This window comes from Flavobacterium sp. (genome assembly GCF_041911335.1).
GTDB lineage: Bacteria > Bacteroidota > Bacteroidia > Flavobacteriales > Flavobacteriaceae > Flavobacterium.
This window is the reverse complement of record NZ_JAYRPD010000047.1, coordinates 115,344-171,992: the sequence shown is the minus strand read 5'-3', so window position 1 is coordinate 171,992 and position 56,649 is coordinate 115,344. Positions and strand designations below refer to the sequence as shown.

The 56,649-nt window shown below is 33.3% G+C and carries 50 protein-coding genes, 1 tRNA gene and 1 riboswitch (1 of these 52 cut by a window edge); of the genes, 19 read left to right on the top strand and 32 right to left on the bottom strand.

The genetic code is table 11. The features are described 5' to 3' along the window. Positions 1-180: 180 nt before the first annotated feature. A complete protein-coding gene (locus tag ACE3PD_RS08225; RefSeq protein ID WP_374401352.1) occupies positions 181-1,413 on the bottom strand; it encodes an ABC transporter permease in 1,233 nt (410 codons plus the stop codon). Between the two features lie 82 nt (positions 1,414-1,495). Here ACE3PD_RS08225 and ACE3PD_RS08220 point away from each other — a divergent pair, with 82 nt between their 5' ends. Next, positions 1,496-2,746, top strand: coding sequence for an exo-beta-N-acetylmuramidase NamZ domain-containing protein (locus tag ACE3PD_RS08220; RefSeq protein WP_374401350.1), 1,251 nt, complete (start codon positions 1,496-1,498; stop codon positions 2,744-2,746). A gap of 39 nt (positions 2,747-2,785) precedes the next feature. On the opposite strand, the gene ACE3PD_RS08215 is transcribed toward ACE3PD_RS08220, so the two are convergent. Both ACE3PD_RS08215 and ACE3PD_RS08210 read right to left on the bottom strand, forming a co-directional pair. Continuing rightward, complete coding sequence (locus tag ACE3PD_RS08215) at positions 2,786-3,196, bottom strand: PH domain-containing protein (RefSeq protein ID WP_374401348.1); 411 nt, start codon at positions 3,194-3,196, stop codon at positions 2,786-2,788. A gap of 1 nt (position 3,197) precedes the next feature. After that, complete coding sequence (locus ACE3PD_RS08210) at positions 3,198-3,695, bottom strand: YkgJ family cysteine cluster protein (RefSeq protein ID WP_374401346.1); 498 nt, start codon at positions 3,693-3,695, stop codon at positions 3,198-3,200. A gap of 70 nt (positions 3,696-3,765) precedes the next feature. Between ACE3PD_RS08210 and ACE3PD_RS08205 the strand changes: the two genes are divergently transcribed. Next, positions 3,766-4,473, top strand: a complete 708-nt coding sequence (locus ACE3PD_RS08205; RefSeq protein ID WP_374401344.1) for a class I SAM-dependent methyltransferase — start codon at positions 3,766-3,768, stop codon at positions 4,471-4,473. A 166-nt stretch (positions 4,474-4,639) separates the two neighbouring features. Here ACE3PD_RS08205 and ACE3PD_RS08200 read toward each other — a convergent pair whose 3' ends face one another. After that, positions 4,640-5,272, bottom strand: coding sequence for a 7-carboxy-7-deazaguanine synthase QueE (locus ACE3PD_RS08200; RefSeq protein ID WP_374401342.1), 633 nt, complete (start codon positions 5,270-5,272; stop codon positions 4,640-4,642). Between the two features lie 141 nt (positions 5,273-5,413). Between ACE3PD_RS08200 and ACE3PD_RS08195 the strand changes: the two genes are divergently transcribed. The 3 genes from ACE3PD_RS08195 to ACE3PD_RS08185 are packed head-to-tail and all read left to right on the top strand — an operon-like array spanning position 5,414 to position 7,666. Beyond that, the gene (locus ACE3PD_RS08195; protein WP_374401340.1) at positions 5,414-6,931 is read left to right on the top strand and encodes a helicase HerA-like domain-containing protein; all 1,518 of its coding nucleotides are present in this window, start codon (positions 5,414-5,416) and stop codon (positions 6,929-6,931) included. Next, positions 6,931-7,299 carry a DMT family protein gene (locus tag ACE3PD_RS08190; RefSeq protein ID WP_111567301.1) on the top strand — a complete coding sequence of 123 codons (369 nt, stop codon included), beginning with the start codon at positions 6,931-6,933 and terminating at the stop codon, positions 7,297-7,299. The genes ACE3PD_RS08195 and ACE3PD_RS08190 overlap by 1 nt, the downstream gene beginning before the upstream one ends. Before the next feature lie 4 nt (positions 7,300-7,303). Continuing rightward, positions 7,304-7,666, top strand: coding sequence for a cupin domain-containing protein (locus ACE3PD_RS08185; RefSeq protein ID WP_374401338.1), 363 nt, complete (start codon positions 7,304-7,306; stop codon positions 7,664-7,666). 23 nt (positions 7,667-7,689) lie between these two features. Here the strand turns inward: ACE3PD_RS08185 and ACE3PD_RS08180 are convergent, their stop codons facing one another. Next, the gene (locus ACE3PD_RS08180; protein ID WP_374401336.1) at positions 7,690-9,030 is read right to left on the bottom strand and encodes an FAD-dependent oxidoreductase; all 1,341 of its coding nucleotides are present in this window, start codon (positions 9,028-9,030) and stop codon (positions 7,690-7,692) included. A gap of 149 nt (positions 9,031-9,179) precedes the next feature. On the opposite strand from ACE3PD_RS08180, the gene ACE3PD_RS08175 reads away from it, so the two are divergent. The 4 genes from ACE3PD_RS08175 to ACE3PD_RS08160 are packed head-to-tail and all read left to right on the top strand — an operon-like array spanning position 9,180 to position 12,782. Further along, the gene (locus ACE3PD_RS08175; protein WP_374401334.1) at positions 9,180-9,815 is read left to right on the top strand and encodes a flavin reductase family protein; all 636 of its coding nucleotides are present in this window, start codon (positions 9,180-9,182) and stop codon (positions 9,813-9,815) included. Continuing rightward, positions 9,815-9,955, top strand: coding sequence for a DUF2256 domain-containing protein (locus tag ACE3PD_RS08170; protein WP_374401332.1), 141 nt, complete (start codon positions 9,815-9,817; stop codon positions 9,953-9,955). Before ACE3PD_RS08175 ends, ACE3PD_RS08170 begins: the two co-directional genes overlap by 1 nt. 1 nt (position 9,956) lies before the next feature. After that, a complete protein-coding gene (locus ACE3PD_RS08165) occupies positions 9,957-11,249 on the top strand; it encodes a DASH family cryptochrome (RefSeq protein WP_374401329.1) in 1,293 nt (430 codons plus the stop codon). Next, positions 11,250-12,782 carry a cryptochrome/photolyase family protein gene (locus ACE3PD_RS08160; RefSeq protein ID WP_374401327.1) on the top strand — a complete coding sequence of 511 codons (1,533 nt, stop codon included), beginning with the start codon at positions 11,250-11,252 and terminating at the stop codon, positions 12,780-12,782. It begins immediately after the preceding gene. A gap of 23 nt (positions 12,783-12,805) precedes the next feature. Here ACE3PD_RS08160 and ACE3PD_RS08155 read toward each other — a convergent pair whose 3' ends face one another. From ACE3PD_RS08155 to queA, 4 genes are all read right to left on the bottom strand, one after another. Beyond that, entirely contained in the window at positions 12,806-13,381 is a 576-nt protein-coding gene (locus ACE3PD_RS08155) for an NUMOD4 domain-containing protein (RefSeq protein WP_374401325.1), read from the bottom strand. A 70-nt stretch (positions 13,382-13,451) separates the two neighbouring features. Next, positions 13,452-14,528, bottom strand: a complete 1,077-nt coding sequence (locus tag ACE3PD_RS08150) for an agmatinase family protein (RefSeq protein WP_291283909.1) — start codon at positions 14,526-14,528, stop codon at positions 13,452-13,454. A 74-nt stretch (positions 14,529-14,602) separates the two neighbouring features. Continuing rightward, entirely contained in the window at positions 14,603-15,886 is a 1,284-nt protein-coding gene (gene kynU / locus ACE3PD_RS08145) for a kynureninase (RefSeq protein WP_374401323.1), read from the bottom strand. A gap of 106 nt (positions 15,887-15,992) precedes the next feature. Further along, positions 15,993-17,042: a tRNA preQ1(34) S-adenosylmethionine ribosyltransferase-isomerase QueA gene (gene queA, locus ACE3PD_RS08140; RefSeq protein WP_374401321.1), complete on the bottom strand. Its 1,050-nt coding sequence runs from the start codon at positions 17,040-17,042 to the stop codon at positions 15,993-15,995. Between the two features lie 155 nt (positions 17,043-17,197). Here queA and ACE3PD_RS08135 point away from each other — a divergent pair. Further along, positions 17,198-17,271 (top strand) — tRNA-Pro (locus ACE3PD_RS08135). A gap of 8 nt (positions 17,272-17,279) precedes the next feature. Here ACE3PD_RS08135 and aroA read toward each other — a convergent pair. The 7 genes from aroA to ACE3PD_RS08100 all read right to left on the bottom strand — a co-directional run bounded on the left by aroA (position 17,280) and on the right by ACE3PD_RS08100 (position 22,689). Continuing rightward, positions 17,280-18,533, bottom strand: coding sequence for a 3-phosphoshikimate 1-carboxyvinyltransferase (gene aroA / locus ACE3PD_RS08130; protein WP_374401319.1), 1,254 nt, complete (start codon positions 18,531-18,533; stop codon positions 17,280-17,282). Then, positions 18,533-18,859 carry a multidrug efflux SMR transporter gene (locus tag ACE3PD_RS08125; protein WP_374401317.1) on the bottom strand — a complete coding sequence of 109 codons (327 nt, stop codon included), beginning with the start codon at positions 18,857-18,859 and terminating at the stop codon, positions 18,533-18,535. Before ACE3PD_RS08125 ends, aroA begins: the two co-directional genes overlap by 1 nt. A 1-nt stretch (position 18,860) precedes the next feature. Further along, entirely contained in the window at positions 18,861-19,187 is a 327-nt protein-coding gene (locus ACE3PD_RS08120; RefSeq protein WP_133610418.1) for a nucleotide pyrophosphohydrolase, read from the bottom strand. Beyond that, positions 19,188-19,640 (bottom strand): D-aminoacyl-tRNA deacylase, encoded by a 453-nt coding sequence (gene dtd / locus ACE3PD_RS08115; RefSeq protein WP_374401314.1) that lies wholly within the window; start codon positions 19,638-19,640, stop codon positions 19,188-19,190. Positions 19,641-19,669: 29 nt separating this feature from the next. Continuing rightward, positions 19,670-20,650, bottom strand: a complete 981-nt coding sequence (gene rsgA / locus ACE3PD_RS08110) for a ribosome small subunit-dependent GTPase A (protein ID WP_374401312.1) — start codon at positions 20,648-20,650, stop codon at positions 19,670-19,672. An 86-nt stretch (positions 20,651-20,736) separates the two neighbouring features. Further along, the gene (locus ACE3PD_RS08105) at positions 20,737-21,819 is read right to left on the bottom strand and encodes a chorismate mutase (RefSeq protein WP_374401310.1); all 1,083 of its coding nucleotides are present in this window, start codon (positions 21,817-21,819) and stop codon (positions 20,737-20,739) included. A gap of 42 nt (positions 21,820-21,861) precedes the next feature. Further along, a complete protein-coding gene (locus ACE3PD_RS08100; RefSeq protein ID WP_374401308.1) occupies positions 21,862-22,689 on the bottom strand; it encodes a prephenate dehydratase in 828 nt (275 codons plus the stop codon). Between the two features lie 265 nt (positions 22,690-22,954). Here ACE3PD_RS08100 and gldA point away from each other — a divergent pair, with 265 nt between their 5' ends. After that, a complete protein-coding gene (gldA, locus tag ACE3PD_RS08095) occupies positions 22,955-23,857 on the top strand; it encodes a gliding motility-associated ABC transporter ATP-binding subunit GldA (RefSeq protein WP_374401306.1) in 903 nt (300 codons plus the stop codon). A gap of 51 nt (positions 23,858-23,908) precedes the next feature. On the opposite strand, the gene ACE3PD_RS08090 is transcribed toward gldA, so the two are convergent. From ACE3PD_RS08090 to ACE3PD_RS08050, 9 genes are all read right to left on the bottom strand, one after another. Then, on the bottom strand, positions 23,909-24,298 hold the full coding sequence (locus tag ACE3PD_RS08090; protein WP_374401304.1) for a hypothetical protein: 390 nt from the start codon (positions 24,296-24,298) through the stop codon (positions 23,909-23,911). Positions 24,299-24,758: 460 nt separating this feature from the next. Continuing rightward, positions 24,759-25,715, bottom strand: coding sequence for a methylenetetrahydrofolate reductase [NAD(P)H] (metF, locus tag ACE3PD_RS08085; RefSeq protein WP_374401301.1), 957 nt, complete (start codon positions 25,713-25,715; stop codon positions 24,759-24,761). Between the two features lie 63 nt (positions 25,716-25,778). After that, positions 25,779-28,454 carry a methionine synthase gene (gene metH / locus ACE3PD_RS08080; protein ID WP_374401299.1) on the bottom strand — a complete coding sequence of 892 codons (2,676 nt, stop codon included), beginning with the start codon at positions 28,452-28,454 and terminating at the stop codon, positions 25,779-25,781. Between the two features lie 160 nt (positions 28,455-28,614). Further along, positions 28,615-29,607: a homocysteine S-methyltransferase family protein gene (locus tag ACE3PD_RS08075; RefSeq protein WP_374401297.1), complete on the bottom strand. Its 993-nt coding sequence runs from the start codon at positions 29,605-29,607 to the stop codon at positions 28,615-28,617. Between the two features lie 95 nt (positions 29,608-29,702). Further along, positions 29,703-29,808, bottom strand: a riboswitch (SAM riboswitch). 152 nt (positions 29,809-29,960) lie between these two features. After that, complete coding sequence (locus ACE3PD_RS08070) at positions 29,961-31,133, bottom strand: PLP-dependent aspartate aminotransferase family protein (protein WP_374401295.1); 1,173 nt, start codon at positions 31,131-31,133, stop codon at positions 29,961-29,963. A 127-nt stretch (positions 31,134-31,260) separates the two neighbouring features. Continuing rightward, positions 31,261-33,675, bottom strand: a complete 2,415-nt coding sequence (thrA, locus tag ACE3PD_RS08065) for a bifunctional aspartate kinase/homoserine dehydrogenase I (protein WP_374401293.1) — start codon at positions 33,673-33,675, stop codon at positions 31,261-31,263. A gap of 8 nt (positions 33,676-33,683) precedes the next feature. Continuing rightward, positions 33,684-34,649 (bottom strand): alpha/beta fold hydrolase, encoded by a 966-nt coding sequence (locus tag ACE3PD_RS08060; protein ID WP_374401291.1) that lies wholly within the window; start codon positions 34,647-34,649, stop codon positions 33,684-33,686. A 64-nt stretch (positions 34,650-34,713) separates the two neighbouring features. Further along, the gene (locus tag ACE3PD_RS08055; RefSeq protein ID WP_374401289.1) at positions 34,714-36,006 is read right to left on the bottom strand and encodes an O-acetylhomoserine aminocarboxypropyltransferase/cysteine synthase family protein; all 1,293 of its coding nucleotides are present in this window, start codon (positions 36,004-36,006) and stop codon (positions 34,714-34,716) included. A 462-nt stretch (positions 36,007-36,468) separates the two neighbouring features. Beyond that, the gene (locus ACE3PD_RS08050; RefSeq protein WP_374401287.1) at positions 36,469-37,353 is read right to left on the bottom strand and encodes a choice-of-anchor J domain-containing protein; all 885 of its coding nucleotides are present in this window, start codon (positions 37,351-37,353) and stop codon (positions 36,469-36,471) included. A 287-nt stretch (positions 37,354-37,640) separates the two neighbouring features. Here ACE3PD_RS08050 and metK point away from each other — a divergent pair, with 287 nt between their 5' ends. Continuing rightward, on the top strand, positions 37,641-38,891 hold the full coding sequence (metK, locus tag ACE3PD_RS08045; protein ID WP_374401285.1) for a methionine adenosyltransferase: 1,251 nt from the start codon (positions 37,641-37,643) through the stop codon (positions 38,889-38,891). Between the two features lie 65 nt (positions 38,892-38,956). On the opposite strand, the gene ACE3PD_RS08040 is transcribed toward metK, so the two are convergent. Continuing rightward, positions 38,957-41,701 (bottom strand): carboxypeptidase regulatory-like domain-containing protein, encoded by a 2,745-nt coding sequence (locus ACE3PD_RS08040; RefSeq protein ID WP_374401283.1) that lies wholly within the window; start codon positions 41,699-41,701, stop codon positions 38,957-38,959. A 68-nt stretch (positions 41,702-41,769) separates the two neighbouring features. Then, a complete protein-coding gene (locus tag ACE3PD_RS08035; RefSeq protein ID WP_026725919.1) occupies positions 41,770-42,597 on the bottom strand; it encodes a GLPGLI family protein in 828 nt (275 codons plus the stop codon). Between the two features lie 213 nt (positions 42,598-42,810). Here ACE3PD_RS08035 and ACE3PD_RS08030 point away from each other — a divergent pair, with 213 nt between their 5' ends. Together ACE3PD_RS08030 and ACE3PD_RS08025 are read left to right on the top strand one after the other, a co-directional pair. Further along, complete coding sequence (locus ACE3PD_RS08030; RefSeq protein ID WP_374401281.1) at positions 42,811-44,196, top strand: sensor histidine kinase; 1,386 nt, start codon at positions 42,811-42,813, stop codon at positions 44,194-44,196. After that, positions 44,189-44,869, top strand: a complete 681-nt coding sequence (locus ACE3PD_RS08025) for a response regulator transcription factor (RefSeq protein ID WP_026725921.1) — start codon at positions 44,189-44,191, stop codon at positions 44,867-44,869. The genes ACE3PD_RS08030 and ACE3PD_RS08025 overlap by 8 nt, the downstream gene beginning before the upstream one ends. Here ACE3PD_RS08025 and ACE3PD_RS08020 read toward each other — a convergent pair. Further along, positions 44,866-45,771, bottom strand: a complete 906-nt coding sequence (locus tag ACE3PD_RS08020; RefSeq protein WP_374401278.1) for a GLPGLI family protein — start codon at positions 45,769-45,771, stop codon at positions 44,866-44,868. The two genes, ACE3PD_RS08025 and ACE3PD_RS08020, sit on opposite strands and share 4 nt — an antisense overlap. Positions 45,772-45,947: 176 nt before the next feature. Here ACE3PD_RS08020 and ACE3PD_RS08015 point away from each other — a divergent pair, with 176 nt between their 5' ends. Further along, positions 45,948-46,691, top strand: coding sequence for a hypothetical protein (locus ACE3PD_RS08015; protein WP_374401277.1), 744 nt, complete (start codon positions 45,948-45,950; stop codon positions 46,689-46,691). After that, positions 46,691-47,305, top strand: a complete 615-nt coding sequence (locus ACE3PD_RS08010) for a deoxynucleoside kinase (protein ID WP_026725924.1) — start codon at positions 46,691-46,693, stop codon at positions 47,303-47,305. Before ACE3PD_RS08015 ends, ACE3PD_RS08010 begins: the two co-directional genes overlap by 1 nt. 45 nt (positions 47,306-47,350) lie before the next feature. Here ACE3PD_RS08010 and ACE3PD_RS08005 read toward each other — a convergent pair whose 3' ends face one another. From ACE3PD_RS08005 to ACE3PD_RS07990, 4 genes are all read right to left on the bottom strand, one after another. Then, the gene (locus ACE3PD_RS08005; protein WP_374401274.1) at positions 47,351-49,930 is read right to left on the bottom strand and encodes a sodium-translocating pyrophosphatase; all 2,580 of its coding nucleotides are present in this window, start codon (positions 49,928-49,930) and stop codon (positions 47,351-47,353) included. A gap of 112 nt (positions 49,931-50,042) precedes the next feature. After that, complete coding sequence (locus ACE3PD_RS08000; RefSeq protein ID WP_073582210.1) at positions 50,043-50,573, bottom strand: inorganic diphosphatase; 531 nt, start codon at positions 50,571-50,573, stop codon at positions 50,043-50,045. 84 nt (positions 50,574-50,657) lie between these two features. Further along, the gene (locus tag ACE3PD_RS07995; RefSeq protein ID WP_374401272.1) at positions 50,658-53,141 is read right to left on the bottom strand and encodes a DUF5686 family protein; all 2,484 of its coding nucleotides are present in this window, start codon (positions 53,139-53,141) and stop codon (positions 50,658-50,660) included. A gap of 60 nt (positions 53,142-53,201) precedes the next feature. Continuing rightward, on the bottom strand, positions 53,202-54,179 hold the full coding sequence (locus tag ACE3PD_RS07990; protein ID WP_374401270.1) for a pyruvate dehydrogenase complex E1 component subunit beta: 978 nt from the start codon (positions 54,177-54,179) through the stop codon (positions 53,202-53,204). Between the two features lie 272 nt (positions 54,180-54,451). Between ACE3PD_RS07990 and ACE3PD_RS07985 the strand changes: the two genes are divergently transcribed. The 3 genes from ACE3PD_RS07985 to ACE3PD_RS07975 form a co-directional block, all read left to right on the top strand. After that, on the top strand, positions 54,452-55,198 hold the full coding sequence (locus ACE3PD_RS07985; RefSeq protein WP_374401268.1) for an electron transfer flavoprotein beta subunit/FixA family protein: 747 nt from the start codon (positions 54,452-54,454) through the stop codon (positions 55,196-55,198). 25 nt (positions 55,199-55,223) lie between these two features. Further along, positions 55,224-56,192, top strand: a complete 969-nt coding sequence (locus tag ACE3PD_RS07980; RefSeq protein ID WP_374401266.1) for an electron transfer flavoprotein subunit alpha/FixB family protein — start codon at positions 55,224-55,226, stop codon at positions 56,190-56,192. Positions 56,193-56,397: 205 nt separating this feature from the next. After that, positions 56,398-56,649 carry the 5' end (the start) of a bifunctional nuclease domain-containing protein gene (locus ACE3PD_RS07975; protein ID WP_374401264.1) on the top strand. The gene runs 372 nt beyond the window's last position, so 252 of the gene's 624 nt are visible here — the first part of the coding sequence; it begins with the start codon at positions 56,398-56,400; its stop codon lies beyond the right edge, outside the window.

Sequence of the window (56,649 nt, the reverse complement as noted above, 5' to 3'; positions counted from 1 at the left end):
TTTACCTGTCTCAACAATATCATCAAAAGATGTATCTGGCGGGATCACAATTTTGCAACTTTGTTTTGCTTATCTATTAATACTATTTAAAAGATAAAATTATTCATACTTTTAGAATAGAGCAAAGATATGAGCGGGACTGAAAGTCTTTATGAAATGCGGAATGACTGCTTCTAAAAACTAATCGAAACGTATTGCTTTTACTGGTGAGATTTTGGTAATAATATAAGAGGGAATCAATAACACCAATAAACAAACGATTACAGTTCCGATATTTAATAATGCGATGTGAAGTAAATTGATACTTACTGGCGCCTCGTTTACATAGTAGTTTTCGGGATTGAGTTGGATTACACCGAAGAATTTTTGAATTAACAATAAAGAAATTGCTATTAGATTTCCCCAAAACAATCCGCGGGCGATTAAATAAAAAGCGTTGTAGAGGAATATTTTTCTAACATTCCAATTGTTGGCACCCATGGCTTTTAGAATTCCAATCATTTGAGTGCGCTCTAAAATCAGTACTAATAATGCGACTACCATGTTGATGGTGGCAACAACAATCATTACGATTAGAATCACCAAAATGTTAAAATCAAACAATTTTAGCCATTCGAAAATGCTATAATATTTCTCTTCAATGGTGATACTATTATAAGTAGGTGGAATTTCTTTGTAGACTTCCTCTCCTTTTTCTTTGATTTTTGAGAAATCGTCTACAAAAACTTCGAACGCTCCGACTTCTGTTGGTTGCCATTTGTTGATGAGTTGCACGTGACGAATATCTCCTATAATATAAGTAGCGTCAAATTCTTGAAAACCTGAGTTGAAAATTCCGGTGATTAGAAAGTTTCTTTTGTTGGGAAGTTTTCCGTTTTCTTTCATGAAAAAGGTTAGAAACTTATCGCCTACTTTTAAATGCAGCCGTTTCGCTAAGTATTCCGAAATCAAAACTTCGGTATTTAATTCGGATTTTAGATTTGGGATTTTACCATCAACCAAATATTCTTCTAGATTGGTGAAATTATAATCTTTTCCGACACCTTTATATATGATGCCTTCGAACGCTTTTTCTGTACGAATGATTCCTGCTTTACTTGCCACGGCTTGCACATGACTGATTCCTTCTACATTTTTGAACTTAGGATAAAAACTTTGATTGATAGAAATCGGTTCAGTAGTGACCTGCGATTGATTATCATCGAAATTAGAAATAATAATGTGTCCGTTAAAAGCCGAAACTTTCTCACGAATTTTATCTTGAAGCCCAACACCAGTAGCCACCGCCATAATCATCATAATAATTCCAATGGCAATTGCCGTAATCGCAATTTTTATAATTGGCGAAGAAATACTACTTTTATAACTTTTAGCAGCAATTAGTCTTTTGGCTATGAAATATTCTAAATTCAAGGTTTTAAAAATTATAATTAAGGCAAATATACATAAAGTTTTTGCCACAGATTACACAGATTTACACAGATTAAAAATAGTTATGAAATACAATATATACCGATTTACAACATTAATTACCTTACTAATACTTTCTGTTTCGTGTGGAAGTAGCAAAAAGGCGATTCCGCAAATAAAACCGAACAATGATAATGTGACTTTGACTTCCACTTCAACAGATGTCACTTTTAAAACAGGTGCCGAAAACTTTGAAAGTTATTTGCCTTTATTAAAAGATAAACGCATAGGAATAGTTACGAATCAAACGGGAATTCTTTCAAAAGAAAAACATTTGGTTGATTTTTTAATCGAACAAAACATCAATCTTCAGAAAATTTATGCCCCTGAACACGGTTTTAGAGGAACAGCTGATGCTGGCGAATTAATTGTAGACGGAAAAGACACCAAAACAAATTTGCCAATTATTTCCCTTTACGGAAACAACAAAAAGCCAAAACCAGAGCAATTAGAAGGAATTGATATCTTGGTTTTTGATTTACAGGATGTCGGTGCGCGATTTTACACTTATATATCTTCGTTGCATTATGTGATGGAAGCTTGTGCGGAAAATAATATTCCGCTTTTAGTTTTAGACCGACCAAATCCGAACGGAACTATTATTGATGGTCCGATTTTAGAAAAAGAACATAAGAGTTTTGTTGGGATGCATGAAATTCCAGTTTTACACGGAATGACGATTGGCGAATATGCGAAAATGATTAACGGAGAAAAATGGTTAAATCCTTCGACAAGCTCAGGACAAGCTTTGCAATGCGATTTGAAAATAGCGCCTTGTTTGAACTATTCGCACGATATGAAATACAGCTTACCTGTGAAGCCTTCGCCAAATTTACCAAATGACCAATCGATTAATTTATATGCGAGTTTGTGCTTTTTTGAAGGTACGAATGTTAGTTTAGGTCGCGGAACAGAGAAACAATTCCAAATATATGGTTCGCCCTTTTTACCTGAAAGTGAGTTTGATTTTAGTTTTACTCCGAAACCAAATTTTGGCGCAAAAGATCCAGTTCATAATGGAAAAGTATGTTTTGGAGAAGATTTAACCGAAATTAGAAAAGTACACCGATTGGAATTAAAATGGTTATTGAAAGCCTACGAAAACACTTCGGACAAAACCGTTTTCTTCAATGATTTCTTTACCAAATTAGCCGGAACCAAAAAACTCCGTGAACAAATTGAAGCCGGAATGACCGAAAAAGAAATTAGAAAAACTTGGCAAGAAGGTTTGGAGCAGTTTAAAGAAGTGAGAGCGAAGTATTTGATTTATGAGTAAAAGAAAATAGAGAAAAGATGAAAGAGAAAAGACTTTTCTTTATAACTCAACTTTAATTTCTACATTTTGCTTTAGTAATTCATCTACAAAATGTTGTCTATCTTTTGGTGATATTACAATTGATTTTGAATTTCCATAACAAACTTCAATTCTATCCGTTAATGAAGATGCGGGAGCACTTAAAATGCTATCCGTTTTCTTTATTAAAGTTATACTTCCAATCGAAATATTTTTATTTACAATAAATCCTGAATGAACTTTTAGATTTCCATGAGTAATTACGTAATAGGTATCATAAAGTAAATACATAATTAAAGTAAAAACTGACAACATAATTGCAAATAAAATCAAATCTTTTTCTCTAACACTTATTATTATTGTAGGAATTGAAGTTACAACAAATAATATTGGTAATGCTATGTCTACTTTAGAAGGAAAAACCTTTTTCATATTACAAGGGTAATTTATTTTTCATTTTCTCCACAATATTATAAGCTGCTGGACAAATAGCAACGTTCTTCAACGTTAAATCAGAGATTTGTTGGAATTTCTTTCTATCGGTGTGTGGAAATTCTCGGCAAGCTTTTGGGCGAACATCATAGATGAAACATTTGTTGTCGCTGTCCAAAAACGTACACGGAACGCTTTTCAACACATAATCATTATCTTCATCAATGCGAAGATATTGGTCAATAAATTGTTGTGGTTTTTGACGAAAACTTTTCGAAATTCGTTCAATATCAGCCGAAGTAAATAATGGTCCAGTTGTTTTGCAACAATTGGCACACTCTAAACAATCCGTTTTTTTGAATTCGGCTTCGTGTAAATCTTGCATTACATAATCCAAATTCTTGGGTGTTTTCTTTTTTAGCTTGTCAAAATACTTTTTGGTTTCGTTATGCGTATCTTTGGCAAGTTTTCCGAGTTCGTTTAAATTTGGCTTTAGCATTTTATGAATTTTCTACTGCAAAGTTAAACAACTTTTAAACTCCTAAACCTTTAAACTTTTAAACTTTTTTATGAAAGACCTTTTCGGAAAAGCCATTTTAGACTATCAAACCAATAATTCTCCCGAAGATTTAATCACCGAAACTTCTATTTCGGAAGCTGATGAAATGAGCGTTGCCTATTTGTTTCGTGATTATAAAGACATGCCAAAATTGGAACAAAAAGCGTTACAATTAGCGAAAGGAAAAATCTTAGACGTTGGTTGCGGAGCAGGAAGTCATGCTTTGTATTTGCAAGAAAAAGGTTTTGATGTTACTGCAATAGATATTTCGAAAAACGCAATCAAAGCTTGTGAATTACGAGGTTTGAAAAACTGTAAAGTTTCGGATGTTTTAGATTTAGATACTTCAGAAAAATTTGATACCATTCTACTTTTAATGAACGGGACCGGGATTTTCGGAAAAATGAATCAGATTTCGAAATTTTTACAAAAATTAAAATCGCTTTTAAATGAAGGCGGACAAATTTTAATTGATAGTTCGGACTTGATTTATATGTATGATCAAGACGAAGATGGTGCTTACGAAGTCCCTGCAAATGGTTATTATGGTGAATTAACGTTTACTATTCAATATAAAGGAGAGACCGAAGATACTTTTGATTGGTTGTATTTAGATTACAACACCTTGCAAAATGCAGCATTTGCAAATGGCTTAGAATGCGAGTTGGTTATAGAAGGTAACCATTTTGATTACTTAGCGAAGCTTAGTAATCTTTAATTATAAACACATAGACACATAAGATTTTCTTTATGTAGAAAAGGCGTTTCACTTTACATAGCAATCAATAGAGAAACTTAAAACAGAAACACAGATTCAAGAAATTTTAAAAATTAATCTGATTTCTTAAATCTGTGTTCCGAAAAAAATGAATTTGAGATTTCCGTTATGGAATATTCAAATATTTATGTGTTTGTAAAGATACTCGCCATTTTGGATTATTCATAACGTAATCAACAATCAAAGGTGTCATTTCTTCTTTTTTACTCCATTCTGGTTGTAGAAATAAAATCGCATTTGGATTAACTTTTGCCGCTTGCTCTTCGGCAAAAATAAAATCGTGTTTGTTATAAATGATTACTTTCAATTCGTTTGCAATATCATAAGCGCTTTGAACTGGTAATTTGTTTTTCTTTGGTGACAAACAAAACCAATCCCAAGTTCCGGTTACTTCATAAGCACCCGATGTTTCGATATGAACTTTTAAATTTTGCTCTTTTAATTTTGAAGTAAGCAATTTCATATCCCAAGTTAAAGGCTCTCCACCAGTAACTACAACTGTATCGGCATATTTTTTTGCATTGGCAACAATAATATCAGTATTTGTTGGCGGATGCAATTCTGCATTCCAACTTTCTTTAACATCACACCAATGGCAACCTACATCACAACCGCCAATTCGTATAAAATAAGCAGCCGTTCCAGTATGATAACCTTCACCTTGAATAGTGTAAAACTCCTCCATTAAAGGCAACATTTCGCCTTTTTCAACCGCTAATTGAACTTCTTTCTGTAACATCTCAAATTAAAATAGTGGGCAAAGATACAACTTGGAAGTTAGAATTTAGAAATAAGAAGTCAGAATTTTGAAATTGTACTTGTCATTGTCCTTGAAATTTGATTGGATTTTAACTACATTTGAAATTCAAAATACATCAAAATGAGCAAAACAGAAGATTTTAGCAAACATATAAACGAAGGTTACGCTTGTAAAGGCGAATTCATCACATTAGGTGGCGGAATTTTAGATGGCGAAGCGATTCCAAATACCCACGTAAATATTCCATTAAAAACTTTAAACCGTCACGGATTAATTGCAGGAGCAACTGGAACTGGAAAAACCAAAACCATTCAAGTGCTTTCCGAACAATTATCGCAAAATGGAATACCTGTTTTGATGATGGATATTAAAGGAGATTTCTCGGGAATTGCTATGCCTGGCGAAGAAAAATCGTTTATCACTGAACGTCATGCTAAAATTTCAATTCCATACGAAACAAAAGGATTTCCTGTTGAATTGATGACGATTTCTGAACAAAACGGTGTTCGACTACGTGCAACTGTATCGGAATTTGGACCTGTTTTATTCTCAAGAATTTTAGATTTAAACGATACACAATCTGGAGTTGTCTCGGTAATTTTTAAATATTGCGATGATCATAGTTTACCATTATTGGATTTAAAAGATTTTAAAAAAGTATTGCAATACGCAACCGAAGAAGGAAAAGCAGAGTTTGAAGCCGAATACGGAAGAATTTCAACTAGTTCTACAGGCTCTATTTTAAGAAAAATCATCGAATTAGAACAACAAGGTGCGGAATTATTCTTTGGCGAAAAATCATTCGATATTCAAGATTTAATGCGAATTGACGAAAACGGAAATGGTTACGTTAACATCATGCGTTTGACCGATATTCAAGACAAACCGAAATTATTTTCGACTTTCATGTTGAGTTTGTTAGCCGAAATTTATAATACCATGCCCGAACAAGGCGATGCGGGACGACCAGAATTAGTAATTTTTATAGACGAAGCCCATTTGATTTTTGACGAAGCAAGTAAGGCTTTATTAAATCAAATTGAAACGATTGTGAAATTAATTCGTTCGAAAGGAATTGGAGTGTATTTTATTACCCAAAATCCGATGGATGTTCCAACAGGCGTTTTGGCACAATTAGGCTTGAAAATTCAGCATGCTTTGAGAGCTTTCACGGCAAATGACAGAAAAGCAATTAAAATGACTGCTGAAAATTATCCCGATACTGATTTTTATGAAACGGATGAAGTGTTAACTTCGTTAGGAATTGGAGAAGCTTTTGTAACCGCATTAAGCGAAAAAGGAACTCCGACACCACTAGTAGCTACCATGATGCGCGCACCAATGAGTAGAATGGATGTTTTAACAGAAAGTGAAATTGAAGCAAGTATCGCAAAATCGAAATTAGCGAAAAAATATAATGAGGTTGTAGACCGTGATAGTGCTTACGAAATGCTAAACAAAAAAATTGCTGAAGCGCAAGAAGTCGCAGCCGAGCAAGAAACCGAAAAACCAACCCGAAAAGCAAAAGAAGAACCAAGCACGGCTGAAGTAGTTGGAAAATCAATTACCAAAGTAGTTACAAGTGCAAGTTTCATTCGAGGTGCGTTTGGTTTATTAATGAAAATGTTCAAGAAATAATGAAAGGATTTATCACCATAGGATTACTCATACTTTCCAATGTTTTTATGACATTAGCTTGGTATGGTCATCTAAAATTCAAAGAATTAAAGTGGTTCGAAAACGCTGGATTAATAACAATTGTATTAATCAGTTGGGGATTGGCTTTATTTGAATATTTCTTTCAAGTTCCTGCGAATAAAATTGGTTATGAAGGCAACGGCGGTCCGTTTTCGTTAATGCAATTGAAAGTGATACAAGAAGTAATTACTTTGGTGATTTTTGTGATTTTCTCAATGGTTTTCTTTAAGAACGAAACTTTCAAATGGAATCACGCAGTAGGGTTTTGTTTTTTAGTATTGGCGGTTTATTTTATATTTAAGAAGTAACAAAATGAAAAAATATTTTATCCAAAAAGCACCATTCGTAGTTCCAACCACTGATGGAAAATTGATTGAAGAACATCACGGTTTGGCAACTACCAGCAATTCGGAGATTTCGATTGCGCATATGATTGCGCCACCAGGTTGGAGCGAACCTTTTCAAACTCCTGAATTTGATGAATACACTTATATTATCAAAGGAAAAAAGCAATTCATTATTGAAGATGAAGTGGTAGTCTTAGAAGCAGGTCAATCGATAAAAATTGAGAAAAATACACGTGTTCAATATTCCAATCCATTTGATGAACCGTGTGAATATTTGGCGATTTGTACGCCAGCGTTTAGTATGGACGCTGTAAATAGAGAAGAATAAAAAAAGAGGCAATTGCCTCTTTTCTATTTTAATAACTCTAAAATCTTATTTTCAACTTCTTCCGAATTCCAATTTTCTTGAATATTATCCATTTTCAAAACTTCTTGCATGATTTCATTTTGAAAATCGCCAATCGCCATAGCTTCAGAATAAGGCTGTAAACTAAAAGTTACTCTACTATATAACGGCATCCATTTTTCGGGATGTTTATCGGAAAACCATTTTTCGATTTTCTTTTGTAATAAGAAATTAGTATCAGCGGTTTTTGCACTCATTTCTTCAAAATTTCTTCTCGAAAGTTCGGCAATCGCATCAGCATTTGGCTTTCTTGAAATTTCGTATGCTTTAAAAATTCGATCCCAATCATCACCATATTGTTGCATTAATTCATTCAGAATCGTGATATCTTCAAAACCTGCATTCATTCCGTGACCGTAGAAAGGTACAATCGCATGCGCTGAATCGCCAATTAAAGCAATTTTATCGTTAAATGTCCAAGGGAAACATTTCATAATCGCCAAATAACTGTTTGGATTTCTGAAAAAATCACGCACTAAATCTGGAATTACATCTTTTGTATCTGGAAAATAAGTCGCAAAAAACGAAACTAGTTTTTCTTCATTGGTCAACGATTCAAACGAATTTTCGCCTTCAATCGGCATAAACAAAGTACAAGTAAATGAGTTGTCCAAATTAGCCAATCCCATCAACATGAAATTGCCTCTTGGCCAAATGTGCAACGAATGAATATCAATTTTTGGAGAACCATCCTCATTAGCAGGAATATGCAATTCTTTATAACCAATTTTCATGAACTCTTGCGAATAATCAAACATCGATTGACGTTGCATTCGGTGTCTAATTCTCGAAAAAGCACCATCGGCTCCGAAAACTTTGTCGTATTTTAACTCAGTCCACTCGCCTTGTTCGGATTCGCCTTCCCACAAAGTTGCGGTGGCTAAAGTTACATCCCAAATTTTACGTTCGAAGAAAAATTCTACACCTTCAGCTTCAGCCAAATCCACCATTTTTCTATTCAAAACGCCTCTTGATAGAGAAAAAATAGCTTCACCTTCTTTTCCGTAATATTGGTAATTCAGCTTTCCATCTTGTAAATGAATCGCTCTTTTATCTACTGGAATTCCGATTTTTCTAATTTCCTCATCTAAACCTACATCTTCCAATGCTTTCCAACCACGATTAGACATCACCAAATTAATGGAACGACCTGAAAACTCAACCGTTCTAATATCGGGACTTCTGTCGAAAACATGTACTGTATGTCCGGCTCTTTTTAAATAGATTGCCAATAAAGTTCCTACTAATCCAGAACCTACAACAGCAATTTTTTGTGGCGTTTGCATGAAGACTTTTGTAAAAATTTGGACTGCAAAAATACGGAATAATAAATTTCCAAGCCCGACTTTTATCAGATTTTTCACTTTTGTATTTAATTTTTGTTTAATTATTTTTATTTTTAGTTAAACAAAAGTATCTTTGAATAAAAATTGCTATGAGAAAGATTACAAAAGAAGATTTATCCCAAATGTCAAAAGTTCCCCGGTTAAACTTGGTGAATTGTGTTACGGGATACAAATCGGCTAATTTAATTGGAACAGTTTCAACGGAAGGTGTTTTAAATGTTGCGGTTTTCAGTAGTGTAACCCACTTAGGAAGCGAACCTGCTTTATTAGGATTTATACTTAGACCCACAACTGTTCCGCGTGACACTTATAAAAACTTAAAAGAATCAGGTTATTTTACAGTAAATCATATTACGGAAGAAATGATTGCCGACGCACATCATACATCTTCAAGTTATGATGAACACATTTCAGAATTCGACAAAACGAACTTAGAACCCGAATTTATTGACGACTTGAAAATCCCTTTTGTAAAAGGAAGTCCTGTACAATTACTTTGTAAATATGTGAACGAATACAAAATTGAAGAAAACGATTGTATTCATATTATCGCCTCGATTGAAACCATTTATGCGGATGACACGTTGTTTCACAACGACGAATGGATGCAATTAGACCGAGGAAATGTGGTTGCTATAAACGGTTTAGATGGATACGCAGTTCCAAAATTATCGGATAGATTTCATTATGCGCGACCAGATAAACCTTCAACTTCGATGTTATAATGGCTCATAAAAAAGGAAATCTTCCTGAAAAAATATGTAAAACCTGTCAACGCCCTTTTTCGTGGCGCAAAAAATGGGAGAAAAACTGGGAAGAAGTTATGTATTGTAGTGATAAATGTAGAATGAATAAAAACAAATAGCATGAACGGGTTAGTATGGTTTAGAAACGATTTACGCACGATTGACAATCATTCGTTGTACAATGCTTGTAGAGAAAATGAAAAAGTAATAGGTGTTTATTGTTTAGACCCGAGACATTTCGAAACAACTCAATACGGCTTTAAGAAAACAGAAAAATTTAGAACCCAATTTCTTCTGGAAACTTTAACCGAATTACAACAAAATTTAGCTGAGAAAAACATCTCATTATTAGTTTATTATGGTTATCCTGAACAATTAATTCCAGAAGTAGCGGCAAAATATCAAATCGATACGATTTATAGTCAAAATGAATGGACGCAGGAAGAAGTAGATGTAGAAAATGAAGTTCGAAATTTAATTCCAGCGGTGAATTGGAAAACGTATTACGACCAATTCTTATTTCATCCTGATGATGTTCCGTATGAAGATTGGGAGAAAATTCCTGAAGTTTTTACGGAATTCAGAAAACAATTAGAAAAGAAAATTCGAGTGAGACCAACCGTTGCCATTTCCGCAAAACCAATTTCGAATCTAATTGAAGAAAAAACTAATATTCCAACTTTGGAAGATTTAGGATTTGATGAGTTTAAGCAACCCAATAAAACGGCTTTTCCTTTTAAAGGTGGCGAATATCAAGCTAAAAAAAGAATCAAAGACTACTTTTGGGACACCAAAAAACTAGCGGTTTACAAGAAAACTCGTAATGGTTTAGTAGGAAAAGATTACAGTTCAAAACTTTCGGCTTGGTTGGCAAATGGAAGCATTTCGGCACGTATGATTTACTGGGAAGTACAACAATTTGAGAAAAAGGTTATCAAAAACGAAGATACGTATTGGTTGATTTTCGAGTTGATTTGGCGTGATTATTTCAAATACATTTCACTAAAACACGGCAACAAAATTTTCCAATTGAACGGTATTTTGCAAAAAGAATACCATTGGAATCAAAATACAAAAGCTTTCCATCAATGGTCAAATGGCACGACATCTGAACATTTCGTAAATGCCAACATGATTGAATTGCAAAAAACAGGTTGGATGAGCAATCGCGGCCGTCAAAATGTAGCGAGTTATTGGGCAAAAGAATGGGAACAAGATTGGCGGATTGGGGCGGCTTATTTTGAAAGTATGTTGATTGATTACGATGTGCACAGCAATTATGGAAATTGGATGTATAACGCAGGTGTTGGAAATGATCCAAGAGACAGAAAATTCAACATCAAACGTCAAGCGGAAATGTATGATGGCGATGGAAAATTTCAAAAAATGTGGTTAATTCCAGAATTATTTTAGATGAAAACACTTCGATTACTTTTGGGCGACCAACTCAATTCGGAACATTCTTGGTTTGATGAAGTCAATCCGGATGTAGTTTATGTAATGGCAGAAATGCGTCAGGAAACGGATTATGTGAAACATCACATTCAAAAAGTAGTGGCGTTTTTTCTTTCGATGCGAAATTTTTCGGAAGTATTGGTTAATAAAGGTCATCAAGTAGTTTATTATAAAATTTCGGATGCCAATAATTCACATAATTTAGAACAATTGATTTTGGATTTGGTAGAAAAGAATACAATCGAGCAATTTGAATACCAATTTCCTGATGAATATCGTTTGGATGAACAACTGAAATCCATTTGCGAAAAACTTACCATTCCAACAAAAGCAGTTGATTCTGAACATTTTTATACTTCCAGAAATGAATTAGCCGATTTTTTTAAAGGGAAAAAGCAACTTTTGATGGAAAGTTTCTATCGCATGATGCGAAAAAAACACGATGTTTTGATGGTCGGCGATCAACCGCTAAACGGAAAATGGAATTTTGACCACAACAACCGCAATCAATATAAAAACGAAGTTCCGATTCCGTTTCCTTTGGAATTTCCTAAAAATGTAAGTGAACTTATTGCAGAAATTGAAGCGCAAAACATCACTACTTTTGGAAGTATTGATGCTGAAAATTTCAATTGGCCGACATCAAGAAACGAAAGTTTGCAATTGATTGATTATTTCTGTGAGCATTTGTTAGCACATTTTGGAACATATCAAGATTCGTTGTTTTCTGGACATAAATTTCTGTTTCACTCGCGTTTGTCTTTTGCGATGAATTCCAAAATGATAAGTCCGAAAGAAGTGGTGGATGCTGTGGTTTCGTATTATTATCAAAATCAAGAAACGATTGAATTGGCGCAAGTAGAAGGTTTTGTGCGACAAATTATTGGTTGGCGTGAATATGTCAGAGGAATTTATTGGAAAGAAATGCCCGATTATGCCCAAATGAACGCCTTAGAAAACTACAATCCACTACCTGAATTCTTTTGGACCGGAAAAACCAAAATGAAATGCATGCAACATTCGATTTCTCAAAGTTTATCGGAAGCCTACGCACATCATATTCAGCGATTGATGGTCATTGGTAATTTTTCTTTGCTGGCACAACTACATCCCGACGAAGTTGACGCTTGGTATTTAGGCGTTTACATCGATGCGATTGAATGGGTAGAAATGCCTAATACACGTGGAATGAGTCAATATGCGGATGGCGGCATTGTGGCAACCAAACCTTATGTTTCTTCGGGAAGTTATATTAATAAAATGAGCAATTATTGTGGCAGTTGTCATTACAACGTAAAAGAGAAATTGGGCGAAAAAGCATGTCCGTTTAATAGTTTGTATTGGCATTTTTTAGATGAGAAAAAACAGCACTTTGCCAACAATCAAAGAATGAGCATGATGTTAGCCTTACTCAGAATAATGAAACCTGAAGAATTAGTAGCAACGAAAGAAAAAGCGATTTCGATTTTGGAGGATATCAATAACTTATAAAAAAACCGAAGCAATGCTTCGGTTTAAACCTGTATATGTCCCCAATTTTCACCCCATTTTATGCGGTAAATTTGCATTTCGGAAACGTTAAATTCTTTAGCGGTTTTTCTAACGCTGAACTTTTCACCTTGTCGCTTCATTTTTAACTTTATTCGCATTACTTGAGTAGAGGTTAATTTTCTACCATCGCGTTTAATGTTATCTTCTTGAAACTTTTTAAATGCCGCTTTTACAGCTGGACTTTTATGACCGTGTGCGCGCATCTCATTGTAAGTTGCCCATTTTAAATTGTACAACTGATTGTTCATTTTATCATAATCAAGATGCAAAACATATTCTTGGTCTTCACTTTCTCTTGGAATAAAAAGCTCCGCCACCATTTTATGAATGGCATGAGAATAATAACTTTTTTTCCCGTTAACCGATCTCACATAACGTAAAAATAGAAAACCTTCTGTAGGAGCACCTTTTAGAATTTTACCGTTTTCAATTATATCGGTAAAACTTTTAAGTCTACCATAATTAGAAACAGCATATCTAACCTTACCGGGAACTTCAATTGGATATTCTCTCCATTGTTCAATTACAAAATGACTCATTTTTTTGTCTTTAAATAAATTAAGGGGCGAACTATTTAAGACTTTCGTCTGATTTAATGCAAGATATAAATTATTTGTTAAACTTGATTTTATTTCCAACATTCATTTTCTGTGATTTTGCGAAAGCACCACACATGTGGAATAACATTCTTGCTCCAACATTCCCATCCCAATCGTCATCACCTGGAGCTACTTCTACTAAATCAAATCCGATAATTTCTTTATTTGTTTCAGCTAAACGACTGAACAAATAAGCAGCTTGCTCAAATGAAAATCCACCCGGAACTGGAGTTCCTGTATTTGGACAATACCAAGGATACATTCCGTCAATATCAAACGAAATACAAACTTTTTCTGGTAACGAAGCGATAATTTGGTCGCATTGTTGTTGCCACGTTTTACCTTCGAAAGCTTCTTGTTTTAAATCGCTATCGGTGTGGACTAAAACTCTGTCTTTCAAAGCCACTTCCACTTCTTGCTCACAAAAATCGCGAATTCCTACTTGAACAATTTTTGAAACTTGAGGAATTTGTAACGTATTATACATGATAGAAGCGTGCGAATATGTGAATCCTTCATAAGCGATTCGTAAATCCATATGCGCATCTAAATGCAAGATTCCGAAGTTATCGTATTTGGTTGCTAAAGCTTGGTAATACCCTAGCGGTGTTGAATGGTCTCCACCTAAAAGCACTACTTTTTTACCTTTGTTCATCCAATTTAGCGTTTGCTCGCGAACGGCTTCAACCATATCAGAACATGCATAATTGATTTCCTCTAAATCTTTCATTAATGAAGGATGATGGTCTAAAATCATTCCGCTTTCTAAAGCTTTGATAATTGGAGCAGCTTGTTTTTTGAACTTTTTAGATTTCTTTTTTAACTCTTTAGCGGGTTTGTCTATATAAATTCCTAATTTCCATAATTCAGGAAATTCTTGATGATTCAAATCTACTTGAAAAGAAGCGTCTAAAACCGCATCTGGACCTTTAGAAGCTCCAGAACCATAACTCACTGTAACTTCCCAAGGCACTGGAATTACAATAATTTCACTTTGCTCTGCCGAAAAAGGCAAACCAAAAATAGTAGCATCTGCCAACCCTGGTTGGGATGGATCAAAGTTTTCTAAAATTTGTTCTTTGGTCATGATTTCATGTAATTCGGTTATACTGTACAAAGATAGTTTATTTAACAAAAAAAGCCGAACATGATGTCCGGCTTTTACAATTTATTTAAAATCAATTGTTTTAATATCTGACCAAATTCATACATATCTTCGAAAGAACAATAAAATGGTGCTGGTGCTAAACGAATTACGTTTGGCTCTCTCCAATCGGTGATTACGCCGTTTTTCATTAATCTATCAAATAACTCTCTTCCTTGTCCGTGAAGGTAAACTGATAATTGACAACCGCGTTCTTCTTGATTTGATGGTGTTAAAATTTCGAAATCAGCTCCCTCTAATTCTTTGTCGATTTCGTGAAGAATAAATTCTAAATAAGATGTAATTAAATTTCGCTTTGTGATTAGTTTATCCATCCCAACTTCAGCAAACATTTCTACCGAAGCTAAATATGGAGCTAATGATAAAATTGGAAGATTACTAATTTGCCAACCATCTGCTCCATGAACAGGGTCAAAATCGGGTTCCATTTTAAAACGACGCTCTTTGTTGTGTCCGTACCAACCTGCAAAACGTTTTAATTCTTTATCGTTATGATGTTTTTCATGAACAAAGAATCCCGAAGCATTTCCAGGTCCAGAATTCATATATTTATAACTACACCAAGCGGCGAAGTCAACATTCCAATCGTGCAAATCTAATTTGATATTTCCAGCAGCGTGCGCTAAATCCCACCCCACATAAGCTCCGTGTTTTTGCCCAGTTGCCGTGATGGTTTTCATATCAAACACTTGTCCCGTATAATAATTTACACCGCCGATTAAAACCAAAGCTAATTCATTTCCTACCTCATCAATTTTAGCTAATACATCTTCTAATCGAATATTGGCTTCTCCTTCTCTACGTTTGATTTCAACGATTGCATCTTTTGGATCAAAACCATGAAATTTTACTTGACTTTGAAACATGTATTGGTCGCTTGGAAACGCCTTTTCCTCACAAATGATTTTGTATTTCTGCGGTGTTGGATTGTAAAAAGACACCATTAACAAATGTAAATTCACTGTTAATGTATTCATCACACCCACTTCTGTAGGTTTTGCTCCTACAATATCACTCAAAGGAACTGCAAAACGTTCTTGATAATCCCACCAAGGTTTATCAGCATAAAAATGACCTTCTACTGCTAAATTTGCCCAATCTGCCATTACTTCATCAACGTAAGTTTTGGTTCTTTTTGGTTGTAATCCTAAAGAATTTCCTGTAAAATAAATTACTTGTTTTCCGTTTACATGCGGAAAATGAAATTCATCTCTGTATTTTCTTAATTCGTCTTGAGCGTCTAAACTTTGTGCAAATTCGCGAGTATTTATAAATGTCATTGGGTTGTTTTGTTTGAAGGGTAAAATTAGGTAAAAGTTTCAAAGCAACAAAAAGCGAAACCTGTTTAAATAATAAATCTCAACCTTTCGATTGAGATTCTTAAAATTATATGATTAACATCGCATCTCCGTAAGAGTAAAAACGATATTTTTCTTTAATTGCTTCTTCGTAAGCTTTCTTCATTAAATCGTGACCACAAAAAGCAGAAATCATCATTAATAAAGTTGATTTTGGTGTATGAAAATTAGTAATCATGCAATCTGCAAGACTAAAATCGTATGGAGGATAAATAAATTTATTTGTCCAACCTGTGTAAGGATTTAACGTTCTTTGAGAAGAAACAGAACTTTCCATAGCTCTCATAGAAGTTGTTCCTACACAACATACTTTTTTCTTTTTGGCTTTTGCATTATTAACGATATCACAAGCTTCTTGCTTAATAATCATTTCTTCTGAATCCATTTTGTGCTTCGATAAATCTTCTACCTCAACTGGATTAAAAGTTCCTAAACCAACGTGTAAAGTTACTTCTGCAAAGTCAACACCTTTAATTTCTAAACGCTTTAATAAATGCTTAGAAAAGTGTAAACCTGCAGTTGGAGCTGCAACAGCACCTTCTTCTTTTGCATAAATCGTTTGGTAACGCTCCGCGTCTTCTGGAGTTACCTCACGATTGATGTATTTAGGTATTGGAGTTTCACCAAGTTCTACTAATTTTTCTCTGAATTCTTCGTAAGAACCATCGTATAAGAAACGTAATGTTCTTCCACGAGAAGTGGTATTATCAATTACTTCAGCTACTAACGAATCGTCATCACCAAAATACAATTTGTTTCCGATACGAATTTTACGTGCTGGATCTACTAAAACATCCCACAAACGTTGTTCTGCATTTAATTCTCTTAATAAGAAAACTTCAATACGAGCACCAGTTTTTTCTTTATTTCCATATAAACGTGCTGGAAAAACTTTCGTATTGTTTAACACCATTACATCTCCGTCATCGAAGTAATCGATAACGTCTTTAAATAATTTGTGTTCAATAGTTCCTGTTTTTCTATTAACTACCATTAAACGAGATTCATCTCTGTTTTCAGCAGGAAATTCAGCTAATAATTCTTCTGGTAAATTGAAATTGAAATGAGATAATTTCATTCTTTTAAGTTTAAAAGTTTATAGTTTAAAAGTTTAAAGAGATGTTAAACTCCCAAACAAGGCTGCAAATATACAATCTGAAAATAGGGGTTGTCAAGTAAATTGATGTTTATTTTTTACAAATCTAATTAAAGTTATTATTTTTGTGGCAGTTTCGGGATGTAGCGCAGCCTGGTAGCGTACTAGCATGGGGTGCTAGGGGTCGCTGGTTCGAATCCAGTCATCCCGACTTTTCTTTTATAACTCTTTTATTGAAAATCCCACTTTTTTCAAATCTTCCCAAAAATCGGGATAAGATTTAGAAACCACTTCAGCTTCATTAATTTGTATTGGAACTTTCAAAGCTAAAGGAGCAAAAGCCATAGCCATTCTGTGATCTTGATAGGTAGCAATTACAATATTTTCATTAATGCTATTTGATTTCTCCAAAGTCAAACTGTCATTAGTAACTGAAACTTTCGCTCCTAACTTTGTTAACTCAGTTTTTAATGCTTCTAATCTATCTGTTTCTTTTATTTTTAAGGTGTGTAATCTCGTTAAATGACAACCCATTCCTAATCCAAAACAAGTTACAGCAATGGTTTGGGCAATATCAGGACAATTATTTAATTGGTAATTGACAATTGACAATTGACAATTTTTTGTTTTAGAAATCGTAATCGAATTATCATTATTAAAAATAGTTTCTACACCAAAATCTTTATAAATATCAACCAAAGTGCTATCGCCTTGTAAACTATTTTCTTTGTAACTTGAAAGTGAAATTTGTGTACCAATTTCTGATAGAGCAACAATGGAATACCAGTACGATGCAGAACTCCAATCAGATTCAACTGTTATTGGGTGATGGATGATGGGTGATGGATGATGGGTGACTTTGATTATGTTATTTTCAAATGAAGTCGTCACTCCTATTTCATTCAATAACGCTAAAGTCATTTTAATGTAAGGAACTGAAGTAATTTCTCCTTCCAGTGTTAACTCTAAACCATTTTCTAATTTAGGCGCAATTAACAACAAAGCTGAAATATATTGACTACTCACATTCGCAGGAAGCGAAACTTTATTTTGAGTTAACTTCTTCCCTTTGATTTTTATTGGCGGAAAACCTTCGTTTTCTTCATAAGTAATTTCGGTTCCTAATTCATTTAAAGCCTCAACTAAAATTTTTATCGGACGCTCTTTCATTCTTGAAGAACCTGTTAAAACTACTTCTTTTCCTTCTTGAATAGCAAAAAAAGCAGTAAGAAAACGCATGGCGGTTCCGGCGTGGTGAACGTCTATTACATCGGTGATGGGTGATGGGTGATGGGTGACAGCTAATGCTTTTTGCATTACTTCAGAATCATCTGAATTAGAAGTGTTTTCAATATTTAGATTTGGATATAAAGCCTTTAACAACAACAGTCTATTAGTCTCCGATTTACTACCAGTGATTCCAATTCTAGATTGTTGATTGTTAACTTTTGACTTTTCTATACGTAAATTCATTATTTTGTAACCATTTTTAGTCCAACTATGGATAAAATTAATGTGCTAATAAAAAACACGCGCCAAAAAGTCACCGGTTCTTTAAAAACAATGATTCCCACTAAAACACTTCCTACAGCACCAATTCCTGTCCAAACGGCATAAGCGGTTCCAATGGGTAATTCTTTGGTGGCTTTTACTAATAATATCATACTGATGGAAAGACACACCAAAAAACCTCCATACCAAAGCAAGGAAGCACTTCCTGTTGATTCTTTTGCTTTTCCGAGACAAGTGGCAAAACCTACTTCGAATAATCCTGCTATTATTAATAAAATCCAGTTCAATTTATTTCAGTTTATCATTATTGTGATGACGGTCGTGATCACGTTTGGTTTTTAAATCCATTTTTTTATCAAAAGCGGCTTGTAAATCAACTCCTGTTTGGTTGGCTAAACACAAAACTACAAAAACTACATCGGCAAGTTCTTCGCCTAAGTCTTTGTTTTTATCCGATTCTTTTTCTGATTGTTCGCCATAACGACGAGCAATAATTCGGGCAACCTCTCCTACTTCTTCGGTAAGTTGGGCCATATTAGTTAACTCATTGAAGTAACGAACTCCATGTTCTTTAATCCAATTATCTACTTCTTGTTGGGAGTTTTTTAGGTTCATTTATTCTTTATTTTTTGTATCAATTATTATCGTCACAGGTCCGTCATTAACCAAACCAACTTTCATATCTGCTCCAAATTGTCCTGTTTGAACTTTTTTACCCAATTCAATTTCCATTTGTTTTACGAAAGATTCGTAAAGCGGAATGGCAATTTCAGGTTTTGAGGCTTTTATATAACTTGGTCGATTTCCTTTTTTTGTAGCCGCATGTAATGTGAATTGCGAAACTACAATCATCTCTCCATTGATGTCTTTTAATGACAAATTCATCACTTCATTTTCATCAGGAAATATGCGAAGATTGGCTATTTTAGAGGTTAACCAGCTAATATCCTCTTGACTATCAGAATCTTCAATCCCTACTAAAACCAAAAGCCCTTTCTGAATTTCTGCTACTATTTCGGCATCTATTGTTACAAAAGATTGGGAAACTCGTTGAATTACTGCTTTCATTATTAATTATCCTAAAATAAATTACTTCTCTACGATTTTCTAGTTTCATCACTGGCTCTTCTTTCTGCATCATAAATATCAGCGCGATATTGTTCTTCGTCGCCTTCTAAAATTTGGGTATAACTTTTATAGCGGGACCACGAAATTTCATCATTTTCTAAAGCTTTTTTTATTGCACAATGCGGTTCATCTTTATGCAAACAGTTGTTAAACTTACATTGATCTTTCAAAGCAAAAAATTCAGGAAAATAATCTCCGATTTCTTGTTTATCCATGTCCACAATACCAAAACCACGAATACCAGGCGTATCGATAATTTTAGCTCCAAAAGATAAATCAAACATTTCGGCAAACGTTGTTGTATGTTTTCCTTGCGAATGAGATTCCGAAATTTGCTTGGTTTTTAAATTTAATGACGGTTCTAAAGTATTTACCAAAGTTGATTTCCCTACGCCTGAATGCCCCGAGAACATCGAAACTTTATCTTTCATTAAGGCTTTCAATTCATCAATTCCTTTTCCATCTTTAGCGGAAACACGCAAACATTTGTAACCGATTGACGAATATACATGTTGTAAATACAATTGTTCGTCTAAAGTAGCATCATCAAACGTATCAATTTTATTAAACACGATAACAGCTTCAATTCCGTAAGCTTCGGCAGTAACTAAAAATCGGTCGATAAAACTTGTGGTTGTTGGAGGATTATTAATCGTAACCAATAAAAAAACCACATCAATATTAGCCGCAATAATGTGCATTTGATGCGATAAATTCACCGATTTTCTTACGATATAATTTTTTCTATCATGAATTGCCGTAATAACTCCCGTAGTTTCATCTGTAGTGTTTTCAATATCGTAATCTACTACATCACCCACCGCAATAGGATTGGTACTTTTGATACCTTTCATTCTAAATTTACCTTTTATACGGCACTCCAAAAAATCACCATTTTCAGTTTTAATGGTGTACCAGCTTCCAGTAGATTTATATACGATTCCTGTCATTAAAAGTTTGAAGTTAGAAGTCAGAAGTTAGAAATTTTCTAAATCTACTTCGTTAATTGTAGCAAAGATAGTGTTTCTATATAAAATTATTTATTTATCACTTTTTCTTGATGAGTTATACTTTCTTGATGTATCGCCTTAAACAAATGCATTACAAATTCGTTACTTAATCCCTTTTCTTCTCCTTCCAAAATCATTTTTCCTAAGATTTCGTTCCAACGCTGGTTTTGTAAAATAGCTACGTTTTTCTCTTTCTTCAACAATCCTATTTTATCTGCAACTTTCATTCGGTTACCCAAGATTTCCAACAATTTCCCATCAAATTCATCAATTTGCATACGGAGTTTTGCCATTTTTTGGTTGTATTCGCTTTCATCATCCGTTACTTTTCTAACGCGCAAATTGATGAACATTTGTTTTAATGTAGCTGGAGTTACTTGTTGAGCAGCATCACTCCAAGCGTTATCTGGGTCGATATGGGTTTCGATAATTAATCCGTCGTAATTCAAATCTAAAGCTTGTTGCGATACTTCTTGAATCATATCGCGCTTTCCTGTAATGTGTGAAGGATCACAAATCAAAGGTAAATCTGGGAAACGATTTTGTAAATCGATTGCAATTTGCCATTCAGGATTATTACGGTATTTTGTTTTTTCGTAAGTAGAAAATCCTCTGTGAATAACACCTAATTTCTTTATGTTCGCATTATATAATCGCTCTAAACCGCCAATCCATAAAGATAAATCGGGATTTACTGGGTTTTTTAATAAAACGATTTTATCTGTTCCTTGCAAAGCATCTGCAATTTCTTGAACGGCGAAAGGATTTACGGTAGTTCTGGCGCCAATCCATAATACATCAATATCGTGTTCCAATGCTAATTTTACGTGAGCTGCCGTAGCGACTTCTGTTGCCATTAACAAACCGGTTTCTGCTTTGGCTTTTTGCAACCATTTCAATCCGATTTCGCCCACACCTTCAAATCCACCTGGACGAGTACGAGGTTTCCAAATTCCCGCACGGAAAATGGATACATCGGACTTCTTTAATTCATGAGCTATTTTTAAAACTTGATCTTCGGTTTCTGCACTACAAGGTCCTGCAATTACTAGTGGATGATTTAATTGAAAATCATCTAACCAAGTGCGTAATTCTTTTTTATTTTCCATAACCATATTTTCACTGTAAAATTACTACTTATTCTTAAATTATTATTGTTTACTTCTTTCATATTCACCCAAAACCTTGAAATGCGTTGTCATGATTTCCATTACTTTTTTCGCTTTTTCAAAATGCTTGTATTTTTCAAAAACTACATCTACAAAAAAAGCATACGTAAAAGGCTTTTCGATTATAGGTAGCGATTGAATTTTTGTTAGATTCAATTTACAATTATTCAACACATTTAAAACTGTTGCCAAGGAACCCGGCGTATCATCTAATTCAAATTTTATCGATGCTTTATTGATGAGTTCTTTTGGAATTTCTTTGTTCGATGCTTTTAAAACCACAAAACGCGTTTTATTGCTTTTTACGGTGTGAATTCCGTCGGCAATAATTTCCAAATTGTAAATTTCGGAAGCCACTGGTCCAGCTAAAGCTCCAATTCCTTTTAATTGGTTTTCCTGAATTCGTTTAGCCGTGATCGCGGTATCCGAACTTTCTACCAACTTAATATGCGGATATTGACTAAAGAAATTGGCACATTGCAACAAAGCTATTGGATGCGAATGCACTTCTTTGATATCTTCAATTTTTTGACCTGGCAACACCATCAAATTCATGTGAATATCCAAAAAATATTCACCAATAATGTGCAAATCATTTGAATCAATTAAGGCATAATTAGGCAAAATAGCGCCCGCAATCGAATTCTCAATCGCCATAATTGCTTTGTCCGACTGGTTGTTTTTCAAACTATTGGCTACATCTCTAAATGTGGCACATTCATCCAAACCAATTGCTTCACCAAAATATCGATGTGCTACTTGGTGATGAAACGACCCTTGAATTCCCTGAATTGCGACTTTAATTCCCATATTTTTGAGCAAAAAAAAATCCCGATTTGCATCGGGATTGTATGTTTATAAAATAAATTTCTTTGATTTATATAATAGCACAACAATCCCTTAACTGTCTCCAGAAGAAATAAAAAGAATGGTTATAAAAAAATGTGCTATTGTTAAGCATTGTGCTCTTTGTTATTTGATTCTGCTAAAGTAATAAAAAAATGAAAACAAAATACTTTTTTAAATAAATTTGAGTTCTTTTAAAAAAAGTTACTTTTGCTAAAATTTACATCATATGTCGATAGAAGTTCAAAATATTTCAAAAAATTACGGAGACCAAAAAGCGTTAGACAATATTAGTTTTTCAGTAAAAAAAGGAGAAATTGTAGGTTTTTTAGGTCCAAATGGTGCCGGAAAATCCACTTTAATGAAAATTTTGACAACTTACTTAACGGCAGATAGCGGAACTGCCGTTGTAAACGAACACGATGTAACTTCGGCACAAAAAGAAGTACAAAAATCAGTTGGGTATTTACCAGAACACAATCCGTTGTATTTAGATTTATATGTGAGAGAATATTTGGCTTTTAATGCCGATTTACATAAAGTTGCAAAATCAAGAATTGACGAAGTAATTGTTTTAACAGGATTAACGCCAGAAAGTCATAAGAAAATCGGAGAATTATCAAAAGGTTACCGCCAACGTGTAGGATTAGCAACAGCTTTATTACACAATCCAGATGTAATGATTTTAGACGAACCAACCACAGGTTTGGACCCAAATCAATTAGTTGAGATTCGTGATTTGATTAAAAACATTGGAAAAGACAAAACGGTTTTTCTATCGACGCACATTATGCAAGAAGTGGAAGCGATTTGCGATAGAATTATCATTATCGATAAAGGTAAAATCGTTACAGATAAAAAATTAAACAATTTAGTGGCTGAAGAAGCCGAACAAATTATTGAAGTAGAATTTGACAAAAAGGTTTCTGAATCTGATTTTGCTGCTTTACCAAATTTAAAATCAGCAAAAAATTCGCATAATTTAGTTTGGGAGCTTAGTTTTACCACAGCAACAGATATGCGACCAGCGCTATTTGATTTTGCCCAAGCGAACCATTTGAGAACATTACAAATTGTGTTGAAAAGTAAAAACTTGGAACAAATTTTTAGAGAGAAAACAACTAGAAAATAAAAAAATCTCCTTACAACTAAACTGTAAGGAGATTTTAAAAGTATTGTAACACTAATTTAAAGTTACCAAATACTTTTGTCTGAGTTTGTCGTAATCATCGTAAACCACAGAAAGTGCGTAACTCGACAAATTTTCATTCAACAACGAATTGTAAATGAAATCTTCTTCCGTAAAACCATATTTGGTAATGGCCTCTTTGATGTATTTTACGGCAACCTCTTTTTTATTCTGATAAAAGTAACAGTTTGCCACTTCTATATACACGTCTTTTAAATTTTCACCTTTCGACAATTTGATGTAATTTTCATACTCTTTAATTGCTTCAGTATAATTTTTCTTCTCGGTAAGTGATCTAGCCTTTGTTAAGATAGAATCCAATTCATTTGCGAAGGTTAACTGGGAAATGAATAAAATTACGAATGAACAGATAATTTTTTTCATGGGTTTAGTTTTTTGTTATTATAAATTTACGAATCTTTTTTTGAATAAAAAAATATATATTTAGCAATCACACCTGTTTTAATCAGAACACAATATATATATTTAACATTTTTAATGAATTATATTTAATTTTTATCATTTAATATCAGAAGAAATGAAATTAAAAACCTGAAAATCGACGAAATACAGAAATATTCGAAAAAATGCACTTTTTTAAAAAAATTTTGTTTTTAATCGAATTTATATGCTTTTCATCGGTAAAATTATAATTTTATTTGATTTGAAAAAATAATTACATCTGAAATAACAATTTATTAAACTGAAATCCTGTTGGTTACAATTTATTAATCAATAGTTTCTTCTACGTTAACTTCATTTACAAAAAAAAATCTGGCCTGGTTTTAAAAAAAAATCTCCTAAATATAAAATACTTAGGAGATTCAAATTATTAAAAAGAGTTTTAAAAAATTTCTTTTGCTATTGCTTTTACATTTTCGGCTTTTCCCATAGAATAGTAATGTAAAACTGGAATTCCTGCTGCTACCAATTCCTTACTTTGTTGTATACACCATTCAATTCCAATTTGTTTTACTGCTTCATTATCTTTTGCTTTAACTACTTCCATGATTAAATCATCGGGTAACTCTAAACTAAATCGATGTGGAATTAAATTCAATTGTTTTTTAGTTGCGATAGGTTTTAATCCCGGAATAATTGGAACTGTAATTCCAGCCGCTCTGCATTTGGCTACAAAATCGAAGAACTTTTTATTATCAAAAAACATTTGGGTAATAATATAATCGGCTCCGTTTTTAATTTTTTGCTTTACGAAATGAATATCGCTATCTAAACTTGGAGCTTCCATATGTTTTTCTGGATAACCAGCAACTCCAATGCAAAAATCGGTTTTGGTGGAATTTTGCAAATCTTCATCTAAATAAATTCCTTTATTTAAGTTGCTTATTTGCGTTACTAATTCGGAAGCATAAGCATGACCTTCTTTTTCAGGTTTGAAGTAAATTTCGCTTTTAACCGCATCGCCACGAAGTGCTACGACATTGTCAATTCCTAAGAAATCTAAATCAATTAATAAATTCTCTGTGTCTTCTTTGGTAAAACCACCACACAAAATATGAGGAATAGCATCTACTTGATATCTATTCTGAATTCCAGCACAAATCCCAACCGTTCCCGGACGTTTTTTAACCACTTTTTTCTGAAGTAAGCCATTTTCTAGCTCTTTGAATTCATATTCCTCACGATGGTAGGTTACATCAATAAATGGCGGATTAAATTCCATCAATGGATCAATGCTATCAAAAATAGATTGAATGTTTTGTCCTTTTAAAGGCGGTAAAATTTCGAAGGAGAACAAAGGTTTTCCATTGGCATTTTGTATATGTTCAGTTACTTTCATGTCTTTTAGTTTCAGGTTTCAAGTTTCAGGTTTCAGGTTAGTTGAGCAACTTGAAACAAATATTTAATCTGCTAAGTTTGGTGACAGCCATTTTTCAGCTAATTCTACACTTATATTTCTTCTTTTGGCGTAATCTTCTAATTGGTCTTTTTTAATTTTTCCTAAACCAAAATATTTACTTTCTGGATTGGCAAAATAATAGCCCGAAACCGAAGCCGCTGGCCACATCGCCATACTTTCGGTTAACTTTACTCCTATTTCTTGTTCCACATTTAATAATTTCCAAATTGTTGGTTTTTCTAAATGGTCAGGACAAGCGGGATAACCTGGAGCAGGACGAATTCCTTTGTATTTTTCTTTAATTAACTCATCATTTGACAAAACCTCATCGGAAGCGTAACCCCAAATTTCTTTACGGACTTTTAAATGCAAATATTCTGCAAAAGCTTCTGCTAATCTATCACCTAACGCTTTTACCAAAATGGAATTATAATCGTCTAATTGCTTTTCGAATTCCGAAGCTTTTTCGTCAACTCCAAAACCTGTGGTAACACAGAAACATCCGATGTAATCTTGTTTGCCAATTTCTTTTGGCGCAATAAAATCCGCTAATGCGACATTTGGAGCTCCGACTGTTTTTTGAGACTGTTGTCTTAAAGTTAGAAACTTCTCAACTTCGCTTGAAGCAATAACCTCAATATCATCATCATTAATAGTATTCGCTGGAAAAATTCCTAAAATTCCTTTTGTGGTGAACCAATTTTCTGAAACAATTTGAGAAAGCATTTTTTGTGCATCTTCAAACAAATGAGTCGCCTGTTCACCTACAATTTCATCCGTTAAAATTGCTGGAAATTTCCCATACAATTCCCATGACTGAAAAAACGGTGTCCAATCGATAAAATCTACTAATTCTGAAAGTGCAACTTCAACGGTTTTTGTTCCGATGAAATTAGGTTTTACAGGTTCGTAATTATCCCAATCGATTTTTAATTTATTTTTACGCGCTTCTTCAATTGATAAGAAATTTTTCTCACGACTTCTGTTCAAATAACCTTCTCGAAGTGAGTCATATTCTTCACGAAGTGATTTTGCATAGGTAGTTTTAGTATCGGGTTGTAATAAATTGGTTGCAACTGTTACTGCTCGAGAAGCATCGTTCACATGAACCACGGTTTCTTTATATTCTGGAGCAATTTTTACAGCCGTATGTGCACGTGAAGTTGTCGCACCACCAATCATTACGGGGATTTTGATATTCAATTTATCCATTTCTTTGGCCAAATACACCATTTCATCCAATGAAGGTGTAATCAAACCACTCAAACCAATAATATCAACATTTTCCTTAACAGCAACTTCAATAATTTTTTCTGGCGGAACCATCACACCTAAATCAATGATTTCGAAATTATTACAGGCTAAAACTACTGAAACAATGTTTTTACCAATATCATGTACATCACCCTTTACCGTTGCCATCAATACTTTCCCAGCACTTGACGAAGCAGAACCATCTTTTGAAGCTTCAATATAAGGAAGCAGATAAGCAACAGCTTTTTTCATCACACGTGCTGATTTTACTACTTGCGGCAAAAACATTTTTCCCGAACCAAACAAATCACCCACCACGTTCATTCCAGCCATCAAATTGATTTCGATAACTTCGATGGGTTTTTTAGCTAACTGACGCGCTTCTTCGATATCAATCTCGATAAACTCGTCAATTCCTTTTACTAATGAATGCGTCAATCGCTCTTGAACGGAACCATTTCGCCACTCAGCAATAGCTTTTTCATTCGATTTCACACCACCTTTGAAACTTTCGGCTAAATCTAGTAAACGCTCTGTAGCATCTTCTCTTCTATTTAATAAAACATCTTCAACATGTTCTAAAAGATTTTTATCGATTTCATCATAAATCTCCAACATTTCCGGATTTACAATTCCCATCGTCATTCCGTTTTGAATGGCATGATATAAGAATGCCGAATGCATGGCTTCACGCACTTTATCGTTGCCACGGAAAGAAAAAGACACATTACTAACTCCGCCCGAAACATTTGCATACGGAAGATTTTCGCGAATCCATTTGGTTGCTCGGAAGAAATCTAAAGCATTTAGTTTGTGCTCTTCCATTCCGGTTGCGACTGGAAAAATATTGGGATCAAAAATGATGTCTTCGACAGGAAAACCAACTTGGTTTACCAAAATATCGTAACTTCTTTTACAGATTTCGATACGTCTTTCGTAAGTATCAGCTTGACCTTTTTCATCAAAAGCCATAACGATTACAGCGGCTCCATAGCGTTTGATTAATTTGGCATGATGAATAAAAGTAGCTTCTCCTTCTTTTAACGAAATCGAATTCACCACGCCTTTCCCTTGAATGACCTTTAAACCCGCTTCGATGATTTCCCATTTTGAAGAATCTATCATAACAGGAACTCGCGCAATATCGGGTTCAGCCGCGATTAGATTTAGGAATTTGGTCATCGCATAAACGCCATCCAACATTCCTTCATCCATGTTGACATCGATGATTTGCGCGCCACCTTCTACCTGTGCACGTGCAATTTCTAAAGCTTCATCGTACTTTTCTTCTTTAATTAAACGAAGAAATTTCCTAGAACCGGTTACGTTTGTTCGTTCTCCAACGTTTACAAAATTGGTTTCTGGAGTTACAATCAAAGGTTCTAAACCTGATAATTTTAAATATTTATCGGAATTATAACTCATTACTTATTCTTTTATAATGTTTCGCAACATCCTTCCAAAAAGATTTACTGTTGCTCACGTATTGGCAAACCCAACATCGTTGCGACTGTAAAAATGTTTCGAATTGTATTTTTATGGTATTGTTTTTCATTGTTCTATTTTTTGCCACGGATTTCACCGACTAAACGGATTTCAATTGTTGCGTTCTGGGTTTAAATTCTTTTGCAACCTCAGCAATTAATTTAATGTGTTCTGGCGTTGTTCCGCAACAACCACCTATTATATTCACTAAATTTTCTTGTAAATACTCACGGATTAATTGTTGCATTTCTTCCGGAGTTTGATCGTATTGTCCGAAGGCATTGGGCAAACCTGCATTGGGATGTGCCGAAATATTTAACGAGGTGTTATTTCCTAATCGTTTCAAATACGGCTTTAATTGGTCGGCTCCTAAAGCACAATTAAATCCAACACTCAACAAAGGAATATGTGAAATCGAAATCAAAAAAGCTTCCACGGTTTGACCCGAAAGCGTTCTTCCAGAAGCATCTGTAATTGTTCCTGAAACCATTACTGGAATATCGATATTGCGTTCTTCTTTCACTTCTTCAATAGCAAACAAAGCGGCTTTTGCATTTAACGTATCAAAAATCGTTTCTACTAAAAGTAAATCGCAACCGCCATCAATTAAAGCCTCGACCTGTTGTTTGTAGGCGATTTTTAGGTCGTCGAAATTCACAGCTCGAAATCCTGGGTCATTTACATCAGGCGACATCGATGCTGTTCTGTTTGTTGGGCCGATTGAACCTGCTACAAATCTTGGTTTATCGGTAAATTCGTCAGCGACTTCACGAGCGATTTTAGCCGATTGAAAATTTAGTTCATAAACCAAATTTTCCATATGATAATCAGCCATTCCTATTGTAGTTCCTGAAAAAGTATTGGTTTCTACAATATCAGCACCCGCTTCAAAATAAGCTCGATGTACTGATTTTACAGCTTCGGGTTGGGTAATGGAAAGTAAATCGTTATTTCCTTTTAAGGGATATGGAAAATCTTTGAAACGCTCGCCTCTAAAATCTTCTTCTTCAAATTTATAACGTTGCAACATCGTTCCCATAGCTCCATCGAGCACAAGAATTCGTTTTTTGATTTCTTCTTGAATTTTTGACATATTATTTTTAACGCAAAGCTCGCAAAGGGTTTTCGCAAGGTTCGCAATGCTTTAATTTATTAATATGTTATCAAGAAATTGGAAAGAATTTCCTTAGGTTATCTTTTCCACCTAGGCGGATAGAATGTAGCACCTTTCCACTAGCGCGGGAGGTTGCTAAGCTTTCACAGGGTCTATTCCCTCCAGCTTTCGTGATAACAAACACTATAATTATGAACACCGCAAATGTAGTGACAAAATTGAAATAATGAAATATTTTCTAAAATTTCATCAAAAAAAGATTATTTATAGATTTATATTCTAAATTAATCATTTTAAAAAGAATATAAATCTATAAAATATTTTAAAAACTTTTATTCTAACGCTTGCTTTAAGTCGTTAATTACATCTTGAACCGTTTCTAAACCGACAGAAACGCGGACTAAACCATCTGTAATGCTTACCGCTAATCTTTCTTCTTCCGTTAATTTACTATGTGTTGTGGAAGCCGGATGCGTTACAATCGAACGGGTATCTCCTAAATTCGCAGACAACGAACACAATTTGATTTTATCCAAAAATTTTCTTCCCGATTCAATTCCGCCTTTGATTTCAAACGCTACGATATTTCCGCCCAACTTCATTTGCTTTTTAGCGACTTCATATTGCGGATGTGATTTCAAAAATGGATATTTCACAGAAGCTACATTGGGATGATTTTCTAAAAATTCAGCAACTTTTAAAGCGTTTTCGCAATGTTTCTCGATACGAACCGGCAACGTTTCTAAACTTTTTGACAATACCCAAGCATTGAAAGGCGATAAAGCGGGTCCGGTGTTTCTGGAAAACAAATAAATCTCACGAATCAAATCGGAACAACCAACAGTTACTCCACCTAAAACACGACCTTGACCATCAATTAATTTCGTTGCAGAATGAATCACTAAATCAGCTCCAAATTGAATTGGATTTTGAATATAAGGCGTTGCAAAACAGTTATCAATGATTAAAATTAAGTTGTGTTTTTTGGCTATTTTCCCCAATAATTCCAAATCTAAAATATCTACCGCTGGATTCGTTGGTGATTCAGCGTAAAGAATTTTGGTATTCGGTAGAATAAAATTTTCAATTGTTTCTGGTTGATTGACATCGAAATAGGAAGTTGTGATGTTCCATTTTGGAAAATATTTGGTAAACAACGTATGTGTCGAACCAAAAACACTACTTGCAGAAACGATATGATCACCCGAATTCAATAAAGCAGCAAAAGTAGAATACACCGCCGCCATTCCTGTTGCGAAAGCGTAGCCATCTTCTGCTCCTTCCATTTGACAAATTTTTTCAACAAATTCGGATGTGTTGGGATTGGAAAATCGGCTGTAAATATTGCGTTCTTTTTCTTCAGCAAATGAAGCTCGCATGTCTTCGGCATCTTCAAAAATAAAACTCGAAGTTAGATATAACGGAACGGAATGTTCTAAATATTGTGTGCGTTCTAATTGCGTTCTGATGGCTTGGGTTTCTAATCCTAAATTTTGGTTGCTCATGGTTTGTTTGTTTTTAACATAAAAGTCATAAAAGTTTAACTTGAATGACTTATAAAGAATAGTTTAAGTTCATTTAAGAATAAAACCTACAAAACTTTTACATCTTGCAGGTTTTGAGTTTGGGTGGTTATAATTTTTTTTCGGATAAGCGCAAAATATCGCCAAAAACGCCTCTAGCGGTTACCGATGCTCCTGCTCCAGCACCTTGAATTACTATAGGTTGTTCGCCGTAAGATTCTGTGTAAATTTCAAAAATAGAATCCGAACCTTTTAACGAACCTAAAGCTGAATTGGCTGGAACCGAAATTAGTTTTACTTCTAATTTCCCTTTGACTTGTTGTAAATCACCCGATAATTCACCGATGTATCTCAGCACTTCATTTGGACCCTGAGCGTCTTTGATGTTTTGGTAAATTCCGTCTAATTCAGATAAACGCTTTAGAAAATCTGAAGTATTTCCTTCTCGCAAAGCTTCTGGAATTAAGTTTTGGATTTGGATTTCTTCGAACTCGTTTTGCAAATCTAATTCACGTGCTAAGATTAATAATTTTCTTCCAACGTCGTTTCCGTTTAAATCTTCTCTTGGATCGGGTTCGGTGAAACCTTTATCGATGGCTTCTTGCAATACTTCACTAAATTTCTTGTTTTCAACTGAAAAATTATTGAATAAATAACTCAAAGTTCCAGAGAAAACACCTTTTATTTTGGTGATATTTTCACCTGACAAATGCAATAATTTTATCGTATCAATTAACGGTAATCCTGCACCCACATTGGTTTCATACAAATATTCTTTTTGGTTGTCTTTCAGCACTTTTCGTAGTTTTTTGTAAAAATCAAAACTTACTGTATTCGCGACTTTATTAGAAGAAATCAAATCGAAACTATTTTCGGCTAGCGAAATATAATTTTCTATGAATGTCGAACTAGCAGTGTTGTCAATTGCAATTAAATTTTCCAAATGGTGCTCTTTGGCGTACCCGATAATATCTTCTACTTTATATTCCTGACCTTTATCTTCTAAAGTAGCTTTCCAATTTTCGCTAATTCCGAATTTATTCAACAAGACTTTCTTTGAATTCGCAATCGCAAAGACATTCAACTTGATTCCTTTTCGTTTCTCGATGTTTTTTGCCGATTCTAAAATTTGAGAAATCAAAGTGCCGCCAACCGTTCCGTGACCGAAAATAGCGATGTTGATTTTTTTCGCCACACCAAAAATTTCGCCGTGAATTACATTTAAAGCACGTTTGAATTCATCTTGACTAATTACCAAACTGATATTTCTTCCCGTAACGGTATTGTTCAACAAAATTGGTGTGATTTTATTTCGGATTAAAGCCGTGTAAGGTTTGTGGAAATTGGTTAAATCTTGCCCAATAATCGAAATCACGGCAATGTTATCATTTACCGAAATTTTATTGACATCTTTTGTGTAAAAATCGGTTTCAAATTCTTTTTCCAAACCTACTAAAGCTTTGGAAGCTTTGTCAGAACTAACGACTAAACCAATTCCTCTTTCCGAAGAACCTTGTGAAATAATACTCACACTAATATCGTTTTCAGCCATCACACGGAAAATTCGTGCATCAACACCCGTTTTTCCCAATAAACCTCTTCCTTCTAAATTAATCAGCGAAACATTGGTTAAAACCGAAAGCGATTTGATGCCTTCATTAGTTTGTTCCGAAGTGATTAACGTTCCGTCATTTTCAGGATTGAACGTGTTTAAAATACGTAATGGAATATTTTTTTCTACCAAAGGAATAATCGTTTTGGCATGTAAAATTTGTGCTCCAAAATTTGCTAACTCATTCGCTTCGTTGAACGATAATCGCTCGATTTTTTTCGCATCGGCTACTAAATCAGGATTAGCGGTGAAAATTCCGTCTACGTGTGTGTAATTTTGGAATTCTTCAGCGTTTAGATAATTTGCTAATAAAGAAGCGGTGTAATTACTTCCGTTTCTTCCTAAAGTCGTAGTTTCATTGTGTAACGTTGAACCGATAAAACCTGTTACAATATTGACTTTATCTGTATTTTTCTCGAAATAATCTAATACGTTTCGTTTTGAAACAGCGTCAATTGGTTGCGCATTTCCGAAGTTTATATCGGTTTTTATCAAATGACGAGAATCAGTGAATTGTGCTTTGATGCTGTTTTCGTTTAAGACATAAGCGACATATTTTGCCGATAGAATCTCGCCATACGCAATGACTTGGTCTTTGATTTTTTCGCTGTAATCTCCTAAAAGCGAAACACCTTCTAATAACTTTTGTAAAACTGAGAATTCTTCTTCGAAGATGTTTTCTTTCAAACCTTCCAATTGGTATTTTTTGAATTGCTCAAAATCCGCTTGAAAATTGATGTTGGCTTGTGCTTTTTTTAACAGAATTACCAATTCATCCGTAGCGTTTCCTCTTGCCGAAACTACGACTGCGATGGGTTCGTTATTGAAATATTTTTGAGCAATCGTTTGAATTACTTTTTGCAATCCTTCTCCGTTTGCTAATGATTTTCCTCCAAATTTTAATATTTTCATTGTGTGTTTTAATTAAATATAGGTTTTAGTATGTTGTTTAGTTGTTCAAATTCTATCAAGAAAGCATCGTGTCCGTGAATGGATTTGATTTCGTGATAAAATGCATTGTTTTTGTAGTTTTTGATTTCCTGAAAAGCGGTTTTGATTTCGTTTGCCGTAAAAAAATAATCGGTATCAACGCTAATTAGATGAATATTCGATGTAATGCTTTTGATGACTTCAGCTTGATTTTTGTTTTTAAAAATATTGGCCGTTTTCAATAAATGATTCATGAGTTTGTAAGCCGAAAGCTGAAATCGATTTTGTAATTTTTCACCATGATGCAACAACCAACTTTCCACTTGAAACAATCCTTCCGAATTTTGCAATTTGGTATAGAATTTTTCTTGGAGTGATTCGGGTGTTCGATACAATAACATGGCGTGAATTCGGGCATCGTGAATTGGATTTTTGGAATTATTCAAAATCAAATCTTGAATTAGCACATTCCCAATCAACCAATCAGAAGCTTTCCAACTTGTTGCTACCGGAATTAAATTCGCAATCGCTTTTGGTCGAATCGCTGACATTTCCCAAGCAATTGCTCCGCCTAAACTTCCGCCAATGACTGCAAAAACTTGATTCACTTTAAACGAATCGATTCCTTTCCAAAATAAATTAGCAATATCATAAGCGGTGAAATCTTGATAATTTTCAATCAAATTTTCTGCATCTTGATAACCGTTTCCAGGAATATTGAAAGCTAAAACCGCATATTTTTTGGTATCGATAATTTTATCATTACCAATTAACGATTGCCACCAACCGTTTTCGCCAATAACTTGTGAATTTCCGGTCAAAGCATGATTCACTAAGACTAAAGGCGCCAAACCAATCGGTTGACCAAACAATTGATAGGACAAAATCACTTTGGCTTGCACTACCCCATTTTGTAATGAAACATTTTCGAACACTATTTTTTGAATTGTACTCATCTTTCTTTTTAAAAAAAGACTGCCTTTAGGTAGGTCTATCGGCAGTCTTCAAACAAACAAAAACCTAAACTAAATTTTGAACTGGCAATTTTTCGAAAACACTTTGTAAATCGGCTTTCAAGTCTTCTATATCTTCTAATCCAACGGATAAACGAATTAAATCTTTGGTTACTCCGGTTGTGATTTGTTGCTCTTCTGACAATTGTTGGTGCGTTGTACTTGCGGGATGAATAATCAGTGATTTTGTATCACCAATGTTCGCCAATAATGAGAAAAACTGGGTTTCATCGGCTACTTTTTTAGCAGCTTCGTAACCGCCTTTTAATCCAAAAGTTACGATACCGCTTTGTCCTTCTGGTAAATATTGTTGTGCTAAATCATAATATTTTGAAGAAATCAAGCCAGGATAATTTACCCAAGCCACTTCTGGACGTTTTTGCAACCATTTGGCTAATTCTAATGCATTTTCACTGTGCTTTTTGATTCGAATAGCCAATGTTTCTAAACCTTGAATAATTTGAAATGCGTTGAATGGACTTAACGAAGCACCTAAATCACGCAAACCTTCGATTCTAACTTTTGCTATGAACGAAGCTGCTCCTAATACTTCATAATATTTTAATCCGTGATAACCTGCTGAAGGTTCTGTGAATTCAGGAAATTTTCCGTTGCTCCAATCGAAATTTCCTGCATCGATGATGACACCTCCAAGTGAAGTTCCGTTTCCACCAATATATTTCGTTAACGAATGAATTACGATGTTGGCTCCGTATTCGATTGGGTTCAGCAAAAAGGGTGTTGCCACAGTGTTATCCACAATAAAAGGCACTTTGTAGGTTTGTGCGGCTTTTGAAATGGCTTTTAAATCGAGTACATCTAATTTTGGATTTCCTAAACTTTCGGCGAAGAACACTCTCGTATTTTCTTGTGCTGCATTTAAGAAATTCTCAGGATTTGATGGATCTACGAATGTTGTTGTGATGCCTAATCTTGGCAAAGTCACGTTTAATAAATTATAAGTTCCGCCATATAAACTGTTAGAAGCTACAATGTGATCGCCAGCTTTTAACAACGTTAATAAAGCAGTTGAGATGGCTGCGGTTCCTGATGCAGTTACGACAGCTCCAATTCCGCCTTCTAATTTAGCTAAACGTTGTTCTAGGATATCGTTTGTTGGATTATTTAATCTTGTGTAAATAAAACCAGCTTCAGCTAAACCAAAAAGATTGGCTGCATGATCGGAATTATTGAAAACGTAGGATGTAGTTTGGTAAATTGGAACAGCTCTTGTTCCTGCGTTTTTAGTTGTATCGTGTCCTGCGTGTAATGCGTTTGTTGCAAATTTATTTGTGCTCATGATATTTTAAGTATTAAGATATTTGTATTAAGTATTAAGATTTTTTGTTCCGAAGTTTGCTTTTCAGCTACACATTCGACAACATCGTCTTGGATTGTAAATTGCTATTTTCATAATTGTTGTGTTTTTAGGAATAAAAAAACCTCTGCTTTCGACAGAGGTTATATTGAATTAATTTACTTTTAAAATTATGCAATAGGCTTCCTCTGCGGATTATTCCACATCATCATACACATATTGCACATTGTAAAGTTCATCTTCTATTTCTTTTAGTTTGACAGGGCAAAATTAGATTTATTTTCTACAATAAAAAAATAAATAGATTATTTTTCTAAATTTTGTTATTATAATTTCAAATAATAGATTTTTATTCTAAAAACACCATAAATAATAAAAATAAAATCTAGAATAAACAAAAAAGAGGCAAAAGCCTCTTTTTAAAATCTTTTATTTTAAATAAAATTAATTTTTTACAAACTTAGAAGTTCCTTTTCCTTCATTTGTTTCTATTGAAACAAAATAAACACCAGAAGATAAATTTGACACATCTATTGAAGTGCTTGAAGAACTTGAAGAAACTACTCTACCGTTTAAATCTGTAATTGTCAAACTATTGATTGTCATTTCATTTTTCACAGAAATATTCAACACATTACTAACTGGATTAGGATAAATCGAAAAGTTGTTTTTGAAAAAAGAATCAGAACTTAATGGTCTGTCAACAGAAAACGAGTCAACTCCAATAAAATCAGAATTTGCTCCTGAAGGCCCTCCACTTGTAACAAAATATCTAAACGCAATTTTGCAACTTGTAGCGGTAGGCAAACCAGAAACCGTGTAAGAGTATTGTGTCCAAACATTTGGATAACCAGAAGCGATCAATGTTGGATTAACTTCCAGTGCCAAAGTTGTATAGTCTCCAACACCTGTTGCTCCAGAAGGATTAGCCGAAGACGCACCATTTGTGCTTATTCTCAATTGTAATCTATCTGCAAAAGCTGGCGTACTAACTGTTCTAGTATAAAACGTTAACACATCACCATTTATAAGACTAATTACTGGCGTTATTAACCAATTACTAATAGTGTTAGCGCCAGCAACACTATTAAAGTTACAAGCAATATAAGAATTAGCTACTCCAGCATAGGAATCAAAAGGCCCTCCATTAGCTACTGGATTTCCCTGAAACCAATTTGGATTTGTTCCAACTGGAGTACTTTGATTAGTTGAAGTCCAACCAGCAACAGTAAGTGTTGTAATATTGTCAAAATTTTCTGATAATAAATTTTGCGCTTGAAATGATAGAGAAACTAACAACAAGCCAAGAGAAAGTAATGTTTTTTTCATAAAGTGAATTTAATTGTTATTGATGAAATAAAATTATAGATAATTATCTGATAAAAAATTAATTATCGACAAACTGTCATAAATATCGACAAAAAGATAGTTTTCTTAAAAAAAACAGAATAAAAATTAAAATTTCAATTTCATTTCATACATTTGCATCCGAAAACTAAGAGGAAAAATTTGAACTGATTGCAACCTCATTAAAAAATGCTAAAGCAGTAATTACTACTCCTTTAGGCACTACCTGCAATTATTTTTCCTCGCTTAAAATTTAAAAATAATTTATTATGGCTTATTTATTTACGTCAGAATCAGTGAGTGAAGGACATCCTGACAAAGTTGCGGATCAAATTTCAGACGCATTAATTGATAACTTTTTAGCATTTGACCCTGAGTCAAAAGTAGCTTGTGAAACGTTAGTTACTACAGGTCAGGTAATTTTAGCTGGAGAAGTTAAATCAAACACGTATTTAGATGTACAAACTATCGCAAGAGATGTAATCAAGAAAATTGGTTACACGAAAAGCGAATATATGTTTGAAGCAAATTCTTGTGGTGTTTTATCTGCAATTCACGAACAATCTGCGGATATTAATCAAGGAGTTGATAGAGCAAGCAAAGAAGAGCAAGGTGCAGGTGACCAAGGAATGATGTTTGGTTACGCTACAAATGAAACTGCTGAGTTCATGCCGTTAGCTTTGAAATTATCACACCAAATCCTTCAAGAATTAGCGGATTTAAGAAGAGAAAACAAAGAAATTACTTACTTACGTCCGGATGCTAAATCTCAGGTTACTTTAGAATATTCTGATGATAACAAACCGGTTCGAATTGATGCTATTGTAGTTTCAACTCAACATGATGATTTTGCTGATGAACCAACGATGTTAGCAAAAATCAAAAAAGATATTATTGAGATTTTGATTCCAAGAGTGATTGCTAAAAATCCTCAATATGCTCATTTATTTAATGATGCGATTAAATACCACATTAACCCTACAGGGAAATTCGTAATTGGAGGACCTCACGGAGATACTGGTTTAACAGGAAGAAAAATTATTGTAGATACTTATGGTGGAAAAGGAGCTCACGGAGGCGGTGCTTTCTCTGGAAAAGACCCATCTAAAGTAGACCGTTCTGCGGCTTATGCAACACGTCATATTGCTAAAAATTTAGTGGCTGCAGGTGTTGCTGACGAAATTTTAGTACAAGTTTCTTACGCTATTGGAGTTGCTGAGCCAACATCTATCAACGTAAACACTTACGGAACTGCAAAAGTGAATTTAACTGACGGAGAAATCAGCAAAGTAGTAGAAAGCATTTTTGATATGCGTCCATACTTCATCGAACAACGTTTGAAATTAAGAAATCCAATCTACAGCGAAACTGCTGCTTACGGTCACATGGGAAGAACTCCTGAAACTGTAACTAAAACGTTTACTGCACCAGGAGGTGAATCTAAAACTGTAACAGTTGAGTTATTTACTTGGGAAAAATTAGATTTCGTAGACAAAGTTAAAGCTGCTTTTAATATCTAAAAAGCTTTTTATAAATAAAAAAACCATTCGATTATGAATGGTTTTTTTATTTATAGCATAACAAATTATAATCTATATTTCAAACTAAGAATTACAAATCGTGGTTGTACTCTATAACTTGAAAAAGTACTCGTTCCTCCTAATTGACTAAAACTATTAGTATCTAAAGATTTAGTATCTAATAAATTGGTTCCTGAAAGTTTCCATTCCCATTTACTATCTTTCTTTTGATACATTAAACTTGCTGTTAAGAAATCATATTCACTATCAATTGTTTTAGCTTTATTTCTATTATGAAAATAAGAATATTCCGAAACAAATGAAAATGCATCTAAAAAGTAATATTCTAATGTTAATGTTGGACTATCCACATAAATCACATCTGAAAAGTTATCATTAATTGTAAAATTATATCCTAATGTTAGGTTTGGCAATGTTTTATAATTCGTTGAAAAGTTCAAACCATAACTTTGAGAATAGGATTCAATGGTTTGCACTTCAGAAGGATTGTTACTTGGATCGGTGTCAGCATCAGGGTAAACACGAACATTGTTCGATTTAGACCAATTTACTCCAACTCTTAAATTTGCTTTATAATATCTTGCAAAAGAACGTCCATAATTTCCAGCTGCTGACAAACTCTCATCTGGAAAATTAGAATTCATATTTTCTGATGATGAAATTTGATTTACTCCTACTAATAATGCTCTATTCTTAATGGCTTCAAGCTGTCTCGTATACGAAATATTGGCAAAAATATTCTCAAAATTAAACATGTTGTATTTGAAATAACGCAACGAATGTACTTGAGAAGTTGAGTTTTCTAAAAATCTATTTCCGCTAAATAAGCTGTTATAATTTGAAAACACGTAACCTTGAGCTAACTTATTGATATCCGTAAAATTGTTTGTTAAAGAATAATTATAAGTCAATGTTTCTGATTTTTTAATTTGCCATAACGCATATACATCTGGTAAAATTCTATTGAAAGACTGCTTGTTTGAGGTACCAAGCTGTTGATCATTAGTATTAAACTGATGCACACTAAATCCTGGATTAAAAGTAAACTTTCCGGTCATGAATTTATAATGTAATCCTAAAAACACATCGTTAAATGCATAATTAACATTATTCACTGTGCTTGCATCTGTTAAATTATTCTGAGTACCATTATTCAAAATCTGAAAAATAGACGAATCAAAATTTTGATACGAATAGGTGTTTCCTAAAGTTAAATTGATGTTGCTTTTTGGAGTCAACATGTAATAATAATCAAATTTTGTATCTACTTTATTTGTTTGAACAAAACGTTTCTGAGTTACATCGTCTCTTACTCCTGCTCCTTCATTTATGTAACCTGTTAACAAAGGTGCAAAAGGTAAAGTTTCAAGGTTAGCATTATAAAATGGATCTTCATTTTGATACAAATGCTGCATTTCAAAACCAAAAACGTGCTTATCACTTAACGTATAGTAGTAATTAAGATTTTGATTTATTGAAAAAGGATTTTGTTTTTTTGCTGTATAAATATCAGATAATAAACTTGAAAAAACGCTTGTATTTTCTTTTTGGTCAGAAATCTTAATTAATGCATCGTAATCAAAATGTGTTTTTTCTGAAGGCACATAACTCGAACTCAATTTAAACAAAACTTGATTACTTTTTTGTCTTGTAAAATCTTCACGAGTTTCTGTAATCGTTTGAGACGTTCCATCTGGTAAGTTATCTACACGATTAGAAACTGTTCTGTTTTCTATTTCGGTTTTATTTCCTAATAAAATTCCAAAACCACTTAATGTCCATGCTTTTGAAGGATTAAAACTAAAATTAGCCGCTCCAAAAGTAGATTCAATATTAGCTGCTTGATTGTTACGAAGTCCCATAATTCCTAAGTCGTTAGAGGCTACATTAAAAGAAGAACCACCTTTGCGCATCATGTTTTTGAAACCTCCTGTAAATTTGAAATAATCTTGAGCAGTTAAAGGTAATTCTCCAATATTATTCACATTACCAATAACATTTAAACTGTATTTGGGATTATAATAAAACAATTTAGGATTCACGATATAACGAGCATCATCCATCCCAACACCAATTCCAGCGGTCATATCTCCAAACCAGAAATTCTTTTTCCCTTCTTTCAATTTGATGTTCAAAGCGATACTTTCCTCGTTATTTTCTAAACCTTTTAAGTTAGAAACCTCATTGTAATTTCGTAAAACTTGGATTTTATCTAAAGCGTCTGCTGGAATATTCTTAGTTGCCAATTTCGTATCACCATCAAAGAAATCTTTTCCTTCTACCATTACTTTTTGAACCTTCTTCCCTTCAACTTCAATTTCACCATCTTTATTAATTTCAACACCTGGAAGTTTTTTTAATACGTCTTCTAACTTTCGTTCTGTACCATTCGTAAATGAATCGGAATTATAAATGATAGTGTCTCCTGAAACTGTTACAGGCATTTCATGAACAATTTCAATTTCTGCTAACTGGGTTCCTTCTTTTAAAACTACAGGATAATTCATATTAGTTGTTCCAGTTGTTACCAATTTTTCAATGGTTTGAAAACCAATGTAACTCACTTTAAGCGTATAAGTTGTACTGGATTTTAAATTCAAGATAAATTTTCCTGCTTCATTTGTGATAGCATAAGCATCCATAGCTTTTGTTTGTTGGTTAATAGCCATAATATTAGCCATTTCTAAACCAACTCCTGTGGTATCTTTAACAGTTCCTTCGAAACGTATATTTTGAGAAAAACTAATTGAGCTAAATAATAAAAATAGAAATAATATATTTTTTTTCATTTGTTAATAATATTAAGTAAGACTAATATTATGATGTTTTGTTACAAATTTATTAATCAAAATTTTTGTTACATTTTAATTTCTATAACTCCATCTTCATTTTTCATACTATTTAATTTCTTTTCTTCAATTTCATCAAATTCTTTTTGAGTTACTTTTTTTCCATTTTTAGGTGCTTTAATTTCTATTTTTTCTTTAGGATTTAAAACTATTTTTGAACATAAAAAAGTGGTTTCTCCTTCATGTAATTCTAAAATTAAACCTGGCAAACCCCAATATTTATTTGGACCGTTTGAAACTGGAATTTCAATAGCATACCATGCTTCAATTATTTTTTCTTTAGGTTCACTTGGTGTAAAAAAACTTGTTTTACCGCTTTCTAATTTTTTCTTATAATCTTCATACTCTTTTAATTCTTCTTCTGTAACTGGAATAATAATTTGTGCTTTAATACAAGTGTAATTACCAATCTTCTTCTCTTCACCAGTTATAATCCAGTTAAATTTTGGCAAAGAATCTATGACTAAAAATTCTTTTCCAAAAATATCTAAATCGGTTGTGTATTGTTTTGTTTTAAAATTTTTATAATATTTAGAATCGCCTCCACCTGAAAAACTAACAGAAACTCCATTACTAGAAGGTTTAGGTGCAGCTAATTTTTCTTCTTCTGAGTAAATTGACTCCACAGTATTAAATGATAAAATATAGGTTTTTTCAAAAGCCTTCTTCATTTTTTCCATCATTTTTTCTTTAACATCTGGTGTCATATCATTACTTGTAATATTAAAATTCTTCATGCTTGTTTGTGAAGAATAATAAGCTATTCCTTGAAAATTTTGCGCAAACGAACTAAGGGTTAGCCATAAAAATGCACTTGAAAAAAATAATGTTTTCATATATATTAGTTTTTAATTAATTGAAGCAAATTAACAGCATTAAAATCAAATAACAAGTTAATGAATGTTAACGTGTGTTAACGGTTAAATTTATATGCAAATAGTTTTTACTTTTGATGAATGAAAATTAATCTAAAAAGAATTTTTGTACTAATTAGCCTTTTAGTTTTAGCAACTATTTGTTTACAAGTTTATTGGAATTACAAAAATTATTTGAGCAATAAAGAACGTTTAAAAAACGAAGTACAAATTGCTTATGACAAGGCTATAGAGACATATTTTGATGAAGATTCAAAGGAAACTTTTATAAGTGTGATTAGCAAGGATTCTACCACGAAAGTTGAAGATTTAATTCGTGAAATAAAACTAGATTCAAAATTTGGAAAACAATTTAGCAAACCAAAAAAAGTTGATTCTATCGACACAAAAGTTTCTGTTAAGTTTATAGAAACAGATGAAAACCAAAGAAGCACACATCCTTTTGAAAATAAAGCAATAAAGGTTGAAGAAATTTCATCCATACAAATTCTTAAAGGTAAAAAAGCGATGGATTCAATTGAAGGATTAGAAAATTTTCCTAGTAAAATTACCATGTCATTTAAGAATGATTCTATAAAATACAAAATTTTAGATTCTATTTTTAAAGCAGAACTAAATCGAAAAAATATTGCATTAAAATACGAAATAAAACATTTAAAAAACGACACTTTATTTTTTACATATTATAAAAACAAAATAAAGTTACCTTTTCAAATTATTCCGAATTCTGCCTATTTTAAAAACAAAGAAACTTTAAATTTAAATTATGATTATTCAAAGGGATTACTAGTCAAACGAATGGGGGTTGAATTAATTTTATCATTATTTTTTTCATTAGCTGTTATAAGTTGTTTGTTTTTTTTACTTTTTATCATCAAAAAACAAAAAAAAGTTGACGAAATAAAAAATGATTTTATCAACAACATTACTCACGAATTCAAAACGCCAATTACAACAATAGCAACTGCTTTAGAAGGAATGAGCACATTTAATCCTGAAAATAATTTAGAAAAAAATAAAAAATATATTGCCATGTCATTCAATCAATTGTTTAAATTGGAAAACATGGTCGAAAAAATATTAGAAACAGCTACTTTAAACGTTAAAGAACTTCAATTGAATTTAGAAACTATTAATTTAATAGTTTTTATTAAATCAATTATTGAAAAACATCAAGATATTTCTAAAAAACAAATCACTTTTGAATTTGAAAAAGAAGAATTATATATTAGTGCAGATTCATTTTATTTAGAAAATGCAATTTCAAATTTAATTGATAATGCAATAAAATATGGTGGAAACAACATTGAAATCAATTGTTTTCAAACGGATAAAACCACTGTAATTAAAGTAAAAGACACCGGAAATTCGATTTTAAAATCGCAAGAAAAATTAATATTTGAAAAGTTTTATAGAATTCCAAAAGGAAACATTCACGACATAAAAGGATATGGAATTGGCTTATATTTTGCAAAAACTATAGTTGAAAAACACTTAGGAACAATTGAATTAACCATAACAAACGAGACTATTTTTAAAATAACTTTACCAAATGACTAACAAAATTAATCTGCTTTTGGCTGAGGACGAAGCATCATTAGGAATAATTATTAAGGAAAGTTTAGAAAGTAGAAACTTTACTGTTACATTATGTGAAAATGGAGAATTAGCTTTTGAAGAATTTATAAAATCAAACTTTGACGCTTTGGTATTAGATATTATGATGCCCAAAAAAGACGGTTTTACATTAGCCGAAGAAATTAGACAAATTAACAAAACTATTCCTATTTTATTTTTAACAGCAAAATCACAAACAGCCGATGTAGTTAAAGGATTTAAAATAGGTTGCAATGATTACATAAAAAAACCTTTTAGTATAGAAGAATTAATTGTAAGAATCATATCATTAACTAATAACCCTCAAAATAAAACTGCAGCAACAAGATTTACAATTGGATCTTATGAATTTGAAACGGAATCACAATTATTAATTCATGGAGAAAAAACAGTTAAATTAACTAATAGAGAATCTATTTTACTAGAATTTTTAGTAAAAAATAAGGGAAAAACGATAGAAAGAACCTTGATATTAAATACCGTTTGGGGAAATGAAGATTTTTTTAGTGGGAGAAGTATGGATGTATTTATAACGAAGTTAAGAAAAAAATTAAACCTCGACCCATCTGTAGAAATTATTAACAGTAGAGGACGAGGTTATAAATTAATATTTTAGATTCTACCCATTCTAAATTGCATACGACTACCTCCGCCAGGTCCAGAATTCATTTCGCGCATTTCTTCCATTTTCTTTTTCACAATTTCATCATATTCTTTTTGCGTTACCTCTTTTCCTTTTGAAGCAGGTTTAATCTCAACTTTTTCTTTAGAATTTAAAACCAACTTAGAACATAAAATTACCGTTTTACCATCGTTAACCTCTAAGATTAAACCTGGTAAACCCCAATAATTTTCTGGCCCTTGATTTACAGGAATTTCTGGGCAATACCATGCTGTAATGACATTTTCTTTAGGCATTTCCCAATCATCTGTGAAATTAGTTTTTTTAGCTTTTGCAGTATCTTTTACCGTTTCCGCTTTTTTCTCACCTTCTTTAGGATTGTTATTTCTGAATCTGAAATTTCTAAAATCAGACTCACTCACTTTTACTACAGCAGTTGCTTTAAAACAAGTATAATTACCAATTTTTTTAGATTCTCCTTCTAGTTTCCATTCATATTTTGGCAATGAATCTCTAATTAAAAACTCTTTTCCAAAAAACTCTTTATCCACCACATATTGCTTATCCTTAGCATTTTTATAGTGAGTTCCGCCGCCTCCCATCATCGACATCATCATTCTACCTCCACCTTGTTGACCAGGCGCATCTAATTTTTCTTCTTCTTTGTAAATTGAAGCTGTCTTATCGAAGTTTAAAATAAACGTTCTTTCAAACATTTTTTTCATACGCTCCTCTATTTGTTTTTGCATTTCTGGGGTCATTTCCCTGTTTGTACTCATTCCTTTCATGAAATCAGCCGTACTCGTTTTAGATTCATAAACAGCCATTCCTTGAAAATTCTGAGCATTAAGTAACCCAGAAATCATAAAAATCGAAGCAATAATAATTTTTTTCATTCTTTTCAGATGTTATAGATGTATATATAGACTATCAATAGTGCATTTTGTTACACAATTTAACTACTATTTTTGTGTTAAAGTAGTATATTAGACCTTTAATTCTTGAAATAGTTTAGTAAATGCTATTAAAAAAAACATTCTTAATCATAATATTCAATCTTTGCTACCTTTTCATGAGTAGTCAGGAAGTAATTAATAGTATAAAATTAGAAAACATAAAATTAGGATGCGATACCTTTTTAGGCTTTGACAATCAACAAAATAGTTATAGCATAAAAAATAACGTATTAACAAAAAAAAGCCATACAAAACAGTTCGAATATAACAACCTAAGTTTAGGAAAAATCACAAATGTAGACTTCCAAAATCCGTTAGAAATTATAATTTTTTATAAAAATTTTAATACGGTTGTATTATTAGACAATCAATTGAACGAAATCAAGAAGATAGATTTCAATTTAAAATCAACTCCTGTTACACTTGAAGCTGTTGCTTTGTCTTCTCAAAATCAAATTTGGATTTACGATAGTATTTCGTCAAAAATTGGATTATACAATGTAAACACCGATACTTTCAAGTGGATTTCTACCACGCTAGAAAATGCAATTTCATATTACGAATCCGATTACACGCATTTTTATTGGACCGATATTAATTTGAATTTGTATCGCATTTCGATTTATGGTACAATTGAAAAACTAGGAAATCTACCAAAGTTTGATGCAATTCAGTTTACAAAAAATGGCAATTCCATTTATAAAACAGATGATAAATTATATTATTACAACTTAACTTCTAAGAGTAGCAGCAAAATAGCAATTGATGAAAAAATCATTTCAAAATTTTTCTTTAGAGATGGAATTTTGTCTATTTTTACCCAAAATGAAATTACTAATTACAAAATAATTTTACCATAATGCACATAGCAGTAGCAGGAAATATTGGAGCAGGAAAAACGACACTTACTAAGTTATTAGCCAAACATTTTAAATGGGAACCGCACTTTGAAGATGTGGTAGATAATCCCTATTTAGATGATTTTTACCATCAAATGGAACGATGGAGTTTTAATCTTCAAATCTATTTCTTAAACAGTCGTTTTCGTCAAGTATTGCAAATTCGTGAAAGTGGTAAAAACATTATTCAAGACCGAACCATTTATGAAGACGCGCACATTTTCGCACCCAATCTTCATGCTATGGGATTAATGTCGAACAGAGATTACAACAATTACACTTCGCTTTTCGAATTGATGGAAAGTTTAGTAGGTTCGCCTGACTTATTGATTTATTTGAGAAGTTCTATTCCAAATTTAGTGAGTCAAATTCATAAAAGAGGAAGAGATTATGAAAACTCTATTTCGATTGATTATTTAAGTCGTTTGAACGAAAGATACGAAGCTTGGATTCAAACCTACAACAAAGGAAAATTAGTAATCATTGATGTTGACAATATTGATTTTGTAAACAATCCAGAAGATTTAGGAATGATTATCAATAGAATTGATGCCGAATTAAACGGATTATTTTAAAATAAAAAGCCTCACAATTGTGAGGCTTTTCACTTTCCTTCTAAATTATTTTCCTAGTTCAGCAATTTTTGCTTCTACTTCTAGATCGTCTCCTTCGAAAACTTTTTCTTCTTTTACCTCTTTACCATCTACCATTTTAGTTAAAGTAACCGTTGCTTTCACTTTTCCGTTAGCATCTTTTACTTTTTTAACTTCCATGTTGATGATTTCTTGGTGATCATCGTGGTTACAATTTGGTCCGTGAACGTGTTTTTCTTTGCCAATGAATTTTCCGTTTTCGTCATACATTGCCATGCATTTTTCTTTACATTCTTCAGAACAACCATTCTCTTCACACATTTTAGCGCATTCTTCTTTTGTCATGTCAGCACATTTAGACATATCGCATTTTCCTTTGTCGCAACACATCATTTCTGTTTTTGCACAACAAGAACCGTTTTCAGTTGTAGCACCGTGACCTCCTAAGATTGGAGCGATTACTAAACCAATTAAACATGTTAATTTGATTAAGATATTCATTGATGGTCCTGAAGTATCTTTGAATGGATCTCCAACAGTATCTCCAGTTACCGCTGCTTTGTGTGCATCAGAACCTTTGTATGTCATTTCTCCGTTGATTTCAACTCCAGCTTCGAATGATTTTTTAGCATTATCCCAAGCTCCACCAGCGTTATTTTGGAACACTGCCCAAAGCACACCTGAAACGGTAACTCCAGCCATATAACCCCCTAACATTTCAGCGATTAATTGGTTGTTATCTGCGTAAACTAATTTTCCTAATAATACGATTGCAATTGGGAAACCAATCGTTAAAATTCCTGGCAACATCATTTCGCGTAAAGCGGCTTTTGTAGAAATTTCAACACACTTTCCGTATTCTGGTTTACCAGTTCCTTCCATAATTCCTGGAATTTCTTTGAACTGACGACGTACTTCGTATACCATATCCATTGCAGCTTTACCAACAGAGTTCATTGCTAATGCAGAGAAAACCACAGGAATCATACCTCCAACGAATAACATTGCTAATACAGGAGCTTTGAAGATGTTAATTCCGTCAATTCCTGTAAATGTTACATAAGCAGCAAATAAAGCTAACGAAGTTAAAGCTGCAGAAGCGATTGCGAAACCTTTTCCAGTTGCAGCCGTTGTGTTACCAACTGAATCTAAAATATCTGTTCTTGTGCGAACTTCTTTTGGTAATTCACTCATTTCGGCAATTCCACCTGCGTTATCAGAAATTGGTCCGAACGCGTCGATTGCTAATTGCATTGCTGTTGTTGCCATCATTGCAGAAGCCGCTAAAGCAACACCATAAAATCCTGCTAAAGCATAAGAAGCCCAAATTGCACCTCCAAATAATAAAACAGTTGGGAAAGTAGAAATCATACCCGTTGCTAAACCAGCGATTACGTTAGTTCCAGCTCCAGTTGATGATTTTTGTACGATAGCCAATACTGGTTTTGTACCTAATCCTGTATAATATTCCGTTACAGATGAAATTGCTCCACCTACAAATAAACCAACAATAGTAGCATAGAAAACACGAATTGAATCGATTTCTTTATCGCCTTCTCCATAGAAGTTTAATGTTAATACTTCTGGCAACATAAAGTCAACTAAGAAGTAGCAAGAAATTAAAGTTAATACAATAGAAACCCAGTTTCCGATGTTTAATGCTTTTTGTACTTGAGCTTCTTTAGCATCGTCGCTTGAAATTTTAACTAACATTGTTCCAATGATAGAGAATAAAATTCCGAAACCAGCGATTGCCATTGGTAATAGAATTGGTCCGATTCCTCCGAAAGCGTCATCGATTTTACCACCCATATCTTTAATTACGTAATTTCCTAAAACCATTGCCGCTAAAACTGTTGCTACATACGAACCAAATAAATCGGCACCCATACCGGCAACGTCTCCAACATTATCTCCAACGTTATCCGCAATTGTAGCAGGATTACGAGGATCGTCTTCTGGAATACCAGCTTCTACTTTTCCAACTAAGTCAGCACCTACGTCAGCAGCTTTTGTGTAAATTCCTCCACCTACACGAGCAAACAATGCGATAGATTCAGCTCCTAATGAAAAACCAGCTAATGTTTCCAAAACGATTGTCATGTCTTCTGTTGAAGTCCATTCTCCGTTCATGAAAAATCTAAAGAATATGATGAAAAATCCAGTTAATCCTAAAACCGCTAAACCTGCAACACCTAATCCCATTACTGTTCCACCCCCAAAAGAAACTTTTAAAGCTTGTGGTAAACTTGTACGAGCAGCTTGCGTTGTTCTAACATTTGTTTTTGTTGCGATTTTCATTCCAATATTTCCAGCATAAGCCGAAAATATAGCTCCGAAAATAAATGCAATTACGATTAACCAATGTGTTGTTGGAACAATAAATGAAATTCCCGCAAGAACCACACTCGCTCCAAGAACGAAAAACGTTAATAATTTGTATTCTGCTTTTAAAAATGCTAAGGCTCCTTCGTAGATGTAGTCTGAAATTTCTTTCATTTTACCATCTCCAGCGTCTTGTTTAAGAACCCAAGAACGTTTGGCTGCCATAAATGCCAATCCTAATAGCGCCATGACTATAGGAACATAAATCATCATTGATTCCATAAAATATAATTTAGTTTTTTTGTTTGTTAATTTTATGGTAATATTAAGAAAATAAAACAAAAAAGGCAATATTTTATTAAAAATACTGCCTTTTATTTATTTCAAAAAGAAATTATTTAATACTAAATAATCCTTCTGGTTTGTTTTCTAATTCTTCGAAACGCTTAGTACACTTTACTAAAATTTCTTTTGCTTCGTTAACATCTCCCCAACCTTCAACGTCAACTTTTTTGTTTTCTAAATCTTTGTACACTTGGAAAAAGTGTTCGATTTCTTTAATTAAGTGTGGATTTACATCGCTTAAATCGTTTAATTTGTTCCAAATTGGATCTGAAACAGGTACACAAATTACTTTTTCATCTGGACCTTTATCATCTGCCATGTGGAAAACACCGATTGGTTTAACTTCCATTACACAACCTGGGAAAGTTGGCTCGTTTACTAAAACTAAAACATCTAATGGGTCTCCATCTAATGCTAAGGTTTCCGGAATAAATCCGTAATCTGCTGGATACATCATTGACGAAAATAACATTCTGTCAAAACGCATTCTTTTTAATTCAAAATCGTACTCGTATTTGTTTCTACTTCCTCTTGGAATCTCAATCAATACATCAAATGTAGTAATTTTATCTGCTGTCATTTTATCTTTTATTTTTTAAAGCGGATGCAAAGGTACCACTATAAAACATTAGAAACAAAAGAGTTTTGCAAAAAAAATATAGGTTTAGAAATAAAACCCAAATGACGCTCTCACAGCAAATTTTCTAGCATCAGGCATTTCTAAATAACTTCCTCTCCAAGCAAAATCAACACGCAATACTTTGAAAATATTACCAACGCCGGCATGGTATTCCCAATAAACGTCCTCTGGCGCAATATAGGTTAATCCTGAAGCATTAAGCGCCTTATTGTTTTCAGAAACTCGTCCGTAAACTCCTTTAATTCCGACAATTTCACGTAAATTCAGTTTTCTTAAAAGTGGAACTCTTGAAAACAATCGTCCATTAAAATGATGTTCTAAATGTAACGAAGCATATTCATCTGCCACAAAATCGTAATAATCCAATAAATTATATGTATTTTCGATTACGAACCACGACTGATTTCCTGGAATCACACCCATTAATCCTAGCGGAACTTCTCCAAAAATTTTACCCGTTTCAAAAGTGGTAAACAATCTTCCGAAACCACCAATTAATGTAGGTTGACGGTAGTAAAATTGTAATTTTTGATAATCAAAATCGCTATCTAAAACACCTTTTAAACCATTACTATAACTTAGAAAAACTCTTGGATAATTGAAATCAACATCTAAACGATCTACTCCATACCCTACTGTTTTTCTCTTTGGGGTAAACTCGGCAACTAAATTAATTTCAGATTGTTTTACTTGACTTTTAATTTCAGTTTGTGTTAAATCAGTATAATAATCTAAACTAAATTGATTAGAAGCTGATTTTAAAGTTCGGTATGACAAATTCGTTTGGAACGTTAAATTCTTCACAGGTTCAATTTCAAAACCAAGCGTGGTTAAATTTACTGAAGTTAACTTATTATTGGTTCCACTTGAAAAGAAAGACGAAGACGCAAAACTTCTTCCCAAAACATCATTAGAGGTTGTTAAACTTACCCCTATTTGCTCTACATCTCTACGGTTTCCAGCAGAAAGAATAATTCGATTTTTCTTATCTACCATCCATTTTCCAGAAATACCGTATTTGAATTGATGATCTTGAAAACCATAAGCCGTATACCCTTGTATACGCCAAGTATCATGTGGTCCAAAATAAGTTCTTCCTCCTGCTCTCAATCGCCAACCTTCTACGTCATTAAAGCCAACAGATGAAAATATAGGCCCATAATCGAAATGATATTTTGGAACTTCAATATATCCACTCGCTAAAATAGTAGCCAAATCATACATTTGTTTGAAACGAGGTACTTCTTTTAAAGTATCGAGCATTTTATAAATACCCGCTTCATTTTCGTTTAACTCTTCAAAGCGATTGGCTTGCCAATATTCTTCAGGCCTATTAAAAACGGAATTATCGTAAAAATTAACCTCTTCTTTATAAAACTTATCGTCTTTCTTGATATCAAATTTGTGATTTTTTGCTAATGTTGTTCTCTTTCCATAAACTCCTTTAGATTCTTCTTTTTTAGAAAAACTAAAGTCCGACATCATATAATCACGTTTTAACAAGAACACCGAATCATTTAAAACCTCATACTCTTGTTCTATGTAAATTTCTTTTACCCAGTTGATATTGGCACTTTTACTAGCTTCAAGATTAATTTTTTTAATCGCCCATGTAGTATCATTTACCCAAAAATCGCCTTTAAATGTTAATTCGTTTTTTCGTCTTGGATAATACACAATGTTATAACACCATTTATTGTCGATAAACATACTATCATTCAAAACATAATTGTAAACATTGATTCCGGTTCTCGAAAGCGGACTCACAAAATCTTTGTCAAAAAATTTCAAATAATTATCATAAATATCGTATTCTGCATATAAATCTTTAATAAAGGTATTCACACCATCACCCGTTCCGTAGCCCGAATTTTTATTGGCTTTCATAATTTCCTTTACCCTCTTAGATTCATTATCCCCATATACTTCACTTAATGTTTCATTTATGAAAATAGGTAAGAATGTTTTTCCAGAAATACTTGAAGTATCAATTTGATCAAAAATAAATTCCATTCCCTTGAAAACCTTGCTGTTCATGAAAGCAGAATCAATGGTATTTAAATCGAACTCTACTTTTTCATATTTGTCGTATTGGTACTGTTTAAACATTTTGAGGCCGTTCTTTCTACGACGCTCCCAAATTTTACGCAAAATATCTATAGCAGGATTATTTTTTTTGGAGGTTTTACCCGTGTAAATAACCACTTCTTTAAGTTCCGTTCCCGACTTTAATTGTATTTTTAATCCCGTGTTTAAACCCGGTTTTAAAGAAATTTCTTTTTTTTCAAATCCTACATAGGAAACTACTAGAGTTGAATAATTTTCTTTAGATTCGAAATAAAAATTACCGTTTTCATCTGTAATTACTCCTTCTTTTGAGTTTTTAAAAATAACATTTGCAAAAGCTACAGGATCGCCAAACTCGTCTGTTACTTTTCCACCAACCTTGGTTTGCCCAATAACTATTGAGCTAAGAAATAAAAAGAATAATACAATTTTCGTCTTCATAGGAAAAAAAAACTTCATCAGAAAGTTACTGATGGAGTTTCAAATATAATAAGTTAATTGTTATTTATACATAACTTTTTTTACTGCCTTAATTACATCTTGCGAATTTGGCAACCATTCTTTTAATAAAGTAGGCGAATAAGGCGCTGGAGCATCAGCTGTAGTAATTCTTTGAACTGGAGCATCTAAGAAATCAAAAGCTCTTTCTTGCACCATATAAGTGATTTCAGAAGCAACTGAAGCAAATGGCCAAGCTTCTTCTAAAACTACTAATCTATTTGTTTTCTTAACCGAATTAATAATCGCATCATAATCCATAGGACGAACTGTTCTTAAATCGATAATTTCACAAGAAATGCCTTCTTTAGCTAATTCGTCAGCTGCTAAATGCGCTTCTTTAATAATTTTTCCAAAAGAAACAATCGTTACATCAGTTCCTTCTCTTTTGATATCAGCAACTCCTAATGGAATGGTGTATTCTCCTTCTGGCACTTCCCCTTTATCTCCATACATTTGTTCTGATTCCATGAAAATAACTGGATCATTATCACGAATAGCAGATTTCAACAACCCTTTAGCATCATAAACAGTTGATGGAACTACAACTTTTAAACCTGGAGTATTAGCAAACCAGTTTTCAAAAGCTTGAGAGTGAGTAGCACCTAATTGACCAGCAGAAGCTGTTGGACCTCTGAACACCATCGGCATTGGAAATTGTCCAGCAGACATTTGGCGCATTTTTGCTGCGTTATTGATAATTTGGTCAATTCCTACTAATGAGAAGTTGAACGTCATGAATTCTACAATAGGGCGATTCCCGTTCATAGCCGAACCTACAGCGATTCCTGCAAATCCTAACTCTGCAATTGGTGTATCAATTACACGTTTTGGTCCAAATTCATCTAGCATACCTTTTGAAGCTTTGTAAGCTCCATTGTATTCTGCTACTTCTTCACCCATTAAATATATTGATTCGTCGCGACGCATTTCTTCGCTCATCGCTTCACAAATAGCTTCTCTAAATTGTATCGTTCTCATGAAATTAATTTCTTTGAATTATGATTGGCAAAAGTAAGAAAAATAAAATTATTCCAATTCGTTATTAAAAAAAATGAATTTACTTTCTACTACAACCTTGTAGTATTAAAAAAATACATTTTTACAGTAATTTAAAAACATCATTTTAAACAATTCGTAAAAAAAAGCTAATTTATCTAAGAAAAACATATTTATTATGCGTGCATAGTTTTTATTTAGAAATTATTTTGTATTTTTGGGACTGAAAATATTCACTAACAAAATACATAAAAATGAAAATATTAGTTTGCATCAGTCACGTACCTGATACTACTTCAAAGATTAATTTTGTCAATGGTGACAGCGAATTTGACACAAATGGTGTTCAATTTGTGATTAATCCTAATGATGAATTTGGTTTAACAAGAGCCATTTGGTTTAAAGAGCAACAAGGAGCAAATGTTACAGTTGTAAACGTTGGTGGTGCTGACGCTGAAGCAACTCTAAGAAAGGCATTAGCTATTGGAGCTGACGAAGCAATTCGTATTAACGCTAACCCAACTGACGGAATGTTTGTTGCAAAACAATTAGCTGATGTAGTTAAAAATGGAGGTTACGATTTAGTAATCGCTGGAAAAGAATCATTAGACTACAACGGTGGAATGGTTCCTGGAATGATGGCAGCTATGTTAGGTTTCAATTTCGTAAACGCTTGTGTTGGTATCGACGTAAATGGAAACGAAGCAAAAGTAACTAGAGAAATTGATGGTGGAAAAGAAATCGTTTCTGCAAGTTTACCATTAATTATTGGTGGTCAAAAAGGTTTAGTAGAAGAAAAAGATTTACGCATTCCTAACATGAGAGGTATCATGATGGCAAGAACTAAAGCTTTAACTTTAGTAGAACCAACAGGAGACGCTTCTGCAACTAAAGCCGTAAAATTTGAAAAACCAGCTGCAAAATCAGCAGTTAAATTAGTAAGTGCTGATAATTTAGATGAGTTAATCAGTTTGTTACACAACGAAGCGAAAGTTATCTAATTTCAAACCATTAAATTAAAGAATCATGTCGATATTAATATATGCTGAATCAGCAGAAGGAAAAATCAAAAAAGTAGCATTCGAATTAGCTTCTTACGCAAAAAAAGTAGCTGCTTCAATGGGAACAACAGTTACTGCTGTAACTATTAACAACTCTGACAATAGCGCTTTAGCGGCTTACGGAGTAGACAAAGTTTTAAACGTTTCTAACGATAAATTAAACAACTTTAGCGCAAAAGCGTATGCTGATGTAATTGCTCAAGCAGCTAAAAAAGAAGGAACTCAAATTGTATTGGTTTCTTCAACAACAGATAGTTTATATTTAGCACCATTGGTTGCTGTAGCTTTAGAAGCAGGTTATGCTTCAAATGTTGTAGCTTTACCTGTTAGCACTTCGCCTTTCCAAGTAAAAAGAACAGCTTTTTCAAACAAAGCATTCAATATTACTGAAATTTCAACCCCAGTAAAAGTATTAGGAATTGCTAAAAACTCTTTCGGTTTAGTGGAAGATGCGGTTTCAATGACAGAAGAAGCTTTCGCACCATCATTAAACGATGCCGATTTTGGAATCAAAGTTGAAAATGTAGAAAAAGTAACTGGAAAAGTAACTATCGCTGACGCTGAAATCGTGGTTTCTGCAGGTCGTGGAATGAAAGGTCCAGAGAACTGGGGAATGATTGAAGAATTAGCTTCAGTTTTAGGTGCTGCAACTGCATGTTCTAAACCAGTATCTGATATTGGATGGAGACCTCACAGCGAGCACGTAGGACAAACAGGAAAACCAGTAGCTTCTAACTTATATATTGCAGTAGGAATTTCTGGAGCAATCCAACATATTGCAGGTATCAACTCATCAAAAGTAAAAGTAGTTATCAACACTGATCCAGAAGCGCCTTTCTTTAAAGTTGCAGATTACGGAGTTGTAGGTGACGCTTTCACTGTAGTACCTCAATTAATTGAAAAATTAAAAGCATTCAAAGCGAGCAACTCATAATAAATTAGTTGTTTAAAAATATATTATATTAAAATTAGAGTTATCTTTGTTTAGATAGCTCTTTTTTTTATTTTTGGGGCGACCCGAGTGGTAACGAATTGACGAAGTAATGGCTAACCGTTTTTCTGTTAGCCATTTTCTGACTTTGTGATTATTGCAAAAATCCGAATCAGCATATCAAAGAAATGATAATTAACACATTAAAATGAGTTTAGTAAAATTAACCATAAAAGGTATTTCGTACAGCCAAACGCAAAACGGAGCGTATGCCTTAATCTTAAATGAAGTGGATGGTGAGCGAAAACTTCCAATTGTTATCGGAGCTTTTGAAGCGCAGTCGATTGCTATTGCTTTAGAAAAAGAAATAAAACCTCCAAGACCACTTACACACGATTTATTCAAAAACTTTGCAGATCGATTTGACATCGTAGTAAAGCAAGTGATTATTCATAAATTA

Coding starts and splice junctions, on each gene's coding strand:
- ACE3PD_RS08220 (WP_374401350.1), top strand. CDS start 1,496: ATGAAATACAATATATACCGATTTACAACATTAATTACCTTACTAATA.
- ACE3PD_RS08215 (WP_374401348.1), bottom strand. CDS start 3,196: ATGAAAAAGGTTTTTCCTTCTAAAGTAGACATAGCATTACCAATATTA.
- ACE3PD_RS08210 (WP_374401346.1), bottom strand. CDS start 3,695: ATGCTAAAGCCAAATTTAAACGAACTCGGAAAACTTGCCAAAGATACG.
- ACE3PD_RS08205 (WP_374401344.1), top strand. CDS start 3,766: ATGAAAGACCTTTTCGGAAAAGCCATTTTAGACTATCAAACCAATAAT.
- ACE3PD_RS08200 (WP_374401342.1), bottom strand. CDS start 5,272: ATGTTACAGAAAGAAGTTCAATTAGCGGTTGAAAAAGGCGAAATGTTG.
- ACE3PD_RS08195 (WP_374401340.1), top strand. CDS start 5,414: ATGAGCAAAACAGAAGATTTTAGCAAACATATAAACGAAGGTTACGCT.
- ACE3PD_RS08190 (WP_111567301.1), top strand. CDS start 6,931: ATGAAAGGATTTATCACCATAGGATTACTCATACTTTCCAATGTTTTT.
- ACE3PD_RS08185 (WP_374401338.1), top strand. CDS start 7,304: ATGAAAAAATATTTTATCCAAAAAGCACCATTCGTAGTTCCAACCACT.
- ACE3PD_RS08180 (WP_374401336.1), bottom strand. CDS start 9,030: ATGCAAACGCCACAAAAAATTGCTGTTGTAGGTTCTGGATTAGTAGGA.
- ACE3PD_RS08175 (WP_374401334.1), top strand. CDS start 9,180: ATGAGAAAGATTACAAAAGAAGATTTATCCCAAATGTCAAAAGTTCCC.
- ACE3PD_RS08170 (WP_374401332.1), top strand. CDS start 9,815: ATGGCTCATAAAAAAGGAAATCTTCCTGAAAAAATATGTAAAACCTGT.
- ACE3PD_RS08165 (WP_374401329.1), top strand. CDS start 9,957: ATGAACGGGTTAGTATGGTTTAGAAACGATTTACGCACGATTGACAAT.
- ACE3PD_RS08160 (WP_374401327.1), top strand. CDS start 11,250: ATGAAAACACTTCGATTACTTTTGGGCGACCAACTCAATTCGGAACAT.
- ACE3PD_RS08155 (WP_374401325.1), bottom strand. CDS start 13,381: ATGAGTCATTTTGTAATTGAACAATGGAGAGAATATCCAATTGAAGTT.
- ACE3PD_RS08150 (WP_291283909.1), bottom strand. CDS start 14,528: ATGACCAAAGAACAAATTTTAGAAAACTTTGATCCATCCCAACCAGGG.
- kynU (WP_374401323.1), bottom strand. CDS start 15,886: ATGACATTTATAAATACTCGCGAATTTGCACAAAGTTTAGACGCTCAA.
- queA (WP_374401321.1), bottom strand. CDS start 17,042: ATGAAATTATCTCATTTCAATTTCAATTTACCAGAAGAATTATTAGCT.
- aroA (WP_374401319.1), bottom strand. CDS start 18,533: ATGAATTTACGTATAGAAAAGTCAAAAGTTAACAATCAACAATCTAGA.
- ACE3PD_RS08120 (WP_133610418.1), bottom strand. CDS start 19,187: ATGAACCTAAAAAACTCCCAACAAGAAGTAGATAATTGGATTAAAGAA.
- dtd (WP_374401314.1), bottom strand. CDS start 19,640: ATGAAAGCAGTAATTCAACGAGTTTCCCAATCTTTTGTAACAATAGAT.
- rsgA (WP_374401312.1), bottom strand. CDS start 20,650: ATGACAGGAATCGTATATAAATCTACTGGAAGCTGGTACACCATTAAA.
- ACE3PD_RS08105 (WP_374401310.1), bottom strand. CDS start 21,819: ATGGAAAATAAAAAAGAATTACGCACTTGGTTAGATGATTTTCAATTA.
- ACE3PD_RS08100 (WP_374401308.1), bottom strand. CDS start 22,689: ATGGGAATTAAAGTCGCAATTCAGGGAATTCAAGGGTCGTTTCATCAC.
- gldA (WP_374401306.1), top strand. CDS start 22,955: ATGTCGATAGAAGTTCAAAATATTTCAAAAAATTACGGAGACCAAAAA.
- ACE3PD_RS08090 (WP_374401304.1), bottom strand. CDS start 24,298: ATGAAAAAAATTATCTGTTCATTCGTAATTTTATTCATTTCCCAGTTA.
- metF (WP_374401301.1), bottom strand. CDS start 25,715: ATGAAAGTAACTGAACATATACAAAATGCCAATGGAAAACCTTTGTTC.
- metH (WP_374401299.1), bottom strand. CDS start 28,454: ATGAGTTATAATTCCGATAAATATTTAAAATTATCAGGTTTAGAACCT.
- ACE3PD_RS08075 (WP_374401297.1), bottom strand. CDS start 29,607: ATGTCAAAAATTCAAGAAGAAATCAAAAAACGAATTCTTGTGCTCGAT.
- ACE3PD_RS08070 (WP_374401295.1), bottom strand. CDS start 31,133: ATGAGCAACCAAAATTTAGGATTAGAAACCCAAGCCATCAGAACGCAA.
- thrA (WP_374401293.1), bottom strand. CDS start 33,675: ATGAAAATATTAAAATTTGGAGGAAAATCATTAGCAAACGGAGAAGGA.
- ACE3PD_RS08060 (WP_374401291.1), bottom strand. CDS start 34,649: ATGAGTACAATTCAAAAAATAGTGTTCGAAAATGTTTCATTACAAAAT.
- ACE3PD_RS08055 (WP_374401289.1), bottom strand. CDS start 36,006: ATGAGCACAAATAAATTTGCAACAAACGCATTACACGCAGGACACGAT.
- ACE3PD_RS08050 (WP_374401287.1), bottom strand. CDS start 37,353: ATGAAAAAAACATTACTTTCTCTTGGCTTGTTGTTAGTTTCTCTATCA.
- metK (WP_374401285.1), top strand. CDS start 37,641: ATGGCTTATTTATTTACGTCAGAATCAGTGAGTGAAGGACATCCTGAC.
- ACE3PD_RS08040 (WP_374401283.1), bottom strand. CDS start 41,701: ATGAAAAAAAATATATTATTTCTATTTTTATTATTTAGCTCAATTAGT.
- ACE3PD_RS08035 (WP_026725919.1), bottom strand. CDS start 42,597: ATGAAAACATTATTTTTTTCAAGTGCATTTTTATGGCTAACCCTTAGT.
- ACE3PD_RS08025 (WP_026725921.1), top strand. CDS start 44,189: ATGACTAACAAAATTAATCTGCTTTTGGCTGAGGACGAAGCATCATTA.
- ACE3PD_RS08020 (WP_374401278.1), bottom strand. CDS start 45,771: ATGAAAAAAATTATTATTGCTTCGATTTTTATGATTTCTGGGTTACTT.
- ACE3PD_RS08015 (WP_374401277.1), top strand. CDS start 45,948: ATGAGTAGTCAGGAAGTAATTAATAGTATAAAATTAGAAAACATAAAA.
- ACE3PD_RS08010 (WP_026725924.1), top strand. CDS start 46,691: ATGCACATAGCAGTAGCAGGAAATATTGGAGCAGGAAAAACGACACTT.
- ACE3PD_RS08005 (WP_374401274.1), bottom strand. CDS start 49,930: ATGGAATCAATGATGATTTATGTTCCTATAGTCATGGCGCTATTAGGA.
- ACE3PD_RS08000 (WP_073582210.1), bottom strand. CDS start 50,573: ATGACAGCAGATAAAATTACTACATTTGATGTATTGATTGAGATTCCA.
- ACE3PD_RS07995 (WP_374401272.1), bottom strand. CDS start 53,141: ATGAAGACGAAAATTGTATTATTCTTTTTATTTCTTAGCTCAATAGTT.
- ACE3PD_RS07990 (WP_374401270.1), bottom strand. CDS start 54,179: ATGAGAACGATACAATTTAGAGAAGCTATTTGTGAAGCGATGAGCGAA.
- ACE3PD_RS07985 (WP_374401268.1), top strand. CDS start 54,452: ATGAAAATATTAGTTTGCATCAGTCACGTACCTGATACTACTTCAAAG.
- ACE3PD_RS07980 (WP_374401266.1), top strand. CDS start 55,224: ATGTCGATATTAATATATGCTGAATCAGCAGAAGGAAAAATCAAAAAA.